47 protein-coding genes and 2 pseudogenes (2 of these 49 only partly in view) are annotated in these 57,671 nt (G+C 69.2%); 18 read left to right on the top strand and 31 right to left on the bottom strand.

Translation table 11 applies throughout. The annotated features are described in order from the left end of the window. Window positions 1-1,167, bottom strand: the 5' portion of a protein-coding gene (locus tag TPAU_RS01075; RefSeq protein WP_013124922.1) for an L-serine ammonia-lyase. The gene continues 222 nt to the left of window position 1, outside the view; the window shows 1,167 of its 1,389 coding nt (coding positions 1-1,167); the start codon lies at window positions 1,165-1,167; its stop codon lies beyond the left edge, outside the window. 31 nt (window positions 1,168-1,198) lie between these two features. Here TPAU_RS01075 and TPAU_RS01070 point away from each other — a divergent pair, with 31 nt between their 5' ends. Then, complete coding sequence (locus tag TPAU_RS01070) at window positions 1,199-2,212, top strand: adenylate/guanylate cyclase domain-containing protein (RefSeq protein WP_013124921.1); 1,014 nt, start codon at window positions 1,199-1,201, stop codon at window positions 2,210-2,212. Between the two features lie 4 nt (window positions 2,213-2,216). Here the strand turns inward: TPAU_RS01070 and TPAU_RS01065 are convergent, their stop codons facing one another. Together TPAU_RS01065 and TPAU_RS01060 are read right to left on the bottom strand one after the other, a co-directional pair. Further along, window positions 2,217-2,543, bottom strand: a complete 327-nt coding sequence (locus TPAU_RS01065) for a helix-turn-helix domain-containing protein (protein WP_013124920.1) — start codon at window positions 2,541-2,543, stop codon at window positions 2,217-2,219. Between the two features lie 10 nt (window positions 2,544-2,553). Continuing rightward, window positions 2,554-3,921, bottom strand: a complete 1,368-nt coding sequence (locus tag TPAU_RS01060; protein ID WP_245537824.1) for an MFS transporter — start codon at window positions 3,919-3,921, stop codon at window positions 2,554-2,556. 87 nt (window positions 3,922-4,008) lie between these two features. Here TPAU_RS01060 and TPAU_RS01055 point away from each other — a divergent pair, with 87 nt between their 5' ends. Continuing rightward, the gene (locus TPAU_RS01055; RefSeq protein ID WP_013124918.1) at window positions 4,009-5,367 is read left to right on the top strand and encodes an MFS transporter; all 1,359 of its coding nucleotides are present in this window, start codon (window positions 4,009-4,011) and stop codon (window positions 5,365-5,367) included. On the opposite strand, the gene TPAU_RS01050 is transcribed toward TPAU_RS01055, so the two are convergent. After that, the gene (locus TPAU_RS01050) at window positions 5,354-6,259 is read right to left on the bottom strand and encodes a LysR family transcriptional regulator (RefSeq protein ID WP_013124917.1); all 906 of its coding nucleotides are present in this window, start codon (window positions 6,257-6,259) and stop codon (window positions 5,354-5,356) included. The two genes, TPAU_RS01055 and TPAU_RS01050, sit on opposite strands and share 14 nt — an antisense overlap. 82 nt (window positions 6,260-6,341) lie before the next feature. Here TPAU_RS01050 and TPAU_RS01045 point away from each other — a divergent pair. After that, window positions 6,342-7,133 (top strand): annotated as a pseudogene (locus TPAU_RS01045) (DMT family transporter); the annotation flags it as partial. A gap of 78 nt (window positions 7,134-7,211) precedes the next feature. Here TPAU_RS01045 and TPAU_RS01040 read toward each other — a convergent pair. Beyond that, window positions 7,212-7,991 (bottom strand): alpha/beta fold hydrolase, encoded by a 780-nt coding sequence (locus tag TPAU_RS01040; RefSeq protein WP_013124915.1) that lies wholly within the window; start codon window positions 7,989-7,991, stop codon window positions 7,212-7,214. Between the two features lie 51 nt (window positions 7,992-8,042). Here TPAU_RS01040 and TPAU_RS01035 point away from each other — a divergent pair, with 51 nt between their 5' ends. The 3 genes from TPAU_RS01035 to TPAU_RS01025 all read left to right on the top strand — a co-directional run bounded on the left by TPAU_RS01035 (window position 8,043) and on the right by TPAU_RS01025 (window position 11,394). Next, window positions 8,043-9,848: a GNAT family N-acetyltransferase gene (locus TPAU_RS01035; RefSeq protein WP_013124914.1), complete on the top strand. Its 1,806-nt coding sequence runs from the start codon at window positions 8,043-8,045 to the stop codon at window positions 9,846-9,848. Between the two features lie 77 nt (window positions 9,849-9,925). Then, complete coding sequence (locus TPAU_RS01030) at window positions 9,926-10,807, top strand: SDR family oxidoreductase (RefSeq protein ID WP_013124913.1); 882 nt, start codon at window positions 9,926-9,928, stop codon at window positions 10,805-10,807. 26 nt (window positions 10,808-10,833) lie between these two features. Then, the gene (locus tag TPAU_RS01025) at window positions 10,834-11,394 is read left to right on the top strand and encodes a TetR/AcrR family transcriptional regulator (RefSeq protein ID WP_013124912.1); all 561 of its coding nucleotides are present in this window, start codon (window positions 10,834-10,836) and stop codon (window positions 11,392-11,394) included. Here TPAU_RS01025 and ku read toward each other — a convergent pair. Continuing rightward, window positions 11,391-12,227, bottom strand: coding sequence for a non-homologous end joining protein Ku (gene ku, locus TPAU_RS01020; RefSeq protein WP_013124911.1), 837 nt, complete (start codon window positions 12,225-12,227; stop codon window positions 11,391-11,393). The two genes, TPAU_RS01025 and ku, sit on opposite strands and share 4 nt — an antisense overlap. A gap of 182 nt (window positions 12,228-12,409) precedes the next feature. Between ku and TPAU_RS01015 the strand changes: the two genes are divergently transcribed. The 5 genes from TPAU_RS01015 to TPAU_RS00995 are packed head-to-tail and all read left to right on the top strand — an operon-like array spanning window position 12,410 to window position 17,383. Further along, the gene (locus TPAU_RS01015) at window positions 12,410-14,746 is read left to right on the top strand and encodes an ATP-dependent DNA ligase (protein WP_013124910.1); all 2,337 of its coding nucleotides are present in this window, start codon (window positions 12,410-12,412) and stop codon (window positions 14,744-14,746) included. 48 nt (window positions 14,747-14,794) lie between these two features. Then, the gene (locus tag TPAU_RS01010) at window positions 14,795-15,274 is read left to right on the top strand and encodes a MarR family winged helix-turn-helix transcriptional regulator (protein WP_013124909.1); all 480 of its coding nucleotides are present in this window, start codon (window positions 14,795-14,797) and stop codon (window positions 15,272-15,274) included. Next, a complete protein-coding gene (locus TPAU_RS01005; RefSeq protein ID WP_013124908.1) occupies window positions 15,275-15,661 on the top strand; it encodes a DUF5313 family protein in 387 nt (128 codons plus the stop codon). It abuts the gene before it with no gap. A 10-nt stretch (window positions 15,662-15,671) separates the two neighbouring features. Then, entirely contained in the window at window positions 15,672-16,535 is an 864-nt protein-coding gene (locus TPAU_RS01000; RefSeq protein ID WP_013124907.1) for a P1 family peptidase, read from the top strand. A gap of 17 nt (window positions 16,536-16,552) precedes the next feature. After that, window positions 16,553-17,383: a chymotrypsin family serine protease gene (locus TPAU_RS00995; protein WP_115329742.1), complete on the top strand. Its 831-nt coding sequence runs from the start codon at window positions 16,553-16,555 to the stop codon at window positions 17,381-17,383. Here the strand turns inward: TPAU_RS00995 and TPAU_RS00990 are convergent. Continuing rightward, window positions 17,380-18,852, bottom strand: a complete 1,473-nt coding sequence (locus tag TPAU_RS00990; protein WP_013124905.1) for a bifunctional phosphatase PAP2/diacylglycerol kinase family protein — start codon at window positions 18,850-18,852, stop codon at window positions 17,380-17,382. The two genes, TPAU_RS00995 and TPAU_RS00990, sit on opposite strands and share 4 nt — an antisense overlap. 36 nt (window positions 18,853-18,888) lie before the next feature. Then, entirely contained in the window at window positions 18,889-19,782 is an 894-nt protein-coding gene (locus TPAU_RS00985; RefSeq protein WP_013124904.1) for a LysR family transcriptional regulator ArgP, read from the bottom strand. Window positions 19,783-19,853: 71 nt separating this feature from the next. On the opposite strand from TPAU_RS00985, the gene TPAU_RS00980 reads away from it, so the two are divergent. Beyond that, window positions 19,854-20,465, top strand: coding sequence for a LysE/ArgO family amino acid transporter (locus tag TPAU_RS00980; protein ID WP_013124903.1), 612 nt, complete (start codon window positions 19,854-19,856; stop codon window positions 20,463-20,465). A 44-nt stretch (window positions 20,466-20,509) separates the two neighbouring features. Continuing rightward, window positions 20,510-21,160 (top strand): SDR family oxidoreductase, encoded by a 651-nt coding sequence (locus TPAU_RS00975; protein WP_013124902.1) that lies wholly within the window; start codon window positions 20,510-20,512, stop codon window positions 21,158-21,160. A 64-nt stretch (window positions 21,161-21,224) separates the two neighbouring features. Here TPAU_RS00975 and pntB read toward each other — a convergent pair whose 3' ends face one another. From pntB to TPAU_RS00955, 4 genes are all read right to left on the bottom strand, one after another. Then, entirely contained in the window at window positions 21,225-22,646 is a 1,422-nt protein-coding gene (gene pntB, locus TPAU_RS00970; protein WP_013124901.1) for a Re/Si-specific NAD(P)(+) transhydrogenase subunit beta, read from the bottom strand. Between the two features lies 1 nt (window position 22,647). Beyond that, window positions 22,648-24,174 carry a Re/Si-specific NAD(P)(+) transhydrogenase subunit alpha gene (locus TPAU_RS00965; RefSeq protein ID WP_013124900.1) on the bottom strand — a complete coding sequence of 509 codons (1,527 nt, stop codon included), beginning with the start codon at window positions 24,172-24,174 and terminating at the stop codon, window positions 22,648-22,650. Between the two features lie 224 nt (window positions 24,175-24,398). After that, window positions 24,399-24,917 carry a MarR family winged helix-turn-helix transcriptional regulator gene (locus TPAU_RS00960; RefSeq protein WP_013124899.1) on the bottom strand — a complete coding sequence of 173 codons (519 nt, stop codon included), beginning with the start codon at window positions 24,915-24,917 and terminating at the stop codon, window positions 24,399-24,401. Further along, complete coding sequence (locus TPAU_RS00955) at window positions 24,917-25,834, bottom strand: D-isomer specific 2-hydroxyacid dehydrogenase family protein (RefSeq protein ID WP_013124898.1); 918 nt, start codon at window positions 25,832-25,834, stop codon at window positions 24,917-24,919. The genes TPAU_RS00960 and TPAU_RS00955 overlap by 1 nt, the downstream gene beginning before the upstream one ends. 107 nt (window positions 25,835-25,941) lie before the next feature. Between TPAU_RS00955 and TPAU_RS00950 the strand changes: the two genes are divergently transcribed. Then, window positions 25,942-26,568: a hypothetical protein gene (locus TPAU_RS00950; protein ID WP_013124897.1), complete on the top strand. Its 627-nt coding sequence runs from the start codon at window positions 25,942-25,944 to the stop codon at window positions 26,566-26,568. Between the two features lie 19 nt (window positions 26,569-26,587). On the opposite strand, the gene TPAU_RS00945 is transcribed toward TPAU_RS00950, so the two are convergent. From TPAU_RS00945 to TPAU_RS00930, 4 genes are all read right to left on the bottom strand, one after another. Next, window positions 26,588-26,845: an HPr family phosphocarrier protein gene (locus TPAU_RS00945; RefSeq protein WP_013124896.1), complete on the bottom strand. Its 258-nt coding sequence runs from the start codon at window positions 26,843-26,845 to the stop codon at window positions 26,588-26,590. A gap of 62 nt (window positions 26,846-26,907) precedes the next feature. Then, complete coding sequence (locus TPAU_RS00940; RefSeq protein WP_013124895.1) at window positions 26,908-28,929, bottom strand: PTS fructose transporter subunit IIABC; 2,022 nt, start codon at window positions 28,927-28,929, stop codon at window positions 26,908-26,910. Continuing rightward, entirely contained in the window at window positions 28,926-29,897 is a 972-nt protein-coding gene (locus TPAU_RS00935; RefSeq protein WP_013124894.1) for a 1-phosphofructokinase family hexose kinase, read from the bottom strand. The genes TPAU_RS00940 and TPAU_RS00935 overlap by 4 nt, the downstream gene beginning before the upstream one ends. Next, entirely contained in the window at window positions 29,894-30,664 is a 771-nt protein-coding gene (locus TPAU_RS00930; RefSeq protein ID WP_013124893.1) for a DeoR/GlpR family DNA-binding transcription regulator, read from the bottom strand. The genes TPAU_RS00935 and TPAU_RS00930 overlap by 4 nt, the downstream gene beginning before the upstream one ends. Before the next feature lie 102 nt (window positions 30,665-30,766). On the opposite strand from TPAU_RS00930, the gene ptsP reads away from it, so the two are divergent. Next, on the top strand, window positions 30,767-32,443 hold the full coding sequence (gene ptsP, locus TPAU_RS00925) for a phosphoenolpyruvate--protein phosphotransferase (RefSeq protein WP_013124892.1): 1,677 nt from the start codon (window positions 30,767-30,769) through the stop codon (window positions 32,441-32,443). Between the two features lie 82 nt (window positions 32,444-32,525). Then, window positions 32,526-32,895, top strand: a pseudogene (locus TPAU_RS00920) (VOC family protein). A gap of 75 nt (window positions 32,896-32,970) precedes the next feature. Here the strand turns inward: TPAU_RS00920 and TPAU_RS00915 are convergent. The 3 genes from TPAU_RS00915 to TPAU_RS00905 all read right to left on the bottom strand — a co-directional run bounded on the left by TPAU_RS00915 (window position 32,971) and on the right by TPAU_RS00905 (window position 36,283). After that, complete coding sequence (locus TPAU_RS00915; RefSeq protein WP_049825736.1) at window positions 32,971-33,861, bottom strand: HpcH/HpaI aldolase/citrate lyase family protein; 891 nt, start codon at window positions 33,859-33,861, stop codon at window positions 32,971-32,973. A gap of 160 nt (window positions 33,862-34,021) precedes the next feature. Then, window positions 34,022-34,987, bottom strand: coding sequence for an alpha/beta hydrolase (locus TPAU_RS00910; RefSeq protein ID WP_013124889.1), 966 nt, complete (start codon window positions 34,985-34,987; stop codon window positions 34,022-34,024). A 312-nt stretch (window positions 34,988-35,299) separates the two neighbouring features. After that, on the bottom strand, window positions 35,300-36,283 hold the full coding sequence (locus TPAU_RS00905) for an alpha/beta hydrolase (RefSeq protein ID WP_013124888.1): 984 nt from the start codon (window positions 36,281-36,283) through the stop codon (window positions 35,300-35,302). 362 nt (window positions 36,284-36,645) lie between these two features. On the opposite strand from TPAU_RS00905, the gene TPAU_RS00900 reads away from it, so the two are divergent. Beyond that, window positions 36,646-37,131 carry a GAF domain-containing protein gene (locus TPAU_RS00900; RefSeq protein ID WP_013124887.1) on the top strand — a complete coding sequence of 162 codons (486 nt, stop codon included), beginning with the start codon at window positions 36,646-36,648 and terminating at the stop codon, window positions 37,129-37,131. A gap of 194 nt (window positions 37,132-37,325) precedes the next feature. On the opposite strand, the gene TPAU_RS00895 is transcribed toward TPAU_RS00900, so the two are convergent. The 5 genes from TPAU_RS00895 to TPAU_RS00875 all read right to left on the bottom strand — a co-directional run bounded on the left by TPAU_RS00895 (window position 37,326) and on the right by TPAU_RS00875 (window position 48,573). Then, window positions 37,326-38,675, bottom strand: coding sequence for an FAD-binding oxidoreductase (locus TPAU_RS00895; protein ID WP_013124886.1), 1,350 nt, complete (start codon window positions 38,673-38,675; stop codon window positions 37,326-37,328). A 2-nt stretch (window positions 38,676-38,677) separates the two neighbouring features. Continuing rightward, on the bottom strand, window positions 38,678-40,261 hold the full coding sequence (locus TPAU_RS00890; protein ID WP_013124885.1) for an acyl-CoA carboxylase subunit beta: 1,584 nt from the start codon (window positions 40,259-40,261) through the stop codon (window positions 38,678-38,680). Window positions 40,262-40,273: 12 nt separating this feature from the next. Then, on the bottom strand, window positions 40,274-45,388 hold the full coding sequence (pks13, locus tag TPAU_RS00885; protein WP_013124884.1) for a polyketide synthase Pks13: 5,115 nt from the start codon (window positions 45,386-45,388) through the stop codon (window positions 40,274-40,276). Between the two features lie 80 nt (window positions 45,389-45,468). Further along, the gene (gene fadD32, locus TPAU_RS00880) at window positions 45,469-47,379 is read right to left on the bottom strand and encodes a long-chain-fatty-acid--AMP ligase FadD32 (protein ID WP_013124883.1); all 1,911 of its coding nucleotides are present in this window, start codon (window positions 47,377-47,379) and stop codon (window positions 45,469-45,471) included. A gap of 213 nt (window positions 47,380-47,592) precedes the next feature. After that, entirely contained in the window at window positions 47,593-48,573 is a 981-nt protein-coding gene (locus TPAU_RS00875) for a TIGR03621 family F420-dependent LLM class oxidoreductase (RefSeq protein ID WP_013124882.1), read from the bottom strand. 393 nt (window positions 48,574-48,966) lie between these two features. On the opposite strand from TPAU_RS00875, the gene TPAU_RS00870 reads away from it, so the two are divergent. Continuing rightward, the gene (locus TPAU_RS00870) at window positions 48,967-50,091 is read left to right on the top strand and encodes an agmatine deiminase family protein (RefSeq protein ID WP_013124881.1); all 1,125 of its coding nucleotides are present in this window, start codon (window positions 48,967-48,969) and stop codon (window positions 50,089-50,091) included. Window positions 50,092-50,093: 2 nt separating this feature from the next. Here the strand turns inward: TPAU_RS00870 and TPAU_RS00865 are convergent, their stop codons facing one another. From TPAU_RS00865 to TPAU_RS00835, 7 genes are all read right to left on the bottom strand, one after another. Further along, complete coding sequence (locus TPAU_RS00865; RefSeq protein WP_013124880.1) at window positions 50,094-51,035, bottom strand: cutinase family protein; 942 nt, start codon at window positions 51,033-51,035, stop codon at window positions 50,094-50,096. A gap of 18 nt (window positions 51,036-51,053) precedes the next feature. Then, a complete protein-coding gene (locus TPAU_RS00860; protein ID WP_013124879.1) occupies window positions 51,054-52,058 on the bottom strand; it encodes a cutinase family protein in 1,005 nt (334 codons plus the stop codon). Window positions 52,059-52,064: 6 nt separating this feature from the next. Beyond that, a complete protein-coding gene (locus tag TPAU_RS00855) occupies window positions 52,065-52,532 on the bottom strand; it encodes a DUF732 domain-containing protein (RefSeq protein ID WP_013124878.1) in 468 nt (155 codons plus the stop codon). 97 nt (window positions 52,533-52,629) lie between these two features. Continuing rightward, complete coding sequence (locus TPAU_RS00850) at window positions 52,630-54,270, bottom strand: alpha/beta hydrolase-fold protein (protein ID WP_013124877.1); 1,641 nt, start codon at window positions 54,268-54,270, stop codon at window positions 52,630-52,632. A gap of 84 nt (window positions 54,271-54,354) precedes the next feature. Beyond that, window positions 54,355-55,317: a GGDEF domain-containing protein gene (locus TPAU_RS00845; protein WP_013124876.1), complete on the bottom strand. Its 963-nt coding sequence runs from the start codon at window positions 55,315-55,317 to the stop codon at window positions 54,355-54,357. A 148-nt stretch (window positions 55,318-55,465) separates the two neighbouring features. Beyond that, a complete protein-coding gene (locus TPAU_RS00840) occupies window positions 55,466-56,377 on the bottom strand; it encodes an alcohol dehydrogenase catalytic domain-containing protein (RefSeq protein ID WP_013124875.1) in 912 nt (303 codons plus the stop codon). 99 nt (window positions 56,378-56,476) lie between these two features. Further along, window positions 56,477-57,671, bottom strand: the 3' portion of a protein-coding gene (locus TPAU_RS00835) for an arabinofuranosyltransferase AftB family protein (RefSeq protein ID WP_013124874.1). 809 nt of this gene lie beyond the right edge of the window; 1,195 of the gene's 2,004 nt are visible here — the last part of the coding sequence; its start codon lies beyond the right edge, outside the window — the gene reads right to left on this strand; the stop codon is at window positions 56,477-56,479.

Genomic DNA, 57,671 nt, shown 5'->3' with positions numbered 1-57,671 from the left:
GCAGGTGAGCCCGAGATTGTGCTCGATGCCGATCTCGGCGGCGTTCTCCACCTGCGCGGGCGTCGCCCCGGCGATCTGGGCCAGCGCCCCGGCGGCCATCGAGCAGGCCGAGCCCACCTCGCCCTGGCAGCCCACCTCAGCGCCCGAGATCGATGCCCGCCGCTTGTAGAGCACGGCGATCGCGGCGGCGGTGAGCAGGTAATCGCACACCACGTCCTCGGCACGGTCCGCGAGGCCGGGCCGGAACTTCAAGGCGTAGTACAGCACCGAGGGCACGATGCCAGCGGCGCCGTTGGTGGGCGCGGTCACGATCCGGCCGCCGCAGGCGTTCTCCTCGTTCACCGCCATCGCCGCTACGTTGAGCCAGTCCATCGCATCGGACTCACCCGACTCCTCCAGCCGGCGGTACAGCCCGGGCGCGCGGCGCTTCACGTCCAGCCCCCCGGGTAGTGTTCCCTCCGAACGGAATCCGCGTTCGATGCAGGCGCACATCACCGTCCAGATGTGCAGCAGACCGTCGCGTACGTCCTTCTCCGCCTTCTCCGGCGGCCCGCCGCGCAGCACGATCTCGTTGTCCATCATCAACTGCGGGATGCTGCGGCCGGTGCGCCTGGTGAGCTCCAACAGGCTCGCCGCGGTGTCGAAATCGTGGGGCACGGCCGTGGTACCGGCGAGCGGGTTCACGGTGTCCGCCCCGGATTCGCGCTCGACGAAGCCGCCGCCCACCGAGTAGTAGACGGCCTCGTACTCGCTACCGTCGCCGAATTCGGCCCGGAAGCGGATGCCATTGGTGTGCCGGGGCAGCACCGTGAGCGGGTGCAGCACGATCCCCTGCGTGCTCAGCGGAACCTCGGCGACACCCCCGAACCGCGTGATCCCCGACGCGTCGATCTCGGCGCTGCGCACCTGCACATAGTCGGGATCCACCGTCTCCGGCCGCTGCCCCTCCAGCCCGAGGAGCACCGCGGCGAAGGTCCCGTGGCCGCGGCCCGTGGCCGCCAGCGAGCCGTAGAGGTCGACGTGCACGGCGCGAACCGAGCGCACCGCGTCCGGCCCTGAAGCCGCCACCTCGTCCGCGAAATCGGCACCGGCGCGCATCGGCCCCACCGTGTGCGAACTCGAAGGCCCGATGCCAACGGAGAACAGTTCGAACACACTGATAGTCACTCCTCCACCCTAGGCGCCATAGAGTGGTCGCATGGGCGACGCAGGCGAACTCGACATCGACGAGCTGCTACTGCCGGGTACGCGTGAGTACACCTTCCGCGAGCTGGCGGAGCTGGGCGGCATGGACATCGAGGACCTTCGGGCCTGGTGGACCTCGGCGGGCTTCGCCGACCTCCGCGACGACGACACCAAGGCGTTCACCCGCGACGACGTCGAGATAGTGCGTGACCTCGCTGCGCTGTTCGCCGACGGCGTGGTCGATGCGGACGCGGTGGTGCCCGGATCGCAAGCGCTGGGTCAGGCGATGTACCGGCTGGCGGAATGGCAGGCGCCGATGATCCGGCACTACCTGGAAGCCGCGCGGGCCGACGACGCCCCGGACCCGGCGAGCGGCGCCGCGTTGGTGATCGACCGGATGGACAACTTGCAGGCGCACATATGGCGGCGGCACCTCGCGGCGGCGACCCAGCGCCTGATGACCCCGGAGGCCGACGAGGAGGGTGATATCACCGCGACGATGGCGGTGGGCTTCGCGGATATGGTGGGCTATACCCGGCTCAGCCGTGGACTCGCGGTACCGGAGCTGAGCACCCTGCTGAGCACCTTCGAGACCCGCATGCGCACGGTGATCTACGGCGGTGGCGGGTGGATCATCAAGGGAGTGGGCGACGAGGTCATGTTCGCCGCCGACGAGCCGGCCGCCGCGTCCCGGATCGCGCTCGAACTGCAGACTCCGCACGACTATCCGGAGCTGGACGCGATCGATTTGGAGTTCCCGCAGTTGCGGGTGGGCATGGCGTACGGCGAAGTGCTGCAACGCTACGGCGACTTGTTCGGCAACGTCGTGAACCTGGCCGCGCGGCTGACCAGCGCAGCGAGACCGGGCACCGTGCTGGTCGACGGTCAGCTCGCGGAGGCGATCGCCGACGTCCCGGACCTCGACACGCGGAGCCTGCGGGCCTACCGCGCACGCGGTTTCAGCGCGGTGCACCCGCATCTGCTCCGTTGGGCCAAGCAGCCCAAGGAGAACGAGGACGAGGCGTGAGCGGTCAGGCCGCGGCGAGGGCGACGGGAGCCGGACGGCTCCCCACCAACTCACGGTGCACACCACCGACGAATTCGATGAGCGAGCCGCCGAGCGCATCGCAGACGCTGCTCAGCACCTCGGAGGAGGCCTCCTTGCGACCCCGCTCGACCTCGGAGAGGTACTGCGTGGAGACACCCGCCTCGCGGGCGACTTCGGCGAGCGTGCGGCCCTGCCGGGTGCGCTCCTGGCGGAGCACACGGCCGTAGACCTCGCGCAGCAGCGGGGGACGCGGCGGAACCTGAGCCTCCATCGGCTCGTGCGTGTCGATACTCGCAACCCCGCTCGTCATAGGAGAAAGCCTATCCGACGGTGCCCTCGGGTGCCGGAGCGTTCACGGTGGGCGTAACCGGCGCGTCGGCGGCGTCGCCCGCCGCACCTGTGCCGTCGTCCTCGTCATCCTCGTCGACCAGGGGGTGGGCCAGTTCGTCCTGCGGCATCCGCGCGGCCAGGATCGCGATCACCGCGAGCGGCACCGGGACCAGCGCGGCCAGCACGAAGGTCGCGGTGAGACCGATCGCCTGGCTCACCGGACCGGCGAGCGCGAAGGACACCGGCATGAACACGAGCGAAACGAAGAAGTCCAGGCTCGAGACCCGGCCCAGCAGCCGCCGCGGCACGCGGCGCTGCAACAGGGTGCCCCAGATCACCACCGGAGCCTCGAACAGCACGCCCAGCACGAAGCCCGCGATCACCATGGGCCACACGCTCTCGGCGATACCGAACACCAGCATCGGCAGCGACGCGATGCCCCACACGCCCATCATCACCGTGAGGTAGCGGCGGGGCATCCTGCGGGCCGCCATGAACAGCGCACCCGCCACCCCACCGAAACCGTACGCGGCCAGGATCATCGAGTGCTCACTCGCGGCGCCGTGCGCCTGATCCTTGATGGCGAAGGGCAACAGCACGTCGATCGGCCCCACGGTGACCAGCACCATCAGGCTCGCGAACAGCAGCGTCGCCAGCAGCCACGGGGTCTGGCGCACGTACTTGATGCCCTCCCACAGCTCGCGCAGCGGCGAACCGGGTTCCGCCTCATCGGCCGCTTCGGTCCGCGGGACGCGGATCCGCACCACCCATAACGCGGCGAACAGGCAGATCGCGCCGCCCACCAGCAGCGCGGCACCGGGCGAGGCGACGGCGATGATCCACGCCGCGACAGCGGGACCGACGGCCATCGCGGCGGCCGGACGTACCGCCGACTCGTAGCCGTTGACGGCGAGCAGTTCGTCGGGCGGGACCAGCCGCGGTACCAGCGCGGAGTACGCGGGAAAGTAGAAACCCGACACCAGGCCCAGCGCCAGCGAGCCCGCCATCAACAGGGGAATCGTGATGGCACCGGTCAACGCGAGCACGCCCACGCCACCGATCACCACGACCTTGAGCAGCTCCAGTACGAACAGGATGCGCTGCTGCGAGACCCGGTCCGCGAGCACACCGCCGGCGAGGGTGGACACCAGCAAACCCACCGAGGCCGCCCCCGAGACCAACGAGACGCTGGTGGCCGAGCCGCCCATGTCGATCACCTGCCACACCACGGAGACCAGCCACATGCCGTCGGTGGTCAGCGCACAGAGCAGCGTGACGAACAGGAGGCGGTAGTCCCGGCGCAGCAAAGGCCGCAGCATGCGGGGCACATGCTGGCGGGAGCCGAGGTCGGTATGCACCTTTCTACGATGCCGCCGGACGACGGCGTATTCAACCGGTTTTTCTCGGTTGACCTCAACCATGGTCAACCTATTAGCGTGCCGACAATGACCATCGATGAGAACGTCCGGACCGTTCCCGATCGGGGCCGGCTCCGCTGGTTCCTGATCGGATCGGTCGCGCTGATCTCGTTCTCCGCCTTCGAGTCCCTCGCAGTGGGAACGGTGCTGCCGCGGGCGGCGGAGCAGTTCGGCGCCACCGCCGAGTACTCGGTGGCCTTCGGTGCGGCGTTCGCGGCGATGATCGTGGCGATCGCCTGGGTGGGGCCGTGGGTGGACCGCTCCGGGGTGCGGCCGCCGCTCATCGCCGGTGCCCTGTTGTTCGCCGCCGGCCTGCTGATCGTGGGGTCGGCGCCGGGGATGACCGTGCTCGCCGTCGGTCGTGGCGTGCAAGGCCTGGGCAGCGGCCTGATCAGCGTGGTGCTGTACGCGATGGTCGGCCGACTGATCCCGCCGGCGGGACGCCCACGGGTGTTCGCCGCGTATTCGACGGCGTGGGTGGTGCCGTCGCTGGTCGGCCCCGCGATCGCCGGCCTCGCGGCCGGGACGGTGGGCTGGCGCTGGGTGTTCCTCGGACTGGCCGCGCCCTCCTTGCTGGCCCTGTTCGCGACATTGCGGGCAACCACGGGGCTCGATGAATCCGCCTACCGCAACGACGATCCGCCGAACCGCGGAGTGCTGTTCGCGGCACTGGCGGCGGGAACAGCCGCCGCGGTCGCGCAGTTCGCTGCGCCGCAGGGCGGCTCCGGGTTCCTGCTGCTGGCTGCGGCAGCATTCGTGATCGCGGTGATCGCGGCCCGGCGAATGCTCCCCGCCGGATCGCTGATCGGCCGTCCCGGGATTCCGCGCCTGATGCTCGCGAACCTGCTCATGGCCGGGTCGTTCTTCGCCGCGGAGATCTACGTGCCGCTCTATCTGGTGCACATCGACCGGCTCTCGCCCTTCGCGGCCGGATCCGTGATGACCGGCGCCGCACTACTGTGGGCGCTGGCCTCGCAGCTTCAGGCCCGTATCCCACCGGACGGCGCACTGCGCGAACGACTTCCACTGATCGGTTCGAGCCTGCTGACGCTGGCGCTGGTCGCGGTGGCAACATCGTTCGCGGTCGACGCACCGTGGCCGGTGATCTTCGCGACGTGGGCGATCGGTGGATTCGGCATGGGCCTGACCTATCCGACGCTGTCGATCCTCATGCTCGGTCGCAGCGCAGACGACGAGCAGGGCACGAACTCGAGCGCGCTCAAGCTCTCCGATGCCGTGGGCACTGCGCTCGCGATCGCCTGTACCGGAGCACTGTTCGCACAGGTCCTCGCGTGGGGTAACTCCGGGTTCGCGGTCACCTTGCTGGTGCCGCTCGCTTCCGGGCTGGCGACGGTGGCGGTCACCTCGCGCCTCACGGCCGAATAGCCGCGGCCGCCGATTCGCGCAGCAGCTGCATCGCCCTGCGCACAACCGGATTCCGGCATTCGGAATCCTTGACGTAGGCCACGATGGTGCGGCGCGGCGCGGGGTTGCACACATCCACCGAGACGGTGCCCTCCGGCAGCTCTGTCGCTCCGAGCCGGGGTAGTACGGTGACGCCGACACCGCGCGCGACGAACCGAAGTGCCGACGGATAGTCGGTGGTCTCGACCACGAAACGAGGCGTGAATCCCGCTCCGGCGCAAGCATCGAGAACGGCCTGTCGGCACGCGCCGCGGCGCACGTCGTTATCGATCCAGCGGGCGTGTTCCAGTTCTGCCATATCGATCAGCTCGCGCTCGGCGAAGGGATGATCCTCGGGTACCACGGCCACATAGGACTCGACCAGCAGGTCTTCGTGCGAGAACCCTGCCACCGCAGTGGTCTGTGAATGCTCCTGTCGCACGGCGACGGCGAGATCGGGCCTGCGGGCGGCGATCTCGTTCACCTCGTCCTCGATCCGCAGCCGCAGCCGGGTGTCCGGGAACTCCGCGGCGAGCGTCTGCACCACCGAGGGCATCCAGTGCGTTCCCGCGGTGGCGAAGACGTTCATGGTGATCCGGTTCGCCTTGCCGGCGCGCAGATCGTCGACAGTGGCGCCGAGTGCGTTGAGGCGCTCCAGCACCCCGTCGGCCTCGGTGGCCAGCACCCGGCCAGCCGGGGTGAGTTCGACACCCCGTCCGACCCGTTCCAGTAGCTGGAGACCGGTCTCGCGCTGCAACGCGGCGACGTGCTGGGAGATGGCCGAGGGCGTGTACCCCAGGCTGGCCGCCGCGGCAGCCACCGATCCGGTGGCGGCCACGGAGCGGAAGATCATGAGCCGGTGTGCGTCGAGCATGGCGCCTCCATTCAGTCTTGCTGAATAGTAATCCAGAAACATTCGCTTGTGCTAACTCTCTGCGAGTCCCACAGTGAATCGCATGAAGAATCGCCTTCCTGCCCTCGCCCTGGTGATCGTCATGGTCGCCTGGGCATCCGCCTTCGTCGTCATCCGCGGGATCGGGCCGCATGTCTCGCCCGTTCCCCTGGCCGAAGGACGCCTCCTGGTAGGTGCCGCCGTCCTCGGCGTCATCTGGGCGCTGCACGCCCTGTACACCGGCGACGTCCGGCTCCCCCGTGGTCGCGCGCTCGCCCTCACCGTGGCCTACGGCGCGCTGTGGTTCGCGCTGTACACCGTGCTGGTCAACGCGGCCGAACAGCACCTCGACGCCGGCACCACCGCACTGCTGGTGAACATCGCACCGATCATCGTCGCGGTCCTGGCCGGCGCGTTCCTGCACGAGGGCTTCCCGCCGCTGCTCACCGCAGGAATCGTGATCAGCTTCGCCGGCGCGGCCGTGATCGCCTTCTCCGGCGACGGCCGGCGCGACGGCGCCGGGGTGGCCCTCGCCGTCGCCGCTGCGCTGCTCTACGGGATCAGCGTGGTGGCGCAGAAACTGGTAACGCGCTCGACGGATCCGCTCACGGCCACCGCACTGGGCGCGATCATCGGCGCGATCGTGCTGCTCCCGTGGGCGCCCCAGTTGTTCCGGGAGCTGGCGGCCGCGCCGATCGGCTCCACCGCCGGCGTGCTCTACCTGGGGCTGGTGCCCACTGCCCTGGCCTTCCTCCTCTGGGCATACGCACTGGCGCACACTCCGGCCGGGGTCACGGCATCGTCGTCCTACGCGGTGCCGGCCCTGTCGATCCTGTTGAGCTGGGGCTTCCTCGCCGAAACGCCCACCGCCTGGGGCCTGCTGGGCGGGGTGCTGTGCCTGGTCGGCGTCGCGGTGGCGCGGCTGCCGCGACGGTCAGCGCGTCCGGGCGACGTCGTCGCGCAGGACGGTGGGCCACAGGGCGACGTCCGCGGGGGTGCGGGCGACGGTCAGCGTGGCGCGCGGGAGGAGCTCGGCGAGGGTCTCGGCGGTCGAGACGGGGTGCGCCGGATCGTCGATCCAGGCGAGCAGCGTGACCGGGACCTCGATCGCGGCGAGCGCCTCGCGTTCCGGTAGGTCACTGAGCGCGGCACCGCGGAACACCGACGGGAGGAGTCGCTCGGTCACCTCGGGGAGGGTGGCCGGCGCTCCGTTCGTTGCAGGCGGGGACACGACATCCTCTGCGGCGCTGAGGAATTCACTGAGTCCTCGTTCTTCGATCGCGTCCGCGGCGATCCGGTATTCGGCGGCCTTCGCGGGGCGGGTGGCCCACGCGGTAGGGGGCACCATGAGGGTGAGCCCGCTGAACCGGCCCGGGTCACGGACTGCCGCGTGCAGGAGCGTGCCGGTACCCATCGACGGCCCGACACCGTGCACACGTTCACCGGGGAAACACGCGTCGAGCAGCCGCAGCAGATCGTCGGCGAGGGCCGGCCAGCGGTAGTCCTCCGGGACGGTGCGCCCGGTCGAGCGGCCGTGACCGCGCGCGTCGTAGCGCAACAGCCGGGTACCGCTCAGACCGCGCCCGAGATCGAGATCGAGGACTCGATCGCGCGCCCTGCTGGATGTGAGTCCGTGAAGTTGTACAACGGGGTGTCCGCCCTCGTCACTGAGTTCGGTGTCGAGCGCGGCGCCGGGAACGTCGAATCTGGGCATCGGGCCTTCTCACAGCGCGCAGGGGGTGGTCGAGAGGGCTAGGGTACCGCCATGCGCCTGACCAACGTCGCGCACCTGCGACTGCCGTTCGGCCGGCTGGTGGGCTACGACGTGACCGCCTCCTCGCCCGGCCCCTCGCTGCCCGTGTCCTTCGATCAGGGACGCCATGTGGCGGGCGGCGACCGGCCGGGCTCCTGGATGGCGCTGTCGTTTCACCTACCCGCACCGGTTCCGCGGGAAATGCTCGCCGCCGCATGGCTCGCGGTGATCGCGCGGCACGGGACGCTGCGCACGGCGTTCACTGCCGGCCCTGCCGGTGCACCCGAGCTGCACGAGATCGAGATCGGACCCGGCGGGTGGGTGGAGCATCCGATCGAGCCGGGCCAGGCGGTCAACGATGCGCTGCGCGATGTGCTCGACACTGCCTGCTCGCCGTACCAGCGCCCGGCGCACCGGCTCTGCGTACTGGAGACCGCCGACGGCCCCACCGTGGTGATCGCTGCGGATCACTCCCACGTGGACATGTGGTCGATGCTGGTGATCGTGCGCGACTTCCTGGCGGCCCTCGCGGACGTCCGAGCCGGCCGCACACCGTCGACCGCTGCGGTGCCCGCGTTCGTCGAACACACCCGGGCCCTGCAGAATCGGCCTCCCGCACCAGAGCAAGTGCGACGCCGCTGGGCCGAGATTCTCGCCGAGAGCGGTGATGTGATGCCGCGCTTCCCCCTGCCGCTGGGCACCCCCGAACCGCATCTGGAGCGGGTGGAGGTGCGCGATGTGTTCGATGTGGACGACAGTGCCGCGTTCGCCGCCCAGGCTCGCGAGGACGGCGTCTCCACCCTGGCCGCCACCATCGCCACGATGACCTCGGTGACCCGCGCGCTCGCGGATGAACCGCTGCGCGCGGTGTTCCCGGTGCACAGCCGGCACGGCGGGCAGGAGGCCGGAGGCCGACCGGGGACCATTGCGGATGAGACCTGGCACGATTCGGTGGGCTGGTTCATCACGAATTCGGTGATCGAGTGCACCTCGCCTGAACCGCAGGCGGCCGCCGCCGCGGTGCGCGAGGCCGTACAGCTCGGATCCTGGCCGCTCGAGGAGATCCTGGAACCGTGGGGCGGAATGCCCGAGGTGCCGGGCATGTTCGCCATCTCCTGGCTCGACCTGCGCCGGCTGCCGGTGCGCGTGGACTCGACGGGGCTGGCCGCGCAGTACGTCGGCGCCAGCATCCGCACCGATGGGGTGATGCTGTGGTTCATCCTCGACCAGGAGGGGTTGCATCTGCGCTGCCGCTATCCCGACACCCCGCAGGCCCGCGAGAACGTAGGCGCCTGGCTGGACATGCTTGTGAGCAGAATGCGCTCGGCAGCAAGAGAATCCGTAGGCGGAACGCTCCGCGTGGGCGGGCGCGTCTATCGGGTGCAGCGCGCAGCCCGCGACGACGTGCCCGATATCGTCGCACTGTTGTCCGACGACGAGATTGGCCGCACCCGGGAATCCGCGGAAACCGCCGGCTACGACGCGGCCTTCGATGTGGTGGCCCGCGACCGATCGCACTATCTCGCGGTGGTCCGCGACGAGGCCGACCGGACGGTGGGCACCATGCACTTGACCGTGATCCCGGGGCTGTCCCGCTCCGGCACCACGCGGCTACAGATCGAGGGGGTGCGGGTGGCCGCGAGCGAGCGGTCGCGCGGCCTGGGCACCGCGATGATCGAGTGGGCGCATCACCACGGTCGCACCCACCGCGCCACCCTCTCGCAGCTCACCACCGATGCGACCCGCGAACGGGCCCGGGCCTTCTACACCCGGCTCGGGTATCGCTCCGAGCACGTGGGTCTCAAGCGCGAGCTCTGACGAACTCTGATGACAGATTCTGCCATCAGGCGTACCGTCAGTGATGTCAGAATCTGTCATCACTGAGTGGGGTCATTATGAGATACCTGGTCACAGGCGCGTCCGGCTTCGTCGGTACGGCGGTCACCGCGGAACTCATCGCCGCTGGACACGAGGTCAGGGGCCTGGTCCGGTCGGATCGCGCGGCCGAGGCGATCCGCTCGCTGGGCGCGGAGCCCGTGCTCGGCACGATCGAGGACACCGACCTACTGCGGGCGGCGGCGGCCGCGTCGGACGGCGTCGTCCATCTCGCCTTCAACCACGATTTCAGCCGGTTCGAGGAATCCGCCCGAGTGGAGCGCGGGGCCATCGAGGCGTTCGGCACCGCTCTCGAGGGCAGCGACCGGCCGCTGGCCATCGCCTCCGGGGTCGCAGGCCTGACGTCGGGGCGCACCGCTGTCGAATCCGATCGCCCCGCACCGGGTTCGCCCCGAAGCGGCAATGCGGACGCCGCCCTCGCCCTCGCCGACCGGGGCGTGCGGGCCACCGTCGTCCGGCTCGCACCGTCGGTGCACGACGCGAGCCCCGCGGGGTTCGTCGCGCACCTCGTCGAGACCGCGCGCGCCACGGGGAGTTCGGGGTACGTGGGCGACGGGGAGCAGCGCTGGGCTGCGGTGCACCGGGCCGATGCGGCGCGCCTGTTCCGACTCGCCGTCGAACGCGGCCGAGCCGGCGAGGTGTACCACGCTGTCGGCGAGGAGGGCGTGCCCACCCGGGCGATCGCGGAGGCCGTCGCGGCCCTGACCGGGGTGGACGTCGCCCCGGTTCCCGATGCGGAGGCCGCGCATCGTTTCGGGTTCCTCGCCGGCATCCTCGCCCTCGACAGTCCCGCATCGAACGCGTGGACCCGCGAACGCTTCGGCTGGAACCCCACCGGTCCGGGACTCCTCGCGGATATCGCGGCCTGGCCCGGCGCCTGACGCGGCGGCCTCGTACCCTGTCGGCCATGGGACGTTGGCAGCCGGACGCGCGAGCGCGACTGGAATCGGCCGCGCTCGAGGAGTTCGGTGAGCGCGGCTACGACACGGTCACCGTTGCCGAGATCGCCGCCCGCGCCGGACTCACCGAGCGCACCTTCTACCGGCACTTCGCCGACAAGCGGGAGGTGCTCTTCGCGGGCCAGGACGTACTGCGAGACCTTCTGGTCGAACGCACCGCCGAGGCCCTCGCGTCGGCACCGCCCTGGGCGGCGTTGGAGCGCGCCTTCACCGCGGCCGCCGAGGCGATCGCGGCGCGCGACGAGCTGCCACTGCGCCGACAGACGGTGGTCGAGGCGAATCAGGCACTCCGCGAGCGGGAACTGTACAAACTGGACCTGATCGCCCGCTCCCTCGGCGCTCTCCTGGCCGAGCACGGGGCCGACGGTGCCCGCACCCTCGGCGAAGCTTCGGTGGCCGCCTTCAAGGTGGCCTTCGAGGAGTGGGTTCGCGTTCCCGGCGCGGCGCCCCTGACCCAGCGCGTCGCAGCGTCCTTCGCGACCCTGCGCCGCGGGGTGGCCGCGCGCTAACTCGCCTCGCGTTTACGGGTGCGAGCGGGCTTCTTCGTTTCGGCGGCGGGCTTGGCGGACTCGCGGCTCTTCACCGATGCACGGAGCGCGGCGAGCAGATCGGCCACCTCGTCGTCCTCGTCGCCCTCGTCCTCGGGCGCATCCGGGAAGGCGGTCTCGCCGGTCGATTTCGCCTCGATCAGCTGCTGCAGCTGAACCTGGTAGTCGTCCTCGTACTGCTCCGGATCGAAATCCGTGGACATGGAGTCGATCAGGGACGCCGCCATGGCCAACTCCTGCGGCCGGATCTTCACGTCCTCGGTGAGGGCGGGGAAATCGGGAGTGCGGATCTCGTCGGGCCACAGCAGCGTCTGGAGCACCATCACATTGCCCACCACCCGCAGTGCGCACAGCCGCGTACGGTTACGGAGGGTGAAGGTGCAGATCGCCAGCCGGTCGGTTTCCTGGAGCGCCTGACGCAGCAGAACATAGGCTTTCGGCGACTTCGAGGAGGGCTCCAGGTAGTACGGCTTGTCGAACATGATCGGGTCCACGTCCTCCCGGGGCACGAACTCCGTCACCGCGATCTCGCGGTGCTTCTCCACCGGCATCGACTTGATGTCCTCCTTACTGAGGATCACCGTGTCGCCACTGTCGGCCTCGTAGGCATTGGCGATGTTCGCGAATTCGACCTCGTCGTCGGTGCCCTCGCGGACGCGCTTGTACCGGATGCGGACCCCGTCCTTCGCATCCACCTGATGCGACTTCGCGTCGTGGCTCTCGATCGCCGAGTAGACCTTCACCGGCACATTGACCAGCCCGAACGACAGCTCACCCGTCCATATCGCGCGCATGTGACCATTGTGACTGGTGTGAGCCGATATTGCGAGAGTCGAATTCCCCGCCCCGCAATCCGCACGCCCCCCTCCCCGACTTAACAGCGTTAGCCCATGCGCTGTCCTGGCGAAACAGAATGGGCTAACGCTGTTAAGTCGGGGAGGGGGTGGCGACGGGGCGGGAGCGGGATAATGGGCGGGTGGCGCAGACTCGGGAGAACCGTGAGGTGGACGGCGTCCACGTGCAACTGACCAACCTCGACAAGGTGCTCTACCCGGCCACCGGTACCACGAAGGCCGAGGTGATCGACTACTACCAGGCGATCGCCCCCGTCGCGGTCCCCCACCTGCGCGACCGGCCGCTCACCCGCAAACGCTGGCCCAACGGCGTCGATAAAACCGCCTTCTTCGAAAAGCGCCTCCCCAGCCATGCCCCGGCCTGGATCCGCCGCGGCGCCCAGCACCACTCCGACGGCGAATCGCTCTATCCCGTGGTCGAGAACACGGCCGATATGGTGTGGCTGGGACAGCAAGCCGCGCTCGAGCTCCACGTACCGCAGTGGACGTTCATCGCCGACGGCGAGAACGAGGAGCCGGGCCCGCCCGATCGCCTGGTCCTCGACCTCGATCCCGGCCCCGGCAGCACGCTCGACGATTGCGCCGCACTCGCGCTGCGCATCCGCGATCTGCTCGCAGCCATGGGACTGGACGGGCACCCGGTCACCAGCGGCTCCAAGGGCATGCACATCTATTCGACCTTGCCCGGCGGCCTCAGCAGCCCGGGCGCGCGGAAGGTGGCGCACGCCATCGCGTCCCAACTGGAGGCCGAGTCACCGGAACTGGTGACCGCCTCCATGTCGAAGGACCAGCGCGGGGGCCGCATCTTCGTGGACTGGTCGCAGAACAGCGGATCCAAGACCACGATCTCGCCGTATTCGCTACGCGGGCGCGAGCATCCGTGGGTGGCGGCACCCCGCAGCTGGGACGAACTGTCCCGGCCGGGCTTGCAGCAGTTGGAGTTCCACGACGTGCTGGCCCGCGTGCGGACGAGCGGCGATCTGCTCGCTCCATTGCTCTCGGGCACACCGGCACCGCCCGAGCCGGTCGACCTCGACGAATACCGGGCTAAGCGCGATGCCGCGAAGACGCCGGAACCCTTCGGCGGCGCGGCGAGCACGGGCGATCCGATCTTCGTGATCCAGGAACATCACGCGCGCCGCCTGCACTACGACTTCCGCCTGGAACACGACGGCGTACTCGCTTCCTGGGCGGTGCCGAAGAACCTGCCCGACGATCCCGCGGTGAACCACCTGGCCGTGCGCACCGAGGACCACCCGATGGACTACGCCGCCTTCGAGGGCAGCATCCCGAAGGGGGAGTACGGCGGCGGCGATGTGAGCATCTGGGACCACGGCACCTACGAACTGGAGAAGTGGCGCAAGGACGAGGTGATCGTCACGCTGCACGGCGCGCGACTGCGCGGACTGCGCTACGCCCTCATCCGCACGGGCGAAAAGAATTGGCTCGCTCACCTGACCAAGGACAAGACCGCACCGGCGAAGGCCGCGGCAGCGCAAGCACCGGATCCGATGCTGCCCAGCGAATCCACGATCGACCGGCTCTCCGGCGAGGATTGGGCCTTCGAGGGCAAGTGGGACGGCTACCGGATCATGGCGACGGTGCGCGGCGGCGCGCTGAGCCTGCGCACCCGATCGGGCCGGGTTGTCACCGGTGAGTTCCCCGAATTCGAGTCACTGGCCCGCGATCTCGACGGAATGGACGTGGTCCTCGACGGTGAAGCTGTAGTGCTCGACGATGCGGGCGTACCGTCGTTCCACCTCATGGCGGGGGGCGAGAGCCGTACCGGCGCGGTACGGCTCTACCTGTTCGACGTCCTCGAACTGAACGGTGTCGACCTCACCAAGCGGCCCTGGTCAGTGCGGCGGGAGGTATTGGAAAGTCTTGCACCACTTCTAGATTCCGACGACTCGATCGGCGTTCCAGCATTGGTCGAGGCCTCCACGGGACTGGTGGCCGCGACCCTGAGCGCGGAACGGGGATGGGAGGGGATCGTCGCCAAACGTCGCGACTCGCCGTATCTGCCCGGACAGCGGGTGCGGGCCTGGCTCAAACACAAGAACTGGCGCGATCTGCAGGTGGCGATCGGCGGCTGGAAGCCGGGGAAGGGTTCGCGCGCGAACCGGATCGGATCCGTCCTGGTGGGTCTGCCCGCGGAGACCGGTCTGGTCTATCTGGGCTCGGTGGGGTCGGGCTTGCGCGACCGCGATCTGGACGCGCTCGCGCAGCGACTGGAACCGCTGCGAATGAAGCGCTCCCCGTTCACCGCCTCCATCGACGATCCGGACGCTCGCGATGCCGTGTGGGTGTTGCCTCAGGTGGTGGGTGATGTCCGCTATTCCTCGCTCCGCAGGGGCGGGCACCTGCGGCAGCCCAGCTGGCGCGGTTTCCGCGACGATCTGCTCCCGGGCGACCTCCCCGGCGAGGCGGAGATCCCGTGGGAGGGGCCCGACGAATAACTTCGTGCACGACTAGTTAATGCACTAACTGCCTGCTACCGTGGGGACATGACCGATTCGGACGCCCCCACTGTCGACGGAGATCCCCTGGCCCTCGAACGCCAGGTGTGCTTCGCGCTCGCCGTCGCCAACCGCGCGGTGCTCTCGGTGTACCGGCCGATCCTCGCCCCGATGGGCCTCACCCACCCGCAGTACCTGGTGATGCTCGCGTTGTGGGGCGCAGCGCCGATGTCGGTGAAGGAGATCGGCGAGGCCTTGCAGTTGGACTCTCCCACGCTGAGCCCGCTGCTCAAGCGCCTCGAGGCGCAGGGATTGATCACCCGCAGCCGCGCGGCGCACGACGAGCGACAGATCGACGTCGACCTCACCGATGCCGGTCGCGCGCTGCGCGAGCAGGCGCTCAACGTCCCGCCCGCCGTGATCGAACGGCTCGGCGCCAGTCTGTCCGAGCTCGAGGATCTGCACCGCGTGCTCACCACCATCAACGCCCGAGCCCTGGCCGCGGGCGCCCTCGAGAGGGAGACGTAGATGACCGACCTGCACCGCCCCGATCCGCTGCACTACCTGGCCTGGGTCTACACCGGGAAGCTCCCGGCGAAGAACCGGTCGTGGGTGCGTCACACCCTCACCTGCCGCACCTGGGTGGCCCGCCACCTGGCACGCGGCCAGCTCGCGATGGTGCCGGTGTACGGACTGCTCCTGCTGCTCCCCGGCCCCGTCGGACTGCGGGCGGCCACCGTGTTGCTCGGTGTGCTGCTCAACGCCTTCTACAACGCGGCGTACATCCGACCGAATCGCGCGCGGCGACTGGAGAAGAACGGCCTCGACCCGGCGTTGGAGAATCCGCACGCGGTCGAGCGTCGGGCCGCCACGCGCCTGGCGTACGAGTCCGCGCACGCGGCGGAGCGCGCGTAGTCTTCACCGCATGCCCGCCAGCCTCGTCGTGACCATTCCCGGCGTCCGCATCGGTCACCACACCGACGCGGCGGCCCGCACCGGCTGCACCGTGGTCATCCTCCCCGACGGCACCGTCGGTTCGGGTGAGGTGCGCGGTGGAGCGCCGGCCTCCCGCGAGTTCGACCTGCTCTCGCCGGAACGCTCGGTCGGGGAGATCCACGCCGCCGTGCTCACCGGGGGCTCCGCGTTCGGGCTCGCCTGCGCCGACGGGGTGATGCGCCGCCTGGAAGAGGAAGGCCGCGGCGTACAGACCGTGGCCGGTCGGGTGCCGATCGTCCCGACACTGGGCCTGTTCGACCTCATGGTGGGCGACTCGGCTGTGCGTCCGACCGCCGAGAATGGCTACACCGCAGCAGCTTCCGCAGCTCACGACGCCGAAGTCAACGGCTTGATCGGCGCCGGCACCGGGGCCACCGTGGGCAAGTCCCGCGGCATCGACGGGATCCGCGACGCCGGCCTGGCCTACGCCGAGGCCCGCTCGGGCGCACTGATCGTGGGCGCACTGTGTGCCGTGAACGCCTTCGGCGACGTCCTGACCGGGGCCGCCGCAGACCCGGGCCTCGGGGACTACGCGCCGTTCGCGACGCCGGGCGAGCGGGAGAACACCACGATCGGCGTCGTGCTCACCAATGCCCGCCTCACCAAGAGTGAGTGCCTGATCCTCGCCCAAGGTGCCCACGACGGGCTGGCACGCGCGATCGATCCACCGCATACCCGATTCGACGGTGACGCCTTCATCTCCGCCGCCACCGGCCAGGTGGACGCGAAGATCGACCTGGTCCGCGCACTCGCGATCGGTGCCGTCACCGAAGCCATCCGCTCGCGCGCCTGAAGTCATAATCTGGAGCGGTGAAGCCGGATCGACGGCGCGTGGCGCTCGCATTCGCCCTGGTCGGCGTGGTGTCCGCCGCCGGATGCGGACTCACTCCGTCGTCGCGCCCGTCATCGCCCGAGCCTTCTCGGTTCACTCGCACCGAGGCGGCGGCGACCACACCGAGCGTGGCCCCGTACGCCGTCGACGCCCCGGGCCGCACGGTTGCGGTGGCACCGCGGCCCACCACGGGCGCCGGGATCACCACGTTCGCCGACAGCTTCGGGTTCTACGCCAGCGTCTGCACTCTCGGCTTCTTCGCCCGCTACCCCAACGGCCAGGTGGTGGCGTTCACCGCGGGCCACTGCGCCGACCTCGCGCGACAGGCCCGGCCCGACGACGCCCCGGTCGCGCGCTACCTCACGTCGGCGAGCCGCAGTACCGCGTTCGGCGAGTACATCAAGGCCACTCGTACCCGGCGGGGGCAGGACATCGCCATCATTCAGGTGCTCGGTGCGGACGTACGCGCCGTCGCGGACGCGATCGGCCCGGTGACCGGGTACAGCACCGCCGCCGAGTTGCGCGACGGGCGCCCGGAGATCTGCATCGTGGGCGCCCGCACCGGACGCAGTTGCGGAGTGTTCGACACCATCGACGGCCGGCGGGTCACCTGGGCCGGAACCCCTGCCGTCGAAGGCGATTCGGGCGGCCCGGTGTACGCCCGGTGGCCCGACGGGACGTTCACCGCCGTCGGCGTGGTCAACAGCGTGCACACCCGGGCCGACGGGACCGGGACCGGCGGCGGGAGCGGCACTCTCGTCGCCGACGACATCCTCGCGAACTCGATGACCCTGATGGGGACGACCTAGCCGACCTCGCTCCGGCCGAAGACGCGCAGCGCGCGATGGCCGACGCGGAAGTGGGCCCGGGTGTGCAGGTCGCCCGCCTCTCCGTCGTGCGCCACACGGAAGGGCCGATCGGCCTCGATCGTGACCTCCGGCGCCTGCACCTCGCGATAGATCTTCGAGGTGGTGATCCGGCCACTGAGCCAGGACAGCAGAAGACGGGCGGCCGCATTGCGGTGACCGTCCTCCAGATAGCGCACGTCGAGCATTCCGTCGTCGAGGCGGCTGCGCCGGCCGGGGACGAAACCCGCTGCACCGTACTGGGAGTTGCCGAGGAAGAAGAACGAGACGGTGACCGGCCGGCCACCGATACGCACCCGCACCGGCGCGCTGTTGCGCAGCACCTTCAAGATCGCGCGCACGGTTGCGGAGGGCCTGCCGATACGGCGACGCTGCAACCGGGACCGGGTGCGCACGAACTCGGGATAGGCGCCGATACTCGCGGTATTGAGCAGCATCTTCTCCTCATTGAGCCACACCACGTCGACCCGCGTGACCATTCCCCGACGGAGGAAATCCACTGCCGCGGAAACAGTATCGGAACCGATGTCTTTGGCGAAGTGGTTGAAGGTGCCGGCCGGGAAGACCGCGAGCGGCGTATCGGCCGCCACCGCCTGCGCGGCCACGGTGGCGACCGTCCCGTCGCCACCGGCGACCCCCAGGAACTCCGCCCGGCTCGCGGCCTCGGCGGCGATCGCGGCGACATCGGCCCCCGGCTCCAATTCCACGATCTCGGCGCCGGGCAGCGCGGCCCGCAGCTCGTTCGCCACCCGCCTGCCGGTACCGTCTCCGGACGACGGATTGAGGATCACCACCAGTCCGGCCCCGTCGGGAGCCGGCCGCACCTGCTCGACGGTGGGCGCGGGTGTGGTCGAGCATCCTTCGTCGACAGGCGGCACCAACCGCGCCCCGGCGGCGGCGATCCCTGCGCCGACGGCGAACCCCGCGAGCACATCCGCGGGGTAGTGAGCACCGGTGGCCACTCGCGACAGTCCCACAGCGGCCGCGAGAGCACCGAGCAGGTAACCTGCCGAGTGATTCTCCAGGCCGACCCCGACAGCGAAGGCGGCCGCGCTCGCGGCGTGTCCCGACGGGAAGGAGTTCGACGTGGGCTGGCGGCGCGCCCTTTTGACCGGTACCCCCGCGAAAGCGGGCCGGGCCCGCGGGTAGATGCGCTTGAGCCCCTGATTCACCACGAGGCTCGTCACCGCGAGACTGGCCAGGCCGCGTACGGCTCCCCGGCGCAATGACAGTCCGCCCGTGCTCATCCCAGCGGCGATCGCCATCCACAGCACCGAGTGATCCGCTGCCGCCGACAGTGGGCGCATCGTGTGGTCCAGCAGTGGGCTCGACGAATCGGCGACGGCGTCGAAGAGCTTCCCGTCGAGCTCACTGAACCCACGCCGCAGGCTCCGGATCGCTGATTCCGCCATGAACCGACGGTACCCGGGCGGGGCAGCAGTGCGCCGTCAGCGCAGGTCGACCGCGGCCGCGGCGTGGATCGCGTCGGTGAGGCGGCCGGTGGCGCGGGTGTGCAGCCGCCAGGACTGCCAGAACAGTTTCACGTCCACGGGCCGCTCCCCCACGCGCACCAGATCACCACGATCGAGGGCGTCGCCGAGCTGCGCCTCGGGCAGGCTGCCCCAGCCCAGACCCACTCGGACCGCGTGCGCGAAGCCCTCCGATGACGGAATGCGATGCGCGGGCGGGTAGTCGACTGTGCCCGGATCGGCGGTCACGCCGTGCCACCGCAGCACCCGGTTCTGCAAGTCGTCTTTGCGCAGATCGAACTGGACGACCGGCATCTCGCGCCAGCGCCACCATCCGCCACGGTTCCAGCGCCGCGCGAACTCCGGGGTACACACGGGCAGGTAGCGCATGTATCCCAGGTACTCGACGGCGCAGCCCTGCACCGGTTCCGGGTCGGTGGTGACGGCGCCGAGCACGGCGCCGGCGCGCAGGAGATCAGCGGTGGGATTTTCGTCGTCCACCTGAAGCCGCAGGCGGGTTCCGTCGCCCCATCCGGCAGCCGCCGCGATCACGGAACCGAACCAGGTGGCCAGTGAGTCGGCGTTCACGCCCACGTCGAGCACCGGGGCCGGCCCGGCGCCGTCGGCGAGCCGGCCGAGCGCCTCGGCCTCCAGCGTGGCAACACCCCGGGCCAATCCGAGCAGGACGCTGCCCTGGTCAGTGGGTCGGCACGGCCCCTCACGGGTGACCACTACGTGCCCGACACGCTGCTCCAAGGCACGAATCCGTTGACTCACCGCCGACTGAGTGATCCCGAGCCGCGCGGCCGCCGCACCGAAGCTCTGTTCCTCGACCACCGCGACCAAGGTCGTCAGGTGCTGACCGCTCAACATCAATCGATTCTAATGGGTCAACAGATATGAGTATTGGTACTTATGTCTGTTCCGGGCCTACCGTCATCGCCATGACCTCCGCCCTCCTCGCCGGCCTCGGCCTCGGCCTCTCACTGATCGTGGCCATCGGCGCGCAGAACGCCTACATCCTCCAGGTGGGCGTGCGCGGGCGCGGGATCGCACCGGTGGTGGCGGTGTGCATCGCCTCCGACGTCGCACTGATCTGCGCGGGCGTCGCCGGCCTGGGCGCGGCCGTCTCAGGGAGACCGGCGGTGCTGGAGGCGGTGAAGTGGGCCGGAACGGTGGTGCTCATCGGGTACGGGCTGCGATCACTGTGGGCTGCGCGCCGCGCGGACGGGCTCACCGCCGGCGGGAACACCGCGGGATCGGTCGCGGCCGTGATCACCGCCGCACTCGCGCTGACCTGGCTCAACCCTCACGTCTATCTCGATACGGTGCTCCTTCTGGGGTCGGCATCGACGCGGTACGGCACCGACCGCTGGTGGTTCGCCGCCGGTGCGGTGATCGCCAGCATCGCCTGGTTCGGTCTCCTCGGATTCGGTGCGCGGCGCCTCGCCGGCACCCTCGGCAGGCCCGCGGTGTGGCGTGCGCTCAACGCCGGCATCGGAGTGCTGCTCCTGGTTCTGGCCGCGCGCCTGGCGACGCTGCCGCTCGGCGGATGACGCCCGCTGGTGCACGCACCGCGCTCCGGACGTACCGTGGGTCCATGGCACGGATCGCGATCATCGGCGGACACGGCAAGGTGGCTCTCCTCCTGGCGCAGGTGCTCAGCGCCCGCGGCGACCAGGTGACCTCCTGGATACGCAACCCCGAACACGCCCCCGATGTGACCGCCACGGGCGCCACCCCGCTGGTGCTCGACGTGGAGAACGCCTCGCGCGACGAGATCGCGAACGCGTTGGCGGGCAACGACGCCGTGGTCTTCTCCGCCGGCGCAGGCGGAGGGAACCCGGACCGGACCTACGCCGTGGACCGGGATGCCGCGATCCGGTCGGTGCAGGCCGCCGAGCAGGCGGGCGTGCGCCGCTACCTGATGGTCTCCTATCTGGGTGCGGCGCCCGATCACGGTGTGCCCGAGTCTGATCCGTTCTTCCACTACGCGGAAGCCAAGGCCGCTGCCGATGTGGCGGTGCGCGCCTCGGACTTGGATTGGACCGTACTGATGCCCGGCCGCCTCACGCTCGACGAGCCTTCGGGCCGGGTCGATCCGGCGGCCGAGCGCGCCGCCGACAACCCGGGTACCTCGCGGGCGAACGTGGCACTGGTCGCGGCGTCGGCGCTGGATCGCCCGGACACCATCGGCAAGGACCTGCCTTTCACCGACGGCGACGTGACGATCGAACAGGCGTGGGCGTAGCCGATACCGACCACGATAAGGGCCCGGCACCGTCGTTCGACGGTGCCGGGCCCTCTCGGTTCGATCAGTTGATCGCGGCGAGGATGTCCTGCACGCGGTCCTTGGCGTCTCCGAACAGCATCGCCGAGTTGGTGCGGAAGAACAGCGGGTTCTGCACCCCGGCATAGCCGGACGCCATCGACCGCTTGAACACGATCACGTTCTCGGCCTCCCACACCGTGAGCACCGGCATGCCCGCGATCGGGCTGTTCGGATCCTCGGCCGCTGCCGGGTTCACGGTGTCGTTGGCTCCGATCACCAGCACCACGTCGGTGTCGGCGAAATCATCGTTGATCTCATCCATCTCGAGCACGATGTCGTAGGGGACCTTCGCCTCGGCGAGCAGCACGTTCATATGTCCTGGCAGGCGACCGGCAACGGGATGGATTCCGAATCGCACCGTGACACCGCGTTTGCGGAGTTCGCGGGTCAGCTCGGCCACACCGTACTGCGCCTGCGCCACGGCCATGCCGTAGCCGGGAGTGATGACGACGGTCTTGGCGTTCTTGAGCAGCTCGGCCACGCTGTCGGCATTGGTCTCGGTGTGCTCGCCGTAATCCTGATCCTCGCTGGGCGCGGCCTCGATGCCGAAACCACCGGCGATCACGGAGATGAACGAGCGGTTCATCGCCTTACACATGATGTAGGACAGGTACGCACCGGACGAGCCGACCAATGCGCCGGTCACGATCAGCAGGTCGTTGCTGAGCAGGAAGCCTGCGGCCGCAGCCGCCCAGCCCGAGTAGCTGTTGAGCATCGACACCACGACCGGCATGTCGCCGCCGCCGATGGAGGCGACGAGGTGCCAGCCGAGCAGCAGGGCGATCACGGTGACGGCGATCAGCAGCCACAGCTGCTGGTCGATCACGAACCACACGGTGAACACGGCGAACAGCACCAGCGCACCGATGTTGATGTAGTTCTTGCCGGGCAGCACCAGCGGCGCCGACTTCATCTTCGCCGAGAGCTTGAGGTACGCGACGATCGAACCGGTGAAGGTGACCGCACCGATGAACACACCGATGAACACCTCGGCGTGGTGGATCTTGAGCAGGCCACCGGTGTAGTGCGCGGCCTCCCCCGGGATCCAGCCGCGTTCGACCTCGAGATACGAGGCCCAGCCGACGAGGACCGCGGCGAGACCGACGAAGCTGTGCAGCAACGCGATCAGCTCGGGCATCCCGGTCATCTGCACGACCCTGGCCCGGTACAGGCCGATCGCGGCACCGATCAGCGCGGTCACCACCAGGATCACGGTGGCGGTCCCGGCCACCTCACTCTTGTTGAGCGCGAGCGCAACAGTGGCCGCGATGGCGATGACCATGCCGATCACGCCGTACAGCCAGCCGGTGCGGGCGCTCTCGTGCTTGGAGAGGCCGGCGAGACTCAGGATGAACAGCAGCGCTGCGACGAGATACGCGGCGGTCGCGATGGATTCGACGCTCATGTCACGCCCCCTTCGAGAACATGGTCAGCATGCGACGCGTCACCGCGAAACCGCCGAAGACGTTGATGGAGGCGAGCAGGATCGCGACGCCGGCGAGCGCCTGGATCGCGGTGTTGTTCAGTCCCACCTGAATGATGGCGCCCACCACGATGACGCCGGAGATGGCGTTGGTGACGCTCATCAGCGGGGTGTGCAGGGCGTGGTGCACCTTGCCGATCACGTAGTAGCCGATGACGATCGCCAGTACGAGCACGGTGAAGTGCCGCGGGATCGGGTCGGGCGCGAAGGCGTTGACCACGAACAGCAGGGCGATCCCGAACAGCGTCAGCCCCACCTTGGTGGAGGTGGCCATCGGCTGCTTCTCGGGCTGCGCCTGCGCCTGCGCGGCGGGGGCGGCCTGGGGCGCCGCCGAGACGCTGACCGCGGGCGGCGGCCACAGGATCTCTCCGTCCCGGGTCACGGTGATCGACCGCTGCACCGGGTCCTCGAAGTCGAGGACGAGCTCGCCGTCCTTCTCCGGGGTGAGCAGCTTGAGCAGGTTCACCACGTTGGTGCCGTAGAGCTGCGAGGCCTGCGCGGGCAGTCGTCCGGCGAGATCGGTGTAGCCGATGATGGTGACGCCGTTCTCGGTGACGATCGCCTGGTCCTTCACGGTGCCCGCGACGTTGCCGCCGTTCTGCGCGGCCATATCGACGATGACACTGCCGGGCTTCATCGAGGCGACCATTTCCTCGGTGATGATCCGCGGGGCCGGGCGGCCCGGGATCAGCGCCGTGGTGACGATGATGTCGACGTCCTTGCACTGGTCCGCGTACAGCTGCGCCTCGCGGGCCTTGTAGTCGTCGTCCATCTCCTTCGCGTAGCCGGTGGCCGAGACCTCGGACTCCTCGTCGGCGATGGAGAGGTACTCCCCACCCAGCGATGCGACCTGATCGGCCACCTCGGGACGCGGATCGGTGGCGCGGACGATCGCGCCGAGCGAGCCGGCAGCACCGATCGCGGCGAGACCGGCCACACCGGCGCCCACGATGAGCACCTTGGCAGGCGGCACCTTGCCGGCGGCGGTCACCTGTCCGGTGAAGAACCGGCCGAAGACGTGCGCCGCTTCGACGACGGCGCGGTAGCCGGCGATGTTGGCCATCGAGGAAAGCACATCCATCGACTGCGCGCGCGAGATGCGCGGCACCGCATCCATGGCCAACGCGGTGATGCCACGGCCCCGGAGATCGGCGAGCAGGTCGGGATTCAGTCCCGGCGCCAGGATCGAGACGAGGCTCGCACCCGGACGGATACCGTCGAGCTGCGCCGCCGATGGGGCGTTCACGCCGAGCACCACGTCTGCGGCGCGGGCGTCGCCGATACTGGCCCCCGCCTCGACATAGGCGTCGTCCGAGAAGGAGGACGCCTCGCCGGCGCCCGAATCGACGACCACCTGGTATCCCAGCTTGATCAGCTGGGCGACGGTCGTCGGAGTTCCGGCGGCCCGGGTCTCGCCCGGCTGCGCCTCTTTCAACACTCCGATGATCATGCGCTCATCACCACACCGACATTCATGTTCGTTCCTTGTCGTCCCTGCCGGACCGCAGGGCCTACGGTCCGGAGTTCCGGCTCGCACGACCTCACGCGTGCGCCCGCCCCCGCGACGGTGTGAACGGGGGTGGGTCCGCGGGGCGCCCGGGTTCGCCGGACATCGCGGTGGCTACGTGGGCCGCCCATGCTCAGAACAGTGGGCTGACCATAGCACGCATGAACTTACTGCCCAGTAGGTTGGTGACCCGCGTCACTGCGGCCCGAAAGTCCCGGCTCCGCTGCATCTCCCGGGAGCTCGGTGTCCATGTAGCGGTCGATGAGGGTGGCGAACGCGCGCACGTCTTCGGCTGGCCAGTCCGCGGTCCGCTCCTCGATCCGACGGCGCCATTCCCGGTCGGTGTCGGCCAACACCGATTCCGCCCGCTCGGTGAGCCGCAGCGACCGCGAGCGCGGGCTGCTGGGAACGGAGTCGCGCCGGATCAGACCGCGCCGTTCCAGGCTGGCGAGCTGGCGGCTCGCGGTGGACTTGTCGATGGATACGGCCTCTGCGAGGTCGACGGCACGAAGGCCGGGAGTCTCGTTGAGCACGAAGAGCAGGGTGAAGTCGACGTAGGAGACCTCGGAGTGCAGAAACCGCGCCTCGCTGCGGATGCGCTTGGCGAAGCCGACCATGCCGCGGATGATGAGGTCGATGTCGTCGCGTGTGGCGGGGCCGGGCGTGGCACCGTCGGCGCCGGGCATCAGTAGCCCTTGGCGCGATCGACCACCGCGAGCGGCTGCAGGCCGTTGGCGACCCGGCGCACGTTGATCTCCACCCGGTCGAGCAGGGCGGGCCGCAGGTGCTGCGGCGGATTCGCCACGTGCGGCGTGATGATCGCATTGGGGATCGACCAGAGCGGGTGGTCGCCGGGCAACGGCTCCGGATCGGTCACGTCGAGACCCACGCCACCGATCGCGCCCCGGCGCAACGCATCGACCAGGGCATCGGTGTCGATCAGCGCGCCACGGGCCACGTTGATCACCCAGGAGTGCGGCTTGAGCTGGGCCAGCACCGAGGCGTCGACCAGCGACCTGGTCTCGGCGGTGGCGGGAGCCGCCAACACCACGTGGTCGACCTGCGACCACACCTCGTCGAGCTTGTCAGCGGTGACCACCACGGCGCCGGTCACATCGCTCCCGGAACGGTTCACGGCGATCACGCTGACACCGAGGGCGCGCAACTGCGGCGCCAGGTCGCGGCCGATGCCGCCGGCGCCGACGATGGCCACGGTGGAGCCGCCGAGCAGGCCGACGCGCGGGGCGGCGCCCTTCGCATCCCACTCGCTTTCCCGGTGCCACAGACCACGGACGCCCGCGAGCAGCAGAGAGAGCGCGTGTTCGGCGACGGTGGTGCTGTAGGCGCCGGCAGCCGAGGAGAAGGTGATGCCGGGGTAGTGCTCCAGCAGTCCCGACCCCACGAAGTTCTCGATCCCGGCGAAGGGCAGTTGCACCCAGCGCACCGAATCCGGGATGTCGGTGGGGACCGTCGTGGAATCGATCCACACCAGGCCCTCGGCACCGGCGAGCGGTCCCGGGACACCGCCACCGCGGGTGATGGCGGCATCGAACTCCGGATCCGGGGTGGGGCCTACGGCGATGACGGGTCCGTCCTGTGGCATGAGCAAAGCCTAGTCAGCGCAGGTACGGCACAGCGCCGGACCACGCCGAAACGCTGTGAAAGATGAGACTTGTGTTAACTGGTGAGTCTCAAGTTAAGATTGAGACTATGTCCACCCAGATCTTCGAGCACGCGCAGCCCCGCCTCGCGGCGCTCCGCCGGCGCTGCGACGCGGCGATGGGCCGGCTGCGCGGCGGCATCGACGAGGTGCGACCCACCACCGGCTGGCGAGTGCTAACCTCCGTCGTCTACTCGGGACTCATCGCCGTCGTCATCGTGGGCGCCGCCGTGCTGCTGCTCGGCGTCAAGCCGGCCGGCCCCGCGATCTCGAACGTCAGCGCCGTGGAGGTGGGCGACTGCGTCACCGTCTCCGACGGCAAGGCCGACCGCGCAGGCTGCGACGCAACCGGCATGACCTTCTCCGTCGCCGAGAAGGTGGCCGCGAAGACCGCGTGCAGCCTCGGCAGTTACGCCCGGGTCGAATCCGAGGGCGCCACCCTGTGCGTGGTGCCGAACATGACACTCGGCAATTGCTACCAGGTGCGCCCGGATCAATCCGCCACTACGGACATCCGCCCCGTGACCTGCCCGACCGGACTCGGCGGCGCCGCACCCGCGAACGTGGTGCGCGTGACCGAACGCGCCTCCGGCGGCCCGCTCAACTGCCGCGGAACGGCCGCGCTGAACTACCCGGCGCCGCAGCCGGTGAGCTACTGCATCGCACCCGCATCCTGACCCCGGCAGCCGGAAAGGGCTACGCGTCGAGGTCCTGGGCCACCAATGCGGCGATCGCGTCCACCGTGGCCTGATCGCCCGATTCGACGGTGACCTCGACCCCTTGCTCCGCGCCGAGCGTCATGATCATCAGTGCCGAGCCGGCGTCCACCGGATCGCCGCCCGCCACGGACAGGGTCACATCGTGCCCGGACTCGTTGACCGCATTCGCGATCACCGCGGCCGGTCGCGCGTGCAGGCCGACGGCCGATCCGACGGTGACGGTGGTGCTGGGCATGGGGATCTCCTCGTGGGTGGGTGATGGCCGGCGGCGGGTCGCCACCGGATGCGGGTCCAGTATTACGCGGCGACGGCTGCGGGCTGCGGCGATTCGACCGGAGCGTCGCGACGCCACACCGCCTTGGCGGTCACGACGGCGGCAGCGCTGACGATCACGCCGACCGCGAGCGCGACGAGGAACTTCCACCACGTGCCGTTGGTCGCGAACATCACGAAGACGCCGCCGTGCGGGGCGCGCAGCTGCGCGCTGAGGGCCATCGACAGCCCACCGGTCACGGCACCACCGAGCATCATGGTCGGGATCACTCGGAGCGGGTCGGCCGCGGCGAACGGGATGGCGCCCTCGGAGATGAAACACAGGCCGAGCGGCAAGGCCGCCTTGCCGTTCTCGCGCTCGGGCTCGGTGAACAGCCCCGGGCGCACGAAGGTGGCCAGCGCCAACGCGAGCGGCGGCACCATACCCGCGGCCATCACCGCGGCCATGATCTCCCACTGCGGCACCCCCGCCGTGCTGAGACCGATTCCGGCGACGCCGAAGGCGTACGCGGCCTTGTTCACCGGTCCGCCCAGGTCGAAGCACATCATCAGGCCGAGGACCGCGCCGAGCGCGATCTTGCTGCTGCCGCTCATGCCGTTGAGGGCGCTGGTCATCGATTCGTTCACCCAACGCAACGGGCCGGCCAGCACCATGTACATCAGGCCGCCCGTGATCAGTGTGCCGAGGAGCGGGATGATCACCACCGGCTGCAGGCCGCGGGCCCATTGCGGCAACGGGATCCGGCTGAGCCAGAGCGCGACCACACCGGCGAGCAGGCCGCCGACCACACCGCCGATGAAACCGGCGCCCACGGTGCCGGCGAGCACGCCCGCGACGAATCCCGGTGCCAGACCGGGACGGTCGGCGATCGCATAGGCGATGTAACCGGCGAGCACCGGGACCATCAGCGTCATCGCGGCCTGACCGATCGCGAAGCTCACGCCGCCGAGATACTGCAGCATTCCGCCGTCGGGCAGGTTCCACAGCGAATTGTGGAGCGCGAAGTAGGCGCCGTTGGACACACCGTCGGATCCGTGTTCGCTACCGATCTCGTAGCCCGCCATGAGGAAGCCCAGGGCCATCAGCAGGCCTCCGGCAGCGACGAACGGGATCATATAGCTGACGCCGGTGAGCAAGGCGCGCTTGAGCTCTCCGCCGAGGCCCGCGTGTGCGGGTGCCGATTCCGCGGTCGTGGCTGCATCGCCGTCGACGATGGCGGCCCGCGGATCCGACGCGGCGGCCACCGCTTCCGCGATCATCGCATCGGGTTCGTTGATGCCGCGCTTGACACCCGAAGTGACGACGGGTTTGCCCGCGAACCGCTCGCGTCCCTTGACGCCCACATCCGTGGCGAAGATGACGGCGCCGGCCTCGGCGATGGTCTGCGCCGAGAGCGGGCTGGATCCGGAGGAGCCCTGCGTCTCGACGGTCAGGTCGACGCCGGCGCGCTCGGCGGCGAGTTTCAGGGCATCGGCGGCCATGTAGGTGTGTGCGATCCCGGTGGGACACGCGGTGATCGCGATCACCGCAGGCCTCTTGGCGGGAGGAGCGGCAGGAGGATCGGCGGGAGCGGGCTTCGGCGCGGGCGATGCGGGTGTGATCACCTCGTCGACGAGCGCGACCACCTCCTCGGGCGTACTCGCGGTGCGGAGGGAGGCCACGAACTCGGGGCGCACCAGCGCGCGGGCCAGGGCGCTGAGCAGTTTCATGTGCTGGGAGCCACCGGATTCCCTCGCTGCGATGAGGAACACCAGATCGGCCGGACCGTCGGGCGCACCGAAGTCGACCCGCGGATCGAGCCGAGCGAAGGCCAGGCTCGCTGCGGTCACGGACGCGGTACGGCAGTGCGGGATCGCGATGCCGCCGGGCAGTCCGGTGGCGGACTGGCCCTCACGGGCCAGGGCCGCCTCGATCAGCGCATCGACCGCGTGGGCACGGCCGGCCTCGGCGATGCGGTGCGCGAGATAGCCGATCACCTCCGACTTCTCGGTTCCGGCCGCGATATCGAGCGCCACCAGTTCGGGCGTGATGATCGGTTCGGTCATGATGTCTCCGGTTCTTCTGGCGAGGCGGTCTCGAGCGGGCGCAGCCGCACGTCGGCGGTGGCGAGTTGGTCGGGGCGGGGTGCGCGGGTACCGGGAAGTGCGGCGGCAGCCGATCCGTAGGCCACGGCCAGCCGCAGGCGTGCGGGAGCGGGCTCGCCTGCGGTGTGACCGAGTAGGTAGCCGGCCAGCGCGCTGTCGCCGGCGCCCACGGTGCTCCGCACGGTGGTCGGCGGTGGGGTCGCGAACCAGGTGCCGCCGTCCACCAATAGGGCCCCGGCGGCGCCGAGGGTCGCCAGGACTGCGGCGCCCGACCTGCGGTGCAGCTCTTCGGCGGCCACTCGCGCTGCTTCGAGATCGCCTGCCGCGACCCGATGTTCGAAATCCTGATCGCCGACACCCACCAGCTCGGCCAGTTCCTCGGCATTGGGCTTGAGTAGGTCCACGCCGGCATCGGCGACGGCCGCGAGCGCCGGCCCCGAGGTGTCGACGGCGATCCGCGGGCCGCCGGCCAGACGCTCCACGATCCGTGCGTACCAGTCGTCGGGCAGCCCGGGTGGGAGCGAACCACAGAGCGCCACCCAGGCTGCACCGTCGGCGGCGGCGACGATCGCGTCCTCCAGAGCGCGGGCCACCGCCGGGCCGAGTTCAGCGCCCGGGGAGTTGAGTTTGGTCGTGGTGCCGTCGGGTTCGGCGATGGTGATGTTGCTGCGTATCTCGCACCCCGACGGAACGGCGCGGGCCGGTACGCCCAGGCGTCCGAGTGCGAGCAGGAGCGGGTCGCCGGCATCGGCCGGCAGCACGGCGACAGTGGGCTCACCGGCGACATGCACCGCACGAGAGACGTTGACGCCCTTGCCACCAGGGTCCGCGACGGTGGCCTCGGCGCGGTGCACGGCACCGCGTCGCAGAGGTGCGCCGAGCGCGATGAGCCGATCGAGACTGGGGTTGGCGGTCACGGTGACGATCACGGGGCGACCACCACCGTGACATCGTGCTCGGCGAGTGCGGCTCCGAGTTCACCGACGGGAGCGACGTCGGTCACGAGCGCATCGATCCGGTCCAGGGCTCCGACCGAGACCAGGCTCTCGTGGTCGAACTTGCTGGCATCGGCGAGCAGCACCACCACATCGGCGGCATTGAGCAGGGCCGACTTCACCGCGGCCTCCTCGGCATCCGGGGTCGAGAGGCCGCGCCGCGCACTGAGGCCGTTGGTGCCGAGGAAGGCGACATCGGCGTGCAGGCCGGCGATCTCGGCGACGGTGCCGGCGCCGACGGCAGCCTGAGTGAGGCCGCGGATCCGGCCGCCGAGCATGCGCAGCTCGACCCCGTCGCGTCCCGCGAGCGTCGTCGCGACGGCGAGCGAATTGGTGACCGCGGCGAGCCGGTGACCGGCGGGGATCTCGCGGGCGGCGGCGATGGTGGTGGTGCCTGCGTCGAACAGCACCGACCCGCCAGCTGGCGGCAGGAAGGCGCGGGCCGCCTCGCCGATGGCGCGCTTGGCCTCGGCACTGAGCACCTCGCGTTCCCCCACGCCGGATTCGGCCCCGGCGAGTACACCCGCGGCGACCACACCGCCGTGCACCCGGCGCACTCCACCGAGCCGCTCCAATGCGTCGAGGTCGCGGCGCACCGTCTCCGGTGTGACGTCGTAGCGCTCGGCCAGTTCGGTGACCGAGGCACGCCCGCGGGCTGCGACCAGATCACTGATCGCGCGCTGCCGTTCCTCCGCGTACATCGCCCCTCCGAACCGATTTGTCTATGTGGTTTTGCATTTGATTTTTCTGTTTTTACGCCTGTTTGTGTTGACAAGTCAAGCAGATTTCGTAATCTGGGTCACATGAGTTCGCAGCAGTCGACCGTCACCGTCCTCGCGGGCACCGCCGTGGTGCCCGGCGTGGCCTATGCCCCCGTGATGTGGCCCGGAGAACGGCCGGAGCTCCCCGCCGTCGGCGGCGAGCTCCCCGAGACCGAGCGCGATGCGGAAGCCGTGCGCCTCTCCTCCGCGGCGCGCACGGTGGCGGGGCGACTGCGCGAGCGCGCCTCCCAGGCCACCGGAGCCGCGTCCGAGGTCCTCGCCGCGACCGCCGGGCTCGCCTCCGACAAGGCGTGGCTGAGTGCCGCGGAAAAGCTCATCCGCTCCGGCTCGCCGGCGGAGGGCGCCGTGGCGGCGGCGACCGAACAGTTCGCGGATATGTTCACCACGATCGGCGGCCTGATGGCTGAGCGCGTGACGGACCTGCGCGACGTCCGCGACCGGGTGCTCGCCGAACTCCTGGGCCGCCCCGAACCCGGCGTGCCGACGCCGACGGCACCGTCTGTTCTGCTCGCCGACGACCTGGCGCCCGCCGACACTGCGGGGCTGGACCCCGCGCTGGTCGTGGGCATCGGCACCCGGCTCGGCGGACCCACCAGCCACACCGCGATCATCGCCCGGCAGTTGGGGATTCCCTGCATCGTCGGACTGGCCGAGGCGGGCACCGTCGAGGCCGGGACCCTGGTACTACTGGATGGCGCCGAGGGCACCGTCACCGTCGCCCCGCCGGCCGACGGGGCGAGGGCCCGGGTCGCGGAGGCCATGCGGATGGCCGAGGACGTCGCGCGGTGGCGCGGCCCCGGTCGCACGTCCGACGGGACCGCTGTCGCGATCCTGGCGAACGTTCAGGACGGACCCAGCGCGCGAACCGCCGCCGAGCGTCAGGTGGAGGGTGTCGGTCTGTTCCGCACCGAGCTCGCCTTCCTGAACCGGGCCGACGAGCCTTCGGTCGATGAGCAGCAAGCGCTGTACCGCGAGGTGATCGACGCCTTTCCCGCCGGCAAGGTGGTGATCCGGACCCTCGATGCCGGATCCGATAAGCCCCTGAAGTTCATCGACCACGGGCACGAGGACAACCCCGCGCTCGGTATCCGCGGGATCCGCATCGCCGCAACCGATCCCGGCCTCCTGGAACGCCAGCTCGATGCGATCGCGGCGGCCGCCACCGGGGCCGCAGAGGCGCCGTGGGTGATGGCGCCCATGATCGCGACCGCCGCCGAGGCGCGATCCTTCGCGGCACAGTGCCGTGCTCGCGGCCTCACGCCGGGCGTGATGATCGAGGTGCCCGCCGCCGCCCTGTGCGCCGAAGCCGTGCTCGCCGAGGTGGACTTCGTCTCGGTGGGCACCAACGACCTCACCCAGTACGCGATGGCCGCCGATCGGATGAGCTCCGAACTCGCCGCGCTCACCGATCCCTGGCAGCCCGCCGTGCTCCGGTTGATCCGGCTGACGGCCGACGCCGGTGCGGGCGCCGGAAAGCCCGTCGGAGTGTGCGGCGAGGCCGCCGCCGATCCGCTACTCGCCTGCGTCCTGGTCGGGCTCGGTGTGACCTCGCTGTCCTGCGCCGCCGGCGCGGCCGCCGCGGTGGGAGCCCGGCTCGGCGGAGTGACCCTGCAACAGTGCAGGTGGGCCGCCGAGGCCGCCGTCGCCTCCGCCGATCCGCAGGCGGCGCGGGACGCGGCCCGCCGCGCGCTGAGCTGATTCCGCGCCGGTTGTCGGCGGGCGGTGGTAGACCCATCACCGACGGGGTGCAGCGGGTTCCCCGACGACGACGGGACGACCGATGATCGACCATTTCGGCATCAACTGCGCTGACCTCGACGCCGCGAAGCGGTTCTACGACGGCGTGCTCGCGACAGTGGGCGCACGCCGGCTCATGGACTTCGACGTGGCCGTGGGGTACGGCACCGAGCAACCGGTGTTCTGGATCTCGGGCGCCGCGGCGGGCACGTCGAATCGGGAGGCGCACATCGCCTTCGCCGCACCGGATGCCGCCACCGTGGACGAATTCCACCGGATCGCGCTGGAGCTGGGGGCGCAGTCACTGCACGCGCCGCGGCTGTGGCCCGAGTACCACCCCGGGTACTACGGCGCCTTCGTCCGAGATGCCGACGGCAACAATGTCGAGGCGGGTCTTCCACGGCGCCGGGTGAGCGCCCGCGAGACTGCTGCGTAGCCACCCGGAATCGGCCGCACTGACATCGAGGCCCCTCGCCGGGCCTGGTCGGTCAGTAGTGGAAGGTATCCGACGGTGCCGGGGCGTGCTCGCCTTCGAGCCCGTCGGACACTTCGATGCCGTAGGCGCGCGCCAGGTCGAGGATCTTGGTGGCGCGTGCGATACGCGGCAGGTCGGAGCCGTTGCGGATCTCGCCGCCGTCCCGGTCGAACTCCGCGAAGAACTCACGGGACCAGCGGATGTCCTCGGGCGATGGACTCAGGCCCTCGTTCACCGGGTGGCACTGGTCCGGGGTGAGACAGATCTTGCCGGTCATACCGAACTCGGCGGACACCGCTGTGGCCTCGCTGAGCAGCAGCCCCTTCGATCCCACCGTGGGGCCATCGATGGCGCCCGGAAGATGCGCCGCCTTGGCGGCGATGGTGAAGCGCGAGCGGGCGTACGCCAGGGTCGTCGGATCACCACCGAAACCGGTGTCGCGACGGAAGTCACCGATACCGAATGCGAGCCGGAAAGTTCCTTTAGCGGAGGCGATCTCGCTGATCCGCTCCAAGCCACGGGCGGTCTCGACCAGGGCCACGATGAGCGTGTCCGGTAGCCGCTTGGCGGTCTCGGTCACGTGATCCATCGACTCGACCATGGCGAGCATGATGCCGCCGAGGTGTTGGGCACCGCGCAACGCCTCGAGATCGTCGGCCCACCACTGCGTACCGAAGCCGTTGACCCGGACCCAACCGCTGTTCGGCACACCGTCGTTCTCGGAGTTCAGCCAGTCGACCACGTTGGTGCGGGCCGCCACCTTGTCCTTCGGCGCCACCGCGTCCTCGATATCGAGGACCACGATGTCGGTGCGCGAGCGCGCCGCGGCGTCGAACCGCTCGGGCTGTGCCGCGTTCACCAGCAGCCAGCTGCGGGCCAGAACGGGGTCGATACGGAAGCCGATCGGCTCGTCGGCCTCGGGCGTGGGTTCGGCGGGGCCGGCGGGGTCATGGGACTACAACCTCGACTCTCTCGTGTGGGCTCGTCAGACACAGTACCGATACGCCCGAAGGCCCCGGGCGGGTGCCCGGGGCCTTCGTTGCGATCGGTGGATCAGCGCAGAATCAGCTGTTGAACCAGCCGGTGCGCTGCATCTGCCAGACCTGGTCGCTCCAGTAGCCCCAGGTGTGGGTGCCCACGGCCGAGAAGTCGTAGTGACCCTTGACGCCGGCCTTATCGGCGGCCGCCTTGAAGGCCTCCGACTGCGACTTGGCCAGGATCTCCAGCGGCACGCCCTGAACGATGTCGGCGGGCGACGGGTTCGGGGTGTACTTGCCCGGCTCACCGGTCGAAGCGGTGATCCAGACCGGGATGCCCTTCAGGCGCGCGGCCTGAACGGTCGGGTCGTTCTTCGCCCAGTTGGCGTCGAGCGGGCCGCCCCACATGTCGAGGACGTTGTAGCCGCCGGCATCGAGCATGGCGACACCCACGGCGACCGGCATGCCGGGGGCCGAGGTGTTCAGGAAGCCCGACAGAGCCGCGGCACGCTTGTAGACGCCCGGGTTGTTGGCGGCGTTGATGAGGGCGGCGCCGCCACCCATCGAGATGCCGACCAGCGACAGGTTGTCGGAGAAGCCGCGCGACTTGATGTAGGCCGGCAGGCTGGTGGCCAGGAAGTTGCCCCAGGTGGCCTTGTAGGTGCCGTTGCCGTGGCGCGACGTGTTCGCCCAGTTGGTGTAGAAGCTCGCGGTGCCGCCGACCGGCATCACCACGTTCACGCCCTTCTCGGACAGGAAGGCGGCGTTGGAATCGCGCTCCCAGCCGGAGACGTCCTGCGTGGCGCGCAGGCCGTCCAGGAGGACCACGGTCGGAGCCTTGGCCGGATCGGTGGTGGTGGAAGCCCACGAACGGACCAGGACGTCGGGCATGCCCGCGCCGTTGACTCGCTCGGACTTGAAGCCCTTCGGCGGGTTCTTGGCGCTACCGGGACCCCACGCCCCGGCGACACCAGCGCCCATACCGGCGAGGGCCGGCACCATTGCGACCGTGACGGCCGCCGCACCTGCTCGCTTACCCCAGGCTGCTCGCATAGCTGACCTCTCTCGTTTCTCGTTCACGCGCGTCCGCGCACTGTTCGCTTGTGGACCGGACGGCGGTCGCAAGCGACCAAGACTCGTCACAGCTTTCACTCTAACATCACTCGTCACACATGTCACATGTTTCACACGCGTATCACGGGTGACACCATCCCTGAATCTCATCGGATTCACAGGGCTTGGCGTTACACACCCTCCCTGCTTCTCAGGAAAGGTCGTCTAGATCACAATACGACACCGCGGCCCTGCTCGGGGAGCCGGGCCGCGGTGTGTACACGATGATCGATCCCTCCGACGGAGGAAGTCTTACTTGGTGAACCAGCCGGTGCGCTGCATCTGCCACACCTGGTCCTGCCAGTAGCCCCAGGTGTGGGTGCCGGCCGGCGGGAAATCGAAATGGGTCTTGGTGAGGCCGGCACGCTTGGTGGCGCCCTCGAAGGAGCGGGCCTGCGACAGCGCCAGCCACTCCAGCGGCACACCCTGGATCACATCGGCCGGACCCGGGTTCGGCGTGTACTTGCCGAAGACACCGTTGCCCGCGGAGATCCACAGCGGGATGTTCTTGAACCGGCCGACCTGGACGGTCGGGTCGTTCTTGGCCCAACGCGAGTCCAGCGGGCCGCCCCACATGTCGAGCCCGGCGTTGTAGCCGCCCGAATCGAGCGAGGCGATGCCGACCGCGATCGGGATACCGGGCGCGGAGATGTTCACCAGGCCCGAGAGCGAGGCGGCGCGCTTGTAGTAGCCGTTCGACTCGATCGTGTTGATCAGGGCCGCGCTACCCGACATCGACAGGCCGATCAGCGAGACGTTGTCGCTGAAGCCGAGGCTGCGGATGTACTGGGGAAGGCTGGTCTTGAGGAACGACGCCCAGGTGTAGCGGTAGGGCTGACGGTTCGTCGACGACGGGTTCTGCCAGTCGGCGTACCAGCTCGAGGTGCCACCGACGGGGGTGACGACGTTGATGCCCTTCTGCGACAGGAAGGCGACGTTGGAGTCGCGCTCCCAGCCGGAGACGTCCCAGGTGGCGCGCAGACCGTCGAGCAGAACGACGGTGGGGGCCTTCTTGGGGTCGGTGGTGGTCGACGCCCAGGAGCGGACCTTCACGTTGGGCATGCCCGCGCCGTTGACGAAGGCCTGCTTGAAGCCCTTCGGCGGGTTCTTGGCGTTGCCCGGACCCCAGGCGTTCGCGGCGCCGATGGAACCGATGCCGCCCGCGAGGGCCGGAATGGCAGCCACGGTGATCGCGGCGGCAGTGGCCCGCTTGGCCCAGCCGTTGCGCATACGCATGCGAGACTCTCTTCCTTGTTGTTCGCCCTGGGTGGGCGGTCTTCACTGTCGGGAGGGCCGGTTCTCTCGACCCGACGCACTATCACGTTGTCGTACCCGTGATGCGCGCCACCCGGCAGATCAGTGCTCGACAGGCACTGTATGCCAGATCTCAGTTCCTGACAAACTCTTAGTCGACCCTCGAGACCCGAGCGTTACACCGGCTCCTGAAACTGGTCCATCATCGCCGGTCAGGGCTGGACAGGGGCTGTTTTTATTGCTGAATCTTCATGATGGAGAGTGCGTCACTCTCTCAGCTTGTGCCCAGAATCAGGGGTGTCCTGACGGTGCCGCGGTGCCCGCTGGACACGTACCGTGTGAGCGTGTCGTTCTCCGTACCCGAGCTGTCCGGATCCCCTGCCGAGCGCTACGCCGAGCTCGCCGGCTTCGCCAGCGCCCTCATCGACGGCGAACCCGATCGCGTCGCGAACGCCGCGAACCTGTCGGCACTGGTTAAGGCGACGGTGCCCGATCTCAACTGGGTGGGCTTCTACTTCTTCGACGGGACCGAGCTCGTCGTCGGCCCGTTCCAAGGCCTCCCGGCGTGCATCCGGATCCCCCTCGATCGTGGTGTGTGCGGCGCAGCGGCACGGACCGGGCGCACCCAGCGGGTCGACGATGTGCACGCCGTCGCCGATCACATCGCCTGCGACGGCGCGACCAACTCCGAACTGGTCGTACCGCTGGTGCGCGATGGCGAGCTGATCGGCGTCTTCGACCTCGACAGCGAGAAGCCCGCCCGCTTCACCGACGATGATCAGCGCGGCCTCGAAGCCATCGCCGCGGTCTACCTGGACTCGCTGCGGTAGCGGCACCGTCGCCCCCTCCCTCCCTAGAGGGACGCGCCATACCCCACCGCCACGGGCATTCCCCCGCGCCATGGACAGCGGGAGTGCACGTGAGGCTAGGGAGATGCCATCCCGCTAGGGACGCGGCGAGCGGCCGGGGACGCGCGGCGAGCGGCTGGGGACGCGCGGCGAGCGGCTGGGGACGCGGCGAGCGGTTAGAAGCCGCGGCCGGGGTTGAGCAGGTTCTTCGGGTCCCAGACGGCCTTGATGCCGCGATGGAGCTCCAGCACATCGTCGGAGAGCTCGTCGCCGACCCACCGCGCCTTGAGGACACCCACGCCGTGCTCACCGGTGAGCGTGCCCCCCAGGTCGAGGGCCGCCTGGAAGACCTCGTCCGCGGCGTCCCAGATCGCCTGCGGCACCTCGGTGAGCTCGCGCGAATAGATCAGCGTGGGATGCAGGTTGCCATCGCCCGCGTGCGCGCAGGTGGGGATCGCCACCTGGTACTTGGCGGCGATCTCCTCGATCCGCGCGAACATCTCGGGCAGCTTGGACCGGGGCACACCCACATCCTCGGAGAACATGTTGCCCGCGTACTCGTAGGCGTGGAAGGCGGCCCGGCGCACCGACAGCAGCTCGGCCGCCTCGGCGGGATCATCGGAGACCACCACGTAATGCGCTCCGGCGGCGTCGAATTCGCGGGCGAGTACGGCGGCGTCCTCGGGCGTGCTCCCCTGCCCGATGAGCATCGCCCGGGTCTCGTCCTCCAGCCCGAAGGGCCGCATGGCCTCGACGCATTCAAGGGTGCCGCGGTCCATCAGCTCCATCAGCGCGGGCACCACACCGGTGCCCACCACCGCGGCGACCGCGGATGCCGCACTCACCACATCCGGGAAGGACGCGGCCACGGTGGTGGGCGCGATCAGCGGTGCGGGTCGCAGCTTCACGGTGACCTCGGTGACGATGCCGAGGGTTCCCTCACTGCCGCACAGTAATTGGGTCAGGTCGTAACCGGTGACCCCCTTCACGGTGCGCCGCCCGGTCGTGATGATCCGGCCGTCCGGGAGCACCACCGTCAGGCCCAGCACGTACTCGCGAGTGACGCCGTACTTCACGCACCGCAGGCCACCCGCGTTGGTGGCCACGTTGCCACCGATCGAACAGATCTCATACGACGACGGGTCCGGCGGGTACATCAGCCCCACCTCGCGTGCGGCCGCGTCGAGGTGCGCATTGATCACACCGGCCTCGGCACGGGCGTACTGGTCGGCCACGTTGATCTCGAGGATCGCATCCATCTTCGCCAGCGAGATGATCACGCAGCCCTCGATCGCGCTGGCACCGCCGGCCAGGCCACTGCCCGCACCGCGCGGCACCATCACCACATCGTTGGCATAACACCAGCGAGCCGCAGCGGCCACGTCCTCGGTGGTCTCCGCGAGCACCACGGCGAGCGGTACCGCGCCGAACACCGGCGAGCAGTGATCGGTCGCGTACGCCGCGGTGACATCCGGATCGGTGAGGACCGCCCCGGTGAGCTGCGGAAAGGACTCCAGCGAGGGCATGGTCACATGGGCATGAGGTAGGTGCGCCGCGGCACGCGCTGCAGTTCTTTGTCCTGCAGTTGGCGCAGGCACTTGCGGATCAGCAGGCGGGTGCCCCTGGGCTCGATCACACCGTCGATGTAACCGCGCTCGGCCGCCAGCCACGGCGTGGCCATGAACTGGTTGTAGAAGTCGATGAAGGCCTGCCGGATCGCGGGGCCGTTCTCGCCGGCCTCCTCAATCTCGCGCCGCTTGATGATCGCGGCGGCGCCCTCGGCACCCATCACGGCCAGACGGGCCGTCGGCCACGCGAAGACGAAGTCGGCGCCCAACTGCTTGCTGCCCATCACGGCCCACGCGCCACCGTAGGACTTGCGCAGGATGATGGTGACCTTCGGAACGGCCGCCTCGACGTAGCTGAAGATGAACTTGCCCGACCGGCGGATGGTGCCGATCTTCTCCTCTTCGACGCCCGGCAGGATGCCCGGCACGTCGACCAGGAACACCAGCGGGATGTTGAAGGAGTTGCACAGCCGCACGAAGCGCGCGGCCTTCTCCGACGCCTGAGTATCCAGGGTGCCGGCCATGTGCATGGGCTGGTTCGCGACCACACCCACCGATTGGCCGTCCGAGCGGGCGAAACCGCACACGATGTTCGGCGCCCACAGCTCGGCGTACTCCAGGAAGTCACCGTCGTCGAAGACCCTCAGGATCACGTCGTGGATGTCGTACCCGGCGTTGTCGGCATCCGGGATGATCGACTCCAGCGACAGATCGGTGTCCGTCAGCTCGGGCTCGATGCCCGGGTTGACCAGCGGCGGGCGCTGATGCACCGAATCCGGCATGAAACCGAGATAGCGCTTGACCCAGTCGAAGGCGGCCTGCTCGTCCTTGGCCACGTGGTGCAGGTTGCCCCAGGTGGCCTGTTTGACGGCGCCGCCCAGATCCTCGGCGGAGGTCATCTCGCCGGTGGTCGGGCGGATCACCTCGGGGCCGGTGACGAACATGTACGTGTTGTCCTCGACGCCCACCAGCACATCGGTGTTGGCGGGCGCGTACACGGCGCCGCCCACGCAGGTACCGAGGATCATCGAGATCTGCGGTACCTGGCCGCACAGGCCGTCCTGGTGCCGGCCGAGCTCGGCGTACCAGGCGATCGACGTGGCGGCGTCCTGGATGCGGGCGCCGCCCGAATCGTTGATACCCACCACGGGCAGGCCCGCGGTCGCGGCGAAGTCGTAGAGCTTGACCATCTTCCGGCCGAACATCTCGCCGACGGTGCCCGCGCCCACGGTCTGGTCGTGGCTGAAGGCCGCGACCTTCCGGCCGTTCACCAGGCCGTAGCCGATGACCACGCCGTCCTTGATCTTGTCGTCGCCGGGCGACTTCGCGAGCTGATCGAGCTCGACGAAGGTGCCCTCGTCGAACAGCATGTGCATGCGCTGCCGGGCGCTGGGCAGGCCCTTGGCGTCGCGGCGGGCCTTGGCCCGTTCACTGCCCGGGTCCGAGGCGGCCTCCAGGCGGCGGTGCAGGTCAGCCAGCTTGCCGGCGGTGGTGTGCAGGTCAGGGGTATCGACCTGCTCCGTTACGTCAGTCACGTCTGCCACCCTATCCCTTCGTCAGGACCGCTCGGCGTCGGCTCGTTCGAGCTCGGCCGACATGTGCGTGGCGATCTTTCCGATGTACGGCTCGTCGATGATCTGCAGGTGATCGCCGCCGATCTTCACGATCTCCAGGTCTTCCACCACGGGCGCCCAGCCGCCGTCCGGCGCGATGTCCGCGAAGTTCGGCTCCAGCTCGACCGCACCGTCGTGCATGCGGTCGGCGCGGTACAGCGTGACCTTGCCCTCGAACCGGCCGTAGTCGGCGGGGTTCACCTTGATCAGCATGCGGTTGTCGATGAACGACGTGCGCTGGTGCTCGATCATCGAGGTGGGCACCTTCTTATCGGAGAGCTGCACCAGTTCCATGATGATCTTGAACTGGCCCTCGTCGTCCGCCGCTTCGAGCCGGTCCATCGGGAGTTCGATCTCGCTGCCGATGTCGTAGTTCTTGCGGGCGAAGGTTTCCCAGCGCTGCAGGCGGGCCTTCTTCTCGGCGGGCTCGTCGGTGAGCGGGACCGTCGGGGCCACCACGTCCAGCAGGCCGATGTACTCCACCTGCTGGCCCTCGTCCTCCAGGGCGCGGCCGAGCCCGTAGGCGAAGGCGCCGCCGAGGCTCCAGCCCGCGAGCCGGTACGGCCCCTCGGGCTGGATCTGCTTGAGCTTGGGCAGGTACTCGCGCACCCGGTCCTCGACCTCGCCCTCGACCCGCTCGAATCCGTAGACCGGCAGATCCTGCGGCAGCTTGCGCAGCAGTGCCTCGTAGGCGGTGGTATTGCCGCCGGCGGGGTGGAACAGGAAGAGCGGCTTGCGATTCGTGTTCTCCGGCTTGCGCAGGGTGCGGACGAATCCGTCCACCGGGGTGGCCTCGTTCATCACGGCGCCCACGTAGGTGGCCATCTCCTCGATGTTCTTCGAGTCGATGACGTCCTCGATGTCCACCTCGCCGCCGGCCCGCTCGGACAGTCGCGCGGTGAGCTTCTCCGCGACGTCCTCGCTCAGCACATCGAGCTCGTTGAACACGCCGCCGGGCGAGCGGCCCACGACGATCGCGTAGGTCGCGAAGGTGAGGCGCTCGGCCGCGTCGCGCGGGGGCACACCGTCGCCGATGGCCTCCGCGACGGCGGCTCCGTCGAGCAGATCGGGTGCGTCGCTGCCGGTTTCGGGTTCCGACGGTGCGGCAGGCTCGGACTCCGGTGCGCTCTCCGGCGCGGACGCCTTGGCGGCGGCCTCGTCCTTCGCGGCCTGCATCATCTCGGCGAGCTTGCCGGCATCGGCCATCTCACCGGTGCCGGACTGGTGCTCGGCCAGCGCGTCGACCTGGTCACGGTGCTCCACCGCGTACTCCACGAACTGCACCACATCGTTGAACGATGCATCGCGCACCGCCTGGATCTGGATCGGCGGGATGTCGAACTCGTACTCGGCGCGGTTCTTGATGCGCATGGCGATCAGCGAGTCCATGCCGAGGTCGATGAGCGGGATCTCCTTGGGGAGGTCTTCGATCTCGAATCCCATGGTCTCGGCGATGATCACGCCGAGGCGGTGCTCGACGGTCTCCCCGGACTCGGGCGACCAGCGCTCGGTGCTGCTGCCCTCGGGGGCGGGGGCCTCGGTCTCCTCGGAGACGGCGATCGCGGGCTCGGCGTCGAGCGCGTCGTCGGCATCGTCCGCGATCGCGGCGGGCGCGGCCTTGGTGATGAGCGGCGCCGCGGCGCTGCCGGAGGCCTCGCCGCCCACCACGACGGCGTCGAGCAGCAGCCGGAAGCCCGTGCCGGTGTTCTCGTGCACCTGGATCGATGCGCCGCCCGGGTGCGGGGTCAGCGTGGTGGTCAGGGTGTTCCCGTCCGCGGCCTCGCCGTGCTCGACCGCCGCGGTGACCGCGGCACCGTCGAGTACCTGGACGGCGGCATTCTTCGCGAGGTCGACCAGCGAGATCCGCGTCTGATCGCCCAGGGTGAGCGCGCCCGCATCGAGCTGCCACACGTGCCGGCCGTCGGGCAGCGCCACATGCGCGCCGGGAACCATGCCCGAGCCGCCGTCGGGCAGCTTGGTCTGGATCCAGATGTGCTTGCGCTGGAACTTCGTCCGCGGCACGGGTGCGTACCGGCCGGGGCCGAAGAGCGAGGCGACGTCCACGTGGTGGCCGTGTGCGAAGACGGTGGCGAGCGCGGTCATGATCGTGCCGGGCTCGTCCTCCTTGCGCTTGAGCGTCTGCACCAGCGCGGCGTCCTGGATACCGGAGCCGAACGTCACCGCGGCCACGGAGATCAGGGTGATCGGGTTCGGGGAGAACTCGATGAAGGTGCGGTAGCCGGCCTCGACGGCCTTCTCCACGGCCTGGGTGAACCAGACACTGTGGCGCAGGCCCTTGATCCAGTAGTCCACATCGTGCACCGGGGCGTGCCCCGCACGATAGAACTCCTCCTTGTTCACGGTGGAATACATCGGGTACTTCAGCGGGTGCGGCTCGATACCCATGAGCTCGGCCTGCAGTTCGCCGAGCAGCGGGTCCATCTGCGAGGTGTGCGAGGCACCGCGGGTGACGAGCTTGCGAGCCATGAGGCCCTTGGCCTCGGTCTCGGCGACGATCTGGTCGATCACCTTGCCGGGGCCGCCGATCACAGTGTGCGTGGGCGCGGCGTAGACGCAGATCTCCAGGCCCTCGTACTCGCCCAGCACGGTGTCGATGTCGTCGGCGCTGTACTCCACCAGCGCCATGAATCGTTCCATCTCCTCGGGGAGCATGGCCTCGCCCTCGCCCATCAGGCGCGAGCGGTTGCAGATGACGCGCACGGCGTCTTCCAGCGAGAGGCCGCCGGTGAGCCAGGCCGCGGTGGCCTCGCCCATCGAATGCGGCAGCACCACACCGGGTTCGATGCCGTGATGGCGGAACAGGCCCACGAGTGCGACCTGGATGGCGAAGATGCCCACCTGGCCGGTCTCGATGTGGAAGGTCTGCGCGTCGTCGGTGATCATCTCGGCGTAGTCGTCGCCCGACTCGTCGATGATCAGCTCGTTGACCTCGTCGAAGTAGTGCTTGAACACGGGGTTCTCGAGGTAGAGCTGCTTGGCCATCTTGCGGTGATGGCTGCCGAAACCGGAAAAGATGAACGCCGGACCGGTCGCGTCCGGCTGGTTGGCGGAGATCACGTTCGGCGCGTTCTTGCCCTCGGCGATCGCGCGGAATCCCTTGATCGCCTCGTCGAGATCCTTGGCCAGGACCACCGAACGGACACGGCCGTGGTTGCGACTGGCGAGGGTACGACCGATCTCGGCCAGCGAATACTGCGTGGCCTCGTCGGACTCCAGCCATTCGAGGAGCTCAGCGGCGGCCGCGCGGCGGCGCGACGGGACGTAGGCGGTGAGCACGAGCGGGACCGCGACACCGTCGGCGGTGGCCGCGTAGAACTCCGGCACCGCATTCGGGTCCGCGGAATCCGCAGCGTCCGCTTCGGTTTCGCCCTCGACGATCTCGGGAGCGATGTACTCCGTGATGACCACGTGGGCGTTGGTGCCGCCGAAACCGTTACCCGTGACGCCGGCGATCCGGTGGCCGGAGTACCGGGGCCACTCGGTGTTCCGCGCCGCCATCAGGAGGCGATTGGCCTCGAACTGGATGTACGGGTTGGGGCCGGCGAAATTCAGCGAGGCGGGGATCTGGCCGTTGCGGATCGAGAGCAGCACCTTGGCGACGCCGGCGATACCCGCGGCCGCCTCCAGGTGGCCGAAGTTGGTCTTCGCCGAACCGAGCAACAGCGGCTTCTCGGCGTCGCGGCCGCGGCCGAGAACGCGGCCGATGGCGTCGGCCTCGAGCGGATCGCCCAGGATGGTGCCGGTGCCGTGCGCCTCGAGGTAATCCACGGTGCGCGGGTCGATACCGGCGTCGATGTAGGCGTCGCGCAGGTTGATCACCTGCGCCTCCGGGTTCGGCGCGAAGATGCCGTTGGACTTGCCATCGGAGGTGACGGCGGAGCCGGCGATCACACCGAGGATGTCGTCGCCGTCGCGCTCGGCGTCGGCGAGCCGCTTGAGCAGCACGACGCCGCCGCCCTCAGCGCGGATCATGCCGTTGGCGTCCGAGCTGAAGGCCTTGATCTTGCCGTCGGGCGCCTGCGCGCCGAGGCTGTCGAAGCCCAGCGTCGCGGCGGGCACGATGAGCATGTTCACACCGCCGGCGACGGCCATATCGGTCTCGCCGTCGCGCAGGCTGCGGATGGCCTGGTGGATCGCCACCAGCGAGGACGAGCACGCGGTGTCGACCGCGACCGACGGGCCGTGGAAATCGTAGAAGTAGGAGACGCGGTTTGCGACGATGGAGGTCGACGTGCCGGTCAGCGCGTACGGATTGGCCTTCGTCGGGTCGGCCACGGCCAGCATCTGGTAGTCGTTGGCGGAGCTGCCCATCCACACACCGGTGCGGGTGCCCTTGACGGAGCTGGGCGGAATGTTGGCCTGCTCCAGCGCCTCCCAGGTGAGTTCGAGCGCGAGCCGCTGCTGCGGATCGACCATCTCGACCTCACGCGGGGTCATCTGGAAGAACTCGGCGTCGAAGGAGGCCACGTCGTCGAGGTAGCCGCCGAACGTGTTGGCCTCGTCGAGTACGGCCTTCAGGCGCGGGTCCTGCTTGAACTCCAGCCAGCGGTCCTCGGGCAGATCGGTGGTGGCGTCGCCGTTCCCGATGAGGAACTCCCACGTGGACTCGGGGGTCTCCCCCGCCTTGGGGAAGCGCGTCGCGAGACCGACCACGGCCACGTCGTGCGTTCCGCGGTTCGCCTCGAACTCCTCGCCACGGTCGTACTGCGCCGCCTCGGCGGCGAGATCGTCGTCGGAGACCACCGGGTCACCGTCGATGATGCGCTGACTGAGCAGGGCGATCGTCGGATGCTGGAAGGCGACGGTGGCCGTCAGCTGGACGCCGGTGAAATCCTCGATGTCCGACGCCATGGAGACCGCGTCGCGCGAGCCCAGGCCGAACTCGTCGAGCGACTTGTCATCGGTGATGTTCTCGACGGGCTGCTTGGTGGCGTCCGCGATCCACTGCCGCATCCACGCGCGCAGTTCCTCGAGGCTCAGATCCTCACGGGCCTTGCCGGTCGGGCCTTCATGGGGGGTGTACTCGTTCTCAGCCATGTTGTGTCTACCCTTCGCGTCGAGACCGTGGGTTACCCAGTCGCGTGTGATGAAGTTGTGTGGGCGAGCGCAGGTGAGCGCTACTGGACGTTGTTCGCCTCGGCATCGGGGAACGCCTGCTGGGTGTACCCGCCGCGCAGCGTGCCGTCGATGTAGGCGGCCCGGCCCGCGCGCCGAGCGATCTTGCCCGAGCTGGTGCGGGGCAGCGAGCCGCCGGGGACCAGGAGGATGTCGCGGGCGAGCACGCCGTGTGCGGCGCCCACCGCGGAGCGGATGCCGTCGGCGAGGGCCTGCTGGTCCTGCTTCGCGCCACCGGCGCCGAGCTCTGCCACGATCACCAGCTGCTCGGACTGGTCGTTCGGGTCATAGGTCAGGCCCGAGTGCGCGTTCTCGAAGACGGCCTGCGGCAACTCGTTCGCCGGCACCGAGAAGGCGGCGAGGTAGCCGGTACGGATGTACTTGGTGTTCGACTCCTGCGCGGTGAACTCGATGTCCTGCGGGTAGTGGTTGCGACCATCCACGATCACCAGGTCCTTGACGCGGCCGGTGATGTACAGCTCGCCGTCGTGATAGACCCCGAAGTCGCCGGTGCGCAGCCAGCGGGCCTTCTCCAGGTTCTTCACCCCGGCCGAGTGGGTGCCCTCGGACAGCGGGGTCACGTAGTTCTGGAAGGTCTCGCGCGACTCCTCGGCCCGCTCCCAGTAGCCGGAGCCGATGTTCATCCCGTGCAGCCAGATCTCGCCGACGGAATCGTCCGGCAGCTCCTTGCCGGTCTCGGGGTCGACGATGCACGCCCACTGGCTCAGCGCGACGTCGCCGCAGGACACCTGCGGAACGGCGCCCTCGGCGTTCTCGTCGGCGACGACGAAGGTGCCGGCGGCCAGGCTGTCGCGGTCCACGTAGACCACGCGGGCCTCGTTCTCGACCGGGGTCGAGCTGACGAACAGGGTGGCCTCGGCCATGCCGTAACAGGGCTTGATCGCCTTCGGCGACAGACCGTACGGGGCGAAGGCGTCGTTGAACTTCTTCATCGACGAGACGGTGACCGGCTCCGAGCCGTTGATCAGGCCCTTGACGTTCGACAGGTCGAGGGTCTCGCCCTCCTTCGGCAGTCCGCGGGCGGCGGCGTGCTCGTAGGCGAAGTTCGGGGCCGCGGCGAAGGTCTCGGCGCCGTCCTCGACGGCGGCGAGCTCGTTGATCCAGCGGCCGGGCCGGCGCACGAACGCCGACGGGCTCATGATCGTGATGAACTTACCGCCCAGCGCAGGAAGGATCACGGTGAGCAGGCCCATGTCGTGGAACATCGGCAGCCAGGTGACGCCGCGGGAGTTCTCATTGAGGTCCAGCGCGTGGATCATCTGGATCACGTTCGTGCCGACGGCCTCGTAGGTGATCTGCACACCGGCGGGGTTGCGAGTGGAGCCCGAGGTGTACTGCAGGTACGCGATGGTGTCGCGGTAGATCGGGAAGGGCTTGAGCGTCGAGCCCACCGAGTCCGGGATGGCGTCGACGGCGATGATGCGCGGACGCTCCTTGGCCGGGAGGTGACGGAAGAAGTTGCGGCAGGCCTCGGCGGAGCCCGACGAGGTGAGGATCGCGGTGGGCTTGCAGTCCTCGAGGACGATGCGCAGGCGGTCGGTGTGGCCGGGCTCGTCGGGGCTGAACAGCGGCACGGCGATGTTGCCCGCGTACAGGGCGCCGAAGAAGGCGGTCACGTAGTCCAAGCCCTGCGGGGCGAGGATCGCAACCCGGTCCTCACGCTTGGTGATGTGCTGCAGGCGGGCACCGATGGCGCGCAGGCGGGCACCGAACTGCGCCCAGGTCAGCTCGTGGACTTCGCCGTCACGCTCGCGGCTGTAGTCGATGAAGCGGTAGGCCAGCGTGTCGGCGCGCTCACGTGCATTGCGCTCCACGAAGTCGACCAGCGTCGTTCCGGGGCGGAAGAAGATATTGCCGTCTTCGTCCAGAAACTGGTCAAACTCGTTGTTCATGCATCGCTCCTCGGAGACCGTCTCGGGGTGACTACGGTCGTAGGTAATTCATCGCCTGGCGGCCACGCCCCGTTGCCGGGCTGTGGGCCACCTCATAGTGCTTGATATCCGCAACTCGTCCGGCCCGTTTCAGTCCTGGACACGCCGCGAAAATCCGCAAACCCAGCTATCGTACCGCGCACCGTCGGCACGGACGAAAACCGCAAGGTCGCATCACTCGCCCTTGAGCTGCTCGAGGACGGGTGCGAAGGCCTCCATCTGGGTGGGCACGACACCCACGTACGACATACCGGTCGCGGCGCGGGTCGCGCGCACCTGATCGGCGATCTCGTCGAACGTGCCGATCGCCAGGTACGGCGAGTTCAGCACGTCATCGATGGTGACCTCCTTGTCGATCTCGATGCTCGCGGAGAGGCCTCGCTCGATCGCTTTGAGCGCGAAGTCCGCGACCTGCTCGCGATCGTCGGTGACCACGATGGTGGCGATCGACCAGGACAGCTCGATATCGGCGAAGCGCTCGCCCGCAGCGGCCTTCACGACCTCCACCTTGTTCTTCACGGCATCCATCGACATGTCCGAGATCTTGAGCATGCCCTCGGCCGAGCTGCGCGGGTTGATCGAGACCACGTCCGCGCGGCGCGCAGCGAGCTCCAGCGTGCGCCGGGCCCCGGCGCCGATGGCGATCGGTGGCCTCGGGCCCTGCCGGGGCCGGGGATAGCCCTTGAGCGCCTGCACCGAGAAGATTTCGCCCTCGAACTCCGCCTCCTGACCGCGCAGCAGGGTGTCGAGCACCGTCAGGCCTTCGTCGAGGCGCTGCAACCGGCGGTCGGGGCTCTCGAACTCGATGCCGGCCTGGTCGAAATCGTCCTTGAAGGCTCCGAGGCCCAGACCGATCTCGAGACGGCCCTTGGACAGCACGTCGATGGTGGTGAGTTCCTTGGCCAGCACCGCGGGGTGCCGGAAGGGCATCGCCAGCATGGAGGTGGCCAGCCGGATGGTGGAGGTGCTCACGGCCAGGGCGCCGAGCGCGGCGAGCGGGCCCACCTGGGCGTCCAGCCGGTCCGGGATGGCGAAGGTGTCGAAGCCCAGCTCCTCGGCCTCCTGGGCGAGTTTGACGAACTTCCGCGCCCCACCCTCGTCGGCGTTGCCTGCACCACCCGCTGCGAAACGGAACTTGCGGGGTTCAGTGGTCACTGTGTGGGTACTCCTGGTCGACGGCTGTTGACGTTGCGCACAGCCTAACCGTTGCGCGAGCGTGCCCCCGCCACACGGAGCGCACCGTCGGCGCTCGCCGCTCTCGGATTTTGTCCGGTCCGCACAACTCACCGGACCTGGACTTTTTCGCCCTCGCTGCGGTGTTTCGGCGGGCCAGGTCACCGAAAGTCGCGTGCGTCCGGTGTTCCGGAGCGACCGGCCCCGCTCGGCGCCGTTGTAGAACTGCACATCGATCAGATCCCGGGGCACCTCGCGAAACTGTCGCTGAGCAGGCGGCCGTGGACATAGTGGCCGCGTTCGCGCTCAGCGCAACAGTTTCGCGACGTACTGCTAGCTTCTCAGCACACAGCGCTACTCCAGATGAGGTGACAGATGAACCGCCGCCGATTCGTCCAAGCGGGAACCGCCCTCGTGGGATTCGTGCTCGCGGCGTGCGGCGCACCGTCGGGCAGCCCCGCGGAGCGCTCACCGATCGACCGTCGAGGCCGGCGCTGGCACATGCCCGACGAGGGCGACCCCCACGAGCGGACCTGGATGGCCTTCGCTGCGCGCGAGGACATCTGGGGCAAGGACCGCGCCCCGGGCGTGCAACGCTCACTGGCCCTCATCGCCACCGCCATCGCGCGGTTCGAACCGGTCTCGATGCTGGTCAGCGCCGACCAGATGGGCCGCGCCAAGGAACTCATCGGCAACGCCCCGGGCGTCACGCTGGTGGCCGCCGAACTCGACGACCTGTGGATCCGCGATACCGGCCCGGTGTTCGTCAAGGGCGATCAGGGGCTCGCCGGCGTCGACTTCAACTTCAACGGCTGGGGCAACAAGCAGCGCCACACATCGGATGCCAGGGTCGCCGGGCTGGTGACCGCGCAGGCCCGCGCCGAGGTGCTCCGCACCGACCTGGTGCTGGAGGGCGGCGGCATCGAAGTGGACGGTGAGGGCACGGCGATCATCACCGAGAGCTGCGTGCTCAACGACAATCGCAACCCCGGCTGGACCAAGCAGCAGGTCGAAGCCGAATTGAGCGACCTACTCGGCATCGACCGGGTGATCTGGCTGCCCGGGATCAAGGGCAGGGACATCACCGACGGGCACACCGACTTCTACGCCCGATTCGCCTCCCCCGGCGTGGTGGTGGCCGGCCTCGACGAAGACCCGGAGTCCTTCGACTACGACGTGACCCGGCGTCACCTCGACATCCTCCGCGGCGCCACGGACGCCAAGGGCCGCGGGCTCACCGTCGAGGTACTGCGCACTCCGTCGACGGTCCGCGAGGCGTACGCCGAGGACGATGACTTCGCCGCCGGATACATCAACTTCTACCTGTGCAACGGAGCTGTGATCAGCCCGCAGTTCGGCGATGCGGAAACCGACGGCGAGGCGCGTGCCACGCTGCAGCGGCTGTTTCCCGGCCGCGAGGTGGTGCAGTTGGACATCGACCCCATCGCCGGGGGCGGCGGCGGAATCCACTGCGCCACCCAGCAGCAGCCGGTGCGCTAGCGCTACTTCGTCTTCGGCGCCTTATCGATCACGCCGATGGCCCAGCCGGTGAGCCACTGGGTCGCCGTCTTGCCGTCGAGGCTCCAGTCGCTGGTGGTGCCGTAGGCCGCGTGCGAATTCTGAGTGACCGTCGAGATCACCTGCGGCAGACCGGTGGCCAGGCCCAGCAGGCCGCCCTTCGGCTGGTTGCAGATGGGATCGTTGCTGCCGCAGATCGTGACGACCTTGTCGTCGACCGCGCCGAATCCGCCCTTGCGCTTGCCCTGCAAGTCGACACCGAAGGCGTTGAAGCCGGAGAAGGTCACCTCGACCCCCTCACCCGCGGGGTCGGGGCCGATCGCGCGACCCTCGCCCTGCACCCGGCGGCTGTCCGAGATCAGGCCCACGCCGATCAGCCGTTCCGCGGCCACCGGTCCCTGTCCGGCGCCGATCTGCGCGGCGATGTTGCCGGCGATGGTCGCCCCCTGAGAGAAGCCCATCAACACGAATCCGGTACGCCCGCACCGCTCGTTGACCTTGTTGATCTGCGCGATCGCCCGGTCGGTGCCCTGCTGCCGCGAGGCGGCGTAGGTCATCTGGCCGTCCGGCGGCACCGCCACCGGATTGTGGAACTGAGCCACGTAGGGCACCGTCCAGATATCTGCTCGCAGCTTCGGGTACCGCTTCGCCAGGGGTGTGCTGACCTGCAGCATCAGTGACCTCGGGTTGAATCGGGGGTTCACCGGATCGTCCGTGGCCGAGGACTCCCAGGTGCCCGGGATCGAGATCACCTGCACATCGGGGCAGTCCGCGGCCTGTTGGCCACCGGGCGGACCCGGCGGGGTGGGACCGGGCTTGTTGAGCATCGAGATGATCAGGGCGATCACCACGATGATCGCGATGAGCGCCGCGATCGCGATCGCAATGCCCATCACGTTCAGGGCGCGCTTTCCGTTGCCTGCCATGTGTCGTGAATACCAGGGCTAGCTGTGCGCAGGCTTAGGCGCCTTGTCGATCACGCCACGCGCCCAGCCCTGCAGCCACTGAGTGGCCGTCTGCCCGTTCGAGGACCAGTCGGCGGTGGTCGCGTACAGCGCGTGCGAGTTGCCGGTGAGCACCTTCTCCAACTCCGGCAGGGTGGTGGCGAGCTGACCGGCCTGGAAGATGTCCTTGGGCTGGTTGCAGATCGGATCCTTGTTGCCGCACAGCGAAACGGTCCGGTCCTTGACCGCACCGAACCCGCCCTCGCGCTTGCCGCGCAGGGCCAGGCTCATGAAGCTGAAGCCACCGTAGGCCACTTCGACGCCCACGCCGGGCGGGTTGGGGCCCGCGGTGCGGGCGTCGCCGGGCTCACGCCGCGGATCGGAGATCAGGCCCACCCCGAGCACGTTCTCCGCCGGGATCACGCCCTTGCCCGCGCCGATCTCGCCGGCGATATCGCCCGCGATCACGGCGCCCTGGGAGAAGCCCATCAGCACGAAACCGGTGAGCTTGCACCGGTCGTAGACCTTCTTCATCTGCGCGACCGACTTGGTGTAGCCCTCGGTTCGCGAGGCCTCGTAGGAGGCTTGGCCGTCCGGCGGGATGGCGACCGGGTTGGACAGCTGCGCCACATAGGGGGTGGTCCAGATATCGGCCCGGTCTTTGGCGAAGGCGCCTTGCAATGGCCCGGTCACCTTGAGCATCAACGAGTTCGGGTTGAAGGTCGGCCGGTAGGGATCGTCGGTGGCCTTGGACTCCCAGGTCCCGGGGACCGAGATCACCTGCACATCGGGGCAATCCGCCGGTTGGCTCTTGGGCCGGTCCGCGGTCGACGGTGCGCTCGACGAGGAGTCGGGCGCACCGATATCAGGGCCACTGGGCCCCGGCTTGAGCAGAGTGATCAGCAGGATGATCACGAGGATCACCGCGATCAGCACGATCACGGCGACGCCGATCGCTGCGGGGCTCACCTTCCGTCCGCCGGACGGTCCGGGCTGTTGGCTCATCGTCGGCTACTTCTTGCAGTAGGAGGACTTCGCCTCCGCGATCAGCTTGTTCGCATCATCGGTGGCGAGCTTGTCGGCCTTATCGGCCGAGACGCCATCACCGGTGCGCGACGGGCCGAGCATCCCCTTGACCAGGGTCTCGACATAGCGCGGATTGGGGCTCTGCGAGAGCGCGTCGCACGTGTACTGTGCTGCGCCGATGATGGTCTCATCGGAAGCGACGAGGCCCTCGGAGCGCATCTTCGCGACGAACTCCTTGTCCTTGGGCGAGCTGGCCACCGACGGCGGGCCGGGGTAGCCCGACGGGACGCTCGCGGACGACTCCGGGGCGGTGGCGGGCAGCGACGTGGGGCCGCCGCCGTCGACCGCCGTGGTGGGGGCGGACACCGTCGAGCTGCCGCCGCACGCGACCGCGCCGAGGAGCACGCCGCCCGTCATCACTGCCACTGCGAGTGCTCCGCGCAGTCCTGCCATGTGAACTCACCCAATCCCTGATAAGTACCTCGGGCACGTGCCCGCTACGACGCTGCCAGGCTACCGGCGATCGGACCGGCAACCCTCGGATAGGCGGTCAACGCACTTCCGTAGCTCCGTTGACCAGCGCGATCACACCGCGCTCGAAACGCTGCTCCACACCGCCCGGTGCAGGCACCGCGTCGGCCACGGGGTAGCCGAGCCGGCCGGCCTCGTAGCCCTGCCGACCCCATTCGGCGAAGATCGGTCCGTTCGGCACCACCGTGGCGGGGGTTTTCGGCGACCAGTACACGGTGCCGCCCTGGAAGCGCTGGAAGGCGCCGCCGCCGGTGCGCAACCGCTGCTCGTCGGAGACCGGGAGGCCCAGCGGCGACCGCTCGTAGCCCGCGCCTGCGTATTTGTCCTTGATGGCGCCGCGCACGGCGCGGGCACCGGTCTGCGGAGACCAGTACACGGTGCCGTTCTGGAACTGCTGGTAGCGCCCCTTCTTGTCGGGCAGTGGCTGCTCGCCACCGGTGGGGAATCCCAGCGCTCCTCCCGGTCCGCCGGTGCCGAGGTACGCACCGGCGATGGCGCCGCCCACCACCTGGGCGCCGGTGTCGGCGGTCCAATAGATCTGGCCAACGCGGAAGTCCTGGGCGCGGCCGCCGGGCACCGGGTATTCGACGGTGACGCACGAGCCGAGGGCCGCAACCTTGGGCGCGAGTTCACCGATCGCGCCCGCCGCCGAACAGGGCCGCGGGTCGGGGACACCGAGCGCGGCCTGCACCTGCGGCCAGGCTTGAGCGTTCTCGAACTGCCAGTACGGCCAGCTGTGATCGCCCGACGGGCGGTAGATCGCGTTGGCGGGGATGCCTTTCCGGTTCAGCTCGACGGCGAAAGCCTGGTTCGACGAGCGTGCGAGCACCTCCAGCGCCATGGCCTGGAGTTCGGCGGGCTGCCCACTCGACGACGACGAGCCGTTGCCGGAGCTGAAGTACAGGCTCACGCCGCGGAGCTGGTCCGCGAGTTTGAGCGGATCATGCTGCGCCCAAGCCGGATCCGTTGGTGGGCCGTACATGGCATCGGAATCGAAGTTGCCGGCGTCCCGCATGGCCAAACCCACCGACTCCGGGGTGCCGGGAGAGCTCATCGACAGGATGCCGGAGTACGAACCCGCGAACCGGTACAGCCCCTTGTTGCGGGCCGCGAGAGTGAACGCCGCGGTGCCGCCCATCGAGACACCGGCGGCGGCGCGAGCCTCGGTGGCACGCCACCCCTGCTGCAGCAGGGGCGGCAGCTCCTTGGCGAGGAAGGTCTCCCACTTGTAATTCTTGCCGTTGTCGGGGCGGCGCCAGTCGGTGTACCAACTGGACTGACCCCCTACGGGCAGCACCACGGTGACGTTCTTGTCGCGGTAGAACTCGGCCGCGTTGGTCTCCAATAGCCAGCCGCTCTGATCATCCCGTGCACGCATACCGTCGAGCAGGTAGAGCGTGGGGAACCTCGCCTTGGGATCGGCGTGCCAGTCCCGCGGGAGCAGCAGAGCGACCGTGACGTTCCCGCCCATCGCGGCGGAGAAGACGGTGAGATCCACACGATGATCGCCCGCCCACGCGGCACCCAGGATGCGCGACTGCGCGGGGGCGGGCTCGGCGAGCGCCGGCGCACCGACCCCGGCCGGACCGGGAGCGACGACGGCACCCACCGCCATCACCCCGGCGACGAGCAGCGTTCCGATTCGGCCCGCGCGGTGCATCGATTCTCCTTCGTGGATCGCCCCTGACCGAACCAGTCTTACATGCATGTGATTCGGTGCAGCGGTCCCACGCGGACACCCGGGTCAGACGAAGCGATTCCCCTTGGCCCGGTACATCGCGGCATCGGCCGCATCGATCGCCGCCGCCGGGTCGCCGCCGACCGGCACCTGCACGGCGCCCACCGTGGCACTGACCGTTATCGGGCGCCCGTCGACAGTGACCGGCGAGTCGCTCACCGCGGCGCGCAACCGATCGACCATGTCCTCGAGCGGAACATCGCTCTCCCGGGCCGCGATGACGAACTCGTCGCCGCCGACCCGGTACACCACATCGTCCTCGCCGATCGCCGCGTCGATCCGGCGCGCCACTGCACGCAGCACCGCATCACCGAACTGGTGGCCGAACGAGTCGTTGATCCGCTTGAAGTCGTCAAGGTCGGCGTACGCGATGAGACGGATCCCCGCGGACTCGCGTTCGGAGACCATCAGATCCATCGCATGCCGGTTCGGCAGCCCGGTCACGGCATCGGTGGTGGCCGTGTTGTGCAGTGTGCGAGCCGCGCTACGCAGCTCCAATACGCTCATCGCGAGATCCGCCAGGTCTTCGAGGCCGCGCAGCTGGCGCTCGCTCAACTGCCTCGGCTCGCTCCCGTACACCCGGACGGTCCCCACGGGCAGCCGGTCGGCGGTGCAGATCGGGGCCGCCGCGAACAGGTGGATCGGCGGGTCCGCGATGTCGAGGAATCGCTTACCGAGGAACCGGTCGTCCTTCTTGGCGTCCACCGCGTAGATCACCTGATCGCCCTCCACGGCGAGCGAGCACAGGGAGTCCTCGCGGGAGGCGTGGATGCGCGGCGCACCGACCGAGGCCACGGTGTAGTGCCGGTCGAAGTCGATCACATTGACGGAGCCGAAGGGCACCTCGCACAGCGCGGCGGAGAGCTCGGCGATGCGGTCGAGATCGGGCACGGGATCCGAGCCCATGATCCGCAGCGATCGAACCGCGGCGACACGGTCGTGCTCGCGCGGATGGAGTTGAACGGTCATCGGAGCCTCTCGTCTACCGGGTTTTGCAGCTCCAAAATATAGCCGGTATCGGGCAGTCGCGCCGGACTTCGCCAGCACCCGTCAGGGAGAGGCGGAACGTGCGTGGTTCGTCAGCCCCGCGGACCGCGCGACGCCGCCGATACGGCGCTCACCAGCGCAGAGCGCTCCTGCCGCGGCGGCCGGGCACTGACAGCCGCTCCTGCGCGGCACCGGCCGCCTCCGGGGCGAAGGTCTCGACCACGCCCACCACCTCCGGATGTCCGCCGATCCGGCCGTTCCACCAGTCGAGGTGCGCAGCCACATCCGTCGCCTCCCGCACAGTGGCGGTGATCAGCGATGCGTGCGGAAGCGAGTACTCGGTATCCGCGCGGACGCGGACCACGGTGCCCGCCGAAGTGAACCGGTCCGACAGTGCAGCACCGAGATTGGCCGCATCGATGATCACATCAGGCGTGCGCAGCTCGTCGCCGACCGGATCATCGGCACCCAGACCGCGAAGCAGCGCCTCGTCGCCCGGGCGGGCCAGGGCGATCGTCCGGTAGCCCGCCGCACCGCTGGCATAGACCAGGAACCGGCCCAGCGCGCCCGCGGCACCGGTGATGACGACCGTCTCGACCGCCGGATCCAGGGAGCGCAGGATCGACGATGCCGTGACCGCGTTCAGCGGGATACAGGCCGCGGCCCGCGGGGACAAACCCGCCGGGACGGTGCCGACGCGGTCCGCGTCAACCTGGACGAACTCGGCGTACGCGCCCGTACGCGGTGCGGGCCCCGGCAGGACCAGGGCGTTGACGACGCGGCCGACGGGCAGACCGGGCGCAGAGCTGGCGACCACCTCACCGCAGCACTCCATGCCCGGAACGAACCCGGCCGCGATATCGCCGACGAAGGCGTCCATGCGACCGATGCGAAAACTGACGTCCACCGGATTGACCCCGGAGAAGGCGGTGCGCACGAGCACGCGCCCCGGACCGTCGAGTGCCTTCTCATCGTGCAGTGGGACCAAGACATCCGGACCGCCGTAGTTGCGAAAACCTATGCTGCGCCCAGCGAATGTCACCTATTCCAACCGTTCGGAAATCACGTCGGTCGCTGATGGACCGAGACCGCCCTCCACCGTATACCGCGCCCGATCCGATGGTGTTCGAGCCGGACCCGGTCAGTTCTTGGGCATCGTGTACTGCTCGGGGGTGAGCGGCGGCGGCACGTCCATCCGGCACATGCGCAGGGTGTATTCGGGCACCCGGTCGATCCGCATGCCCATCGTCGCGATGGAGAGTTTGAAGTTCCGCTTGAACAGATCGAAGGTCATCGGCGCCGAATAGGAGTCGCGGAGCTGCTGGATCTGCGGACAGGTGAGCGCGAGCCTCGCCTGGTTCACCCAGTTCGGATCGATGTGCGGCGGCAGTGCGGGCCGCTTCGGGTAGGCCTTCGCCTCGGCGACGGCCCAGTCCGGGAACATCTCCTTATCGTGTCCGATGCGCCCGTCCTCGAGCCGTGCGGTGTGCGTGGCGACCGGCCACGCCAACCCCACCTGGTCCCAGACCCGTACGTCCAGTGGAAGATTCATCGAGGTCATGCCCAGGTTGGTGAAGAACACGGTCTGGGTGAGCGGGACGTCCGGCGGCCGCGGATAGGGCAGCGGATCGATGAACCACCAGTCGTAGTCGAACGACGGCAGGTACACGCCGCCGCGCGGGGTCTGCCGCAGGATCTCCTGCAGTGACTTCATCCGCGGGTAGTCCAGGTAGTCGTCCGCCGTGATCGGGTGCGACTTCCCGGTCTGCAAGGAGTAGAAGGCACGTTCGTCGACGATGCCGGTCTTGCCGATGGCGGTACCGTCGGGCATCCCCCGGAAGGTCGAGGCGTGCAGAGCCCAGCCGATCACCAACACCCACAGCACCGCGGCGACGGCGGCGCCGGCGGATCCGCCGAGCAACCGTGCCGCGCCCTTGATCCGCGAATCGCCCTCCTGCCGCGACGGAATCCGCAGCGGGATCACCATCACGGGCAACAGCAACAGGAACAGCGGAGCGAGCAGCACACGGCCGGCCATGAAATCGCCGCCCTGACGCAACCAGTACAGCGTCTCGATGACCCCGCCGAGGAACATGACCGCGACGATCACCGCGGGCCGCTGCAGGTGGTCACGCAGGCCGGTGACACCGCCGCGAGGCAGCCGGAAGCCGCCCGTGAGCGGGGTGCGGGCACCGCGAGCGGGGAGCACGATGAGGGGCACGGCGATCGCCAGTGCCACCACGGGGAGCCACAGTGAGTACGGCTCGACCAGGTTCGTGAGGTAGAGGAATCCCTGGTCCCACTTGGAACCACTGGCGTCCTTGGCGATCGCGGTG

The organism is Tsukamurella paurometabola DSM 20162 (assembly GCF_000092225.1).
In the GTDB taxonomy this organism is placed as follows: Bacteria; Actinomycetota; Actinomycetes; order Mycobacteriales; family Mycobacteriaceae; genus Tsukamurella; species Tsukamurella paurometabola.
Note: the sequence above shows the minus strand (reverse complement) of the source record. Positions and strands in the feature narration are given on the sequence as shown.

What these genes read in the sequence shown, in the direction of transcription:
- TPAU_RS01010 (WP_013124909.1), top strand. Translation starts at nt 14,795, where the DNA reads ATGACCGATTCGGACGCCCCCACTGTCGACGGAGATCCCCTGGCCCTC.
- TPAU_RS00870 (WP_013124881.1), top strand. Translation starts at nt 48,967, where the DNA reads ATGAACCGCCGCCGATTCGTCCAAGCGGGAACCGCCCTCGTGGGATTC.
- TPAU_RS00980 (WP_013124903.1), top strand. Translation starts at nt 19,854, where the DNA reads ATGACCTCCGCCCTCCTCGCCGGCCTCGGCCTCGGCCTCTCACTGATC.
- TPAU_RS00965 (WP_013124900.1), bottom strand. Translation starts at nt 24,174, where the DNA reads ATGATCATCGGAGTGTTGAAAGAGGCGCAGCCGGGCGAGACCCGGGCC.
- TPAU_RS01070 (WP_013124921.1), top strand. Translation starts at nt 1,199, where the DNA reads ATGGGCGACGCAGGCGAACTCGACATCGACGAGCTGCTACTGCCGGGT.
- ptsP (WP_013124892.1), top strand. Translation starts at nt 30,767, where the DNA reads ATGAGTTCGCAGCAGTCGACCGTCACCGTCCTCGCGGGCACCGCCGTG.
- TPAU_RS00845 (WP_013124876.1), bottom strand. Translation starts at nt 55,317, where the DNA reads ATGACCGTTCAACTCCATCCGCGCGAGCACGACCGTGTCGCCGCGGTT.
- TPAU_RS00960 (WP_013124899.1), bottom strand. Translation starts at nt 24,917, where the DNA reads ATGCCCGGCGCCGACGGTGCCACGCCCGGCCCCGCCACACGCGACGAC.
- TPAU_RS00945 (WP_013124896.1), bottom strand. Translation starts at nt 26,845, where the DNA reads ATGCCCAGCACCACCGTCACCGTCGGATCGGCCGTCGGCCTGCACGCG.
- TPAU_RS00860 (WP_013124879.1), bottom strand. Translation starts at nt 52,058, where the DNA reads ATGAGCCAACAGCCCGGACCGTCCGGCGGACGGAAGGTGAGCCCCGCA.
- fadD32 (WP_013124883.1), bottom strand. Translation starts at nt 47,379, where the DNA reads ATGAACAACGAGTTTGACCAGTTTCTGGACGAAGACGGCAATATCTTC.
- TPAU_RS00905 (WP_013124888.1), bottom strand. Translation starts at nt 36,283, where the DNA reads ATGCGTATGCGCAACGGCTGGGCCAAGCGGGCCACTGCCGCCGCGATC.
- TPAU_RS00865 (WP_013124880.1), bottom strand. Translation starts at nt 51,035, where the DNA reads ATGGCAGGCAACGGAAAGCGCGCCCTGAACGTGATGGGCATTGCGATC.
- TPAU_RS00950 (WP_013124897.1), top strand. Translation starts at nt 25,942, where the DNA reads ATGTCCACCCAGATCTTCGAGCACGCGCAGCCCCGCCTCGCGGCGCTC.
- pks13 (WP_013124884.1), bottom strand. Translation starts at nt 45,388, where the DNA reads ATGGCTGAGAACGAGTACACCCCCCATGAAGGCCCGACCGGCAAGGCC.
- TPAU_RS01030 (WP_013124913.1), top strand. Translation starts at nt 9,926, where the DNA reads ATGAGATACCTGGTCACAGGCGCGTCCGGCTTCGTCGGTACGGCGGTC.
- TPAU_RS00930 (WP_013124893.1), bottom strand. Translation starts at nt 30,664, where the DNA reads ATGTACGCGGAGGAACGGCAGCGCGCGATCAGTGATCTGGTCGCAGCC.
- TPAU_RS00990 (WP_013124905.1), bottom strand. Translation starts at nt 18,852, where the DNA reads ATGGCGGAATCAGCGATCCGGAGCCTGCGGCGTGGGTTCAGTGAGCTC.
- TPAU_RS00955 (WP_013124898.1), bottom strand. Translation starts at nt 25,834, where the DNA reads ATGCCACAGGACGGACCCGTCATCGCCGTAGGCCCCACCCCGGATCCG.
- TPAU_RS01055 (WP_013124918.1), top strand. Translation starts at nt 4,009, where the DNA reads ATGACCATCGATGAGAACGTCCGGACCGTTCCCGATCGGGGCCGGCTC.
- TPAU_RS00975 (WP_013124902.1), top strand. Translation starts at nt 20,510, where the DNA reads ATGGCACGGATCGCGATCATCGGCGGACACGGCAAGGTGGCTCTCCTC.
- ku (WP_013124911.1), bottom strand. Translation starts at nt 12,227, where the DNA reads ATGCGCGCGATATGGACGGGTGAGCTGTCGTTCGGGCTGGTCAATGTG.
- TPAU_RS01040 (WP_013124915.1), bottom strand. Translation starts at nt 7,991, where the DNA reads ATGCCCAGATTCGACGTTCCCGGCGCCGCGCTCGACACCGAACTCAGT.
- TPAU_RS00985 (WP_013124904.1), bottom strand. Translation starts at nt 19,782, where the DNA reads ATGTTGAGCGGTCAGCACCTGACGACCTTGGTCGCGGTGGTCGAGGAA.
- TPAU_RS01005 (WP_013124908.1), top strand. Translation starts at nt 15,275, where the DNA reads ATGACCGACCTGCACCGCCCCGATCCGCTGCACTACCTGGCCTGGGTC.
- TPAU_RS01065 (WP_013124920.1), bottom strand. Translation starts at nt 2,543, where the DNA reads ATGACGAGCGGGGTTGCGAGTATCGACACGCACGAGCCGATGGAGGCT.
- TPAU_RS00895 (WP_013124886.1), bottom strand. Translation starts at nt 38,675, where the DNA reads ATGCCCTCGCTGGAGTCCTTTCCGCAGCTCACCGGGGCGGTCCTCACC.
- TPAU_RS01000 (WP_013124907.1), top strand. Translation starts at nt 15,672, where the DNA reads ATGCCCGCCAGCCTCGTCGTGACCATTCCCGGCGTCCGCATCGGTCAC.
- TPAU_RS00940 (WP_013124895.1), bottom strand. Translation starts at nt 28,929, where the DNA reads ATGACCGAACCGATCATCACGCCCGAACTGGTGGCGCTCGATATCGCG.
- pntB (WP_013124901.1), bottom strand. Translation starts at nt 22,646, where the DNA reads ATGAGCGTCGAATCCATCGCGACCGCCGCGTATCTCGTCGCAGCGCTG.
- TPAU_RS01035 (WP_013124914.1), top strand. Translation starts at nt 8,043, where the DNA reads ATGCGCCTGACCAACGTCGCGCACCTGCGACTGCCGTTCGGCCGGCTG.
- TPAU_RS00850 (WP_013124877.1), bottom strand. Translation starts at nt 54,270, where the DNA reads ATGCACCGCGCGGGCCGAATCGGAACGCTGCTCGTCGCCGGGGTGATG.
- TPAU_RS00855 (WP_013124878.1), bottom strand. Translation starts at nt 52,532, where the DNA reads ATGGCAGGACTGCGCGGAGCACTCGCAGTGGCAGTGATGACGGGCGGC.
- TPAU_RS01025 (WP_013124912.1), top strand. Translation starts at nt 10,834, where the DNA reads ATGGGACGTTGGCAGCCGGACGCGCGAGCGCGACTGGAATCGGCCGCG.
- TPAU_RS01050 (WP_013124917.1), bottom strand. Translation starts at nt 6,259, where the DNA reads ATGCTCGACGCACACCGGCTCATGATCTTCCGCTCCGTGGCCGCCACC.
- TPAU_RS00910 (WP_013124889.1), bottom strand. Translation starts at nt 34,987, where the DNA reads ATGCGAGCAGCCTGGGGTAAGCGAGCAGGTGCGGCGGCCGTCACGGTC.